We start from the raw sequence: 57671 nt of genomic DNA on the forward strand, positions 1-57671 counted from the left end.
ATACCGGAAACTAACCCGAAAATAAAACGCCAACGTATACCAGAAACTAATATCATTGCTGCGAGCATAGCTGAAATTACCATTGTGTTTCCTAAATCAGGTTCCTTTGCAATCAGTAGTAATGGCGGCAAACTTGTTGCGCATATTTTTCCGAGTAATAGAAAATCGTCGTGTATTGTTCGGTAAAAATATTTCTCATTATGATTCGCTATAATTCGTCCGATGACAATAATTAAAAACAATTTCATAATTTCGGAAGGCTGGAAATTTCCGATGCCTGGGAGCCTGTACCAAGCGGTCGCACCTTTAATTGTAACGGCACCTGGTACTTGAAATTCTAGTCCAATAAGTAGTACCAATGCAAAGCTATATAAATACCAAGCAATTTTTTGATAACGATCGAAATCGATAATCATAATGATACCAATGGCTATGAATCCAATGAAGTACCACTGGATTTGCTTTAATACAAAATTTACATGTTGTAAAAATGGTGATAAAGAGGCTTGTGCACTTGCAATTGCAAAACAACTAACAATTCCAATGGCAAATAAAATGAATAGCAATACGTAGTCTATTTGATATTGAGAATTTGAATCTTTCAATGTGTGTATTCCTTTCTATCGCCTAGTAAGTATGTGGATCATGTCATGATAAAAATAATATACAAGCAGACTATGCATACATTTATTCCACTATTTGCGGGAAGTCATACATCACAAGGAAGGAATTCCCCCTTGTGATGGATTATATTGCATGGAGTTCTTTTGTAACTATATTCAAACAATGAGAAAGGCGAGTATGTGTATCGGTCGTTGGAATGAGTTCTGGATATAGCTGATAAAATGTTGTAGCATTTTTATACCATTCGCAAGCTTTTAACAGACTCGTTTTGTAATAGTCAATCTCTTGTAGAAAACCATATTTTTTTGAATGTAAAACGAGATGTGAAAAATCTTCGCAACCTTCAAGGTATTTGTGATGTACTTGCTGTCCCGTATGAAGGCGGAAAGAACTTAAAGGTTCCGTGATGTAGATTGCATCACCTTTGGAAAGTAAACTGATCCAAGAAGCCATATCCACACTACAATTATAATTTCTACCATTTAAAGTACCGAAAGGTTCTGTTAATAGGCGTTTTCGAAAGAGTACAGTCGTAGGTTCACCAATAATATTTTGCCCTAGTATAAGCATATGGTTTCCAAGATCTTTCCCATTTAATAGAGTATCTTCATCATATAATCTTTTCATGGAGGGGTGTTGTTCAATTATCTCTCCATCATCATTAATCCAAGTACGATAAGATGTAATAAGTGCGAGATTTTGATCTAAGTCTTTTTGGAAATAAAACATCATTTTTTCAATTTTATTATTATAAAATATATCATCGTCCATTAAGAAATTTATGTACTCTCCATTTGACTGTTCTAAGAGCATAAGGGCGTTATGAAATTGTCCTAAAGTAGAGGGATTTCGAATGTATTTTATATGTTTATACTTATGTAAATAATGTCTGTATATTAATTTTTCTGTTTCATTATTTGTACTATCGTCTCCTACAATAATTTCAATATTGGAATACGTTTGTGCTAATGCACTTTCTAGAGCAATTTTAAAATAATGTGGTCGATTATAGGTAGGAATAAGGATGGAAACGAGAGGTGAATTTTTTATATTATCCATATACAACTACCTTTCAGAAATTTTTTGTGTAAGAATCATATCTTGATAACTTGTGTGTTTCGTTCTGCCACACCATGAACCATAATGAGGAGGGGTCTGCATTTTTAGCCCATATTTATTTAATAGAGTACGAATATCTTCCTCAGGATAGGCAACTGCGAAATTCGGGATATCTTTATTTAGAACATAACAATTGTCAATTTGATGGTAAAAACCTAACGGACTTAGTCCTGCATTTAAGTAATAAGAAGATTCAGGATTAATTAAAAAGAAAGTAATAAAACATCTCCCATCTTTTTTCAGAACTCGTGCAATCTCGCGTACGTAATGTTCTAATTCTTTCGGAAGGAGATGGGTAAATACAGACGTTAAAAAAATAAAATCGAATGATTCATCTTCATATGGAAACTTGTATTGGGAAGCATCTTCTTTTCCATCGGGATTGTAGAATTGGTTATATATATCGACATGTTCAAAATGGAAATTGTTACGGCGTGTTGAAATGTTATTTTTGCACCATGTAATTCCCTTATTAAATAAGTCAAATCCATAATAAGTACCATCATCGCTTAAATAGTTCATTAATGGAACCGCCATCCGGCCGATACCACAGCCTACATCTAACACTGTTTCATTTGATTTTAAATTGCCAATTTCAATAAAATACTGCATAAACTCTTTTCCAACTTCTTCAAAATGACCACCTACATATTGAACAAGTTCTGGAGGTGGGATTAATGTGATTTTTTTCTCATTTTCGTTCAAAAAATTCACACCTTTCTTATAGTAAAGTAGGAAATTTCTACTTTATATTGAGGGGAGCTTTGCTTTTATTCATTACAAGATTGGTTTTCATGAATTAGTAGTATAATAGTACCCCTCAACTAAATATTTTTTTATTCTATTCTTTTCTCCAAAAAATACCGAAATCATCAATTTGAGTCATAGGAGTTTTTATGTTTCTTTCACTTCTGAAATCTGTTACAGCTTCTGCGCATGTTATCAATCCATAATCATCAATAATAATAAAGCCACCTGTTGAAACTTTATCGTATAAATTTACAAGGCTATCCATCGTTGATTCATACATATCACCATCAAGGCGAGCAATTGCAATTTTTTCTACCGGTGCTGAAGGCAATGTATCTTTAAACCATCCCTTTAAAAACTTCACCTGATCATTTAATAAATCATATTTTCTAAAGTTTTCTTGCACTGTTTCTAAAGAAACTCGTAAGTAATCGAATGTGTGTAAATAATCACCGTAATCTTTCGGATATTGTTCTAAGTTAGGTGCGGGCAGACCTTCAAACGAATCGGCAACCCATACAGTACGATCCTTAATGTTGTTTGCTTGTAAAAACCCATTCATAAAAATACATGATCCTCCGCGCCATACACCAGTTTCAATAAAATCGCCTTCTATATTTTCCCTGACTACAGTTTCCATCGCTTCTTGTAATTGATTCATACGTTTTCGACCAACCATACTGTGTGCAGCTCTTGGCCAATCCTTGCCACCTTGACGCTCATTGTTTGAAACATTAGGATTAACGATTTTTAAATTGTGATTTTCTACATACTGCTTAAGAAATAAAGGAAGTGGAACCGTAACTGGTTCATATGATAGTTCTTTAGATATATGTAACGAAGCAGGTAAGTATGGTTCGTATTCTAACCATATTTCAAATAAAATTGTTTTCTTTAATAACTCAAGATAAAGCTGGACAGCCGATTTATTTTCCATATAAGTGCCTCCTGAAGAATGTCATACAACATTATGACTATGTAGAAAAGAAGGATTTAATGATTGAATTTACTAATGAAAAAGCAGTAAAACTGATATCAGTTTTACTGCTAAGTAAAAAAATTAAGCGATTTTTTCAATAATAATAGATGCATTTGTACCAAGAGCTAATGATAGCCCAAGCCCTGTAACGATTACTTCAACTAATGATGGAGTTGTCGTAATTTGCGTAATTGCTTGAACAACGATAGGTGCTCCAACTGAGATTAAAGTAGCCCCAGTACCTGGTACAGGTAATCCATTCACTTGAATTGTAAGGCCACCTAATACACTTACTGCTGCAGTATATACGATAACAGTAATTTTATAGAATCCAGTTTCACTAATTACGAAAGTATCAGGATCTAATTGAGAAATTGCTGTACCAAACTGAGATCCAACAGTATTAAATGGTACTGGAGCATTAAGTCCAAGATCTAAAGAAATCCCAGCGGAGTTAAATGCATACAATCCTGCTGGAAGTCCTAGGCCTGATGGTCCAGTCAGTCCAGTCGGTCCAGTAGGCCCAGTCGGTCCGGTAGCCCCAGTCGGTCCAGTAGCACCAGTGTCACCAGTCGGCCCAGTTGGTCCAGTAGCACCAGTGTCACCAGTCGGCCCAGTTGGTCCAGTAGCACCAGTGTCACCAGTCGGCCCAGTTGGTCCAGTCGTACCAGTTGTACCAGTTGGTCCAGTTGGTCCAGTTGTACCAGTAGGCCCAGTAGGCCCAGTAGGCCCAGTCGGTCCAGTAGGCCCAGTCGGCCCAGTTGGTACAGTAGGCCCAGTCGGCCCAGTAGGTCCAGTCGGTCCAGTTGGCCCAGTCGGAAGGGTAAACGGTGGTATTGGTGGTAATGTTGGTCCTACAAGATTAGGGTCAAATGCACTAGCTGATAAAGATTCATCGGGATTCAATCCATCTGAATAATTATTATTTGACATAAATTCACCTCCATAAAGCGTTCATTATATAGTAGATGCAAAACCGGAAGAAAATGACACGGACATTTGAATTATTGAAAAGAAATCTTAAACTGCTTGTGCAAGTTAAAAAAGTGGAAAGTTTATTGTATGTATAACATATGATTGATTTGGAAGAGGGTGATTATGTTGAACAAGCAAGGAATTACAATTAGTTTATGTATGATTGTTCGAGATGAGGAAGATACAATCGGTCGATGTTTAGATGCAGTCGGAAAAATTGTTGATGAAATTATTATAGTTGATACAGGTTCCATTGATCGAACGAAAGAAATTGTAGCTCAATATACCTCTAACATATATGACTTTCCATGGATTAATGATTTTGCGGCAGCGAGAAATTTTTCTTTTTCAAAAGCAACGCAAGAGTATATATTGTGGCTAGATGCAGATGACGTATTATTAGAAGATGCTCAAGAAGCATTGAAACTCTTAAAAAGAGAATTAGATCCTAAAATTGATGCTGTTTCGATGCCTTATCATCTTGCATTGGATTCTAGCGGGAAACCTTTATATTGTACAAAAAGAAATCGACTTGTAAAGCGTGAAAAACAATTCCAATGGTTTGGAAAGGTTCATGAGTATTTAGCTATTTCTGGTGAAACTTTTAGTAGTAATGTTGCTATTACACATAAAAAAGAAAAAAAGGTAACAAATCGTAATTTGAAAATTTTTCAAAATGCTGTAGCTGCAGGAGAAGAATTGAGTCCGAGAGATTTATTTTATTACGCTAATGAATCTATGGATAACCAAAAATATGATGATGCAGTTATGCTATATGAAACATTTCTTAATCAAGATGAAGGATGGTATGAAGAGAAAATTTATGCATGTGGTAAGTTAGGAGATTGCTATGCAAAGCTTGGATCATGGGAAAAGGCAATTGAATCTTGCGTGAAGTCGTTTCGATATGATGTTCCTAGAGGGGAGAATTGTACAAGAATAGGATATATATATATGGAACAACAAAAATATAACGAAGCGATATTTTGGTTTAAACTTGCAACGGAAGTACCAATGGCGACGGAGAGTCCATTTCATAGTCCAGCGAGCTACACATGGCTTCCCTATTTACAAATGTGTATTTGTTATAGCAAGTTAGGAGATCAAGACAAAGCTTATTATTACAACGAATTAGCGGCTGCTTATGTTCCAAATAATGCTGCAATCGAATATAACCGCAAATATTTTCGGGATGTTTTTGATAAACAATATAAATCGTTATAGGCAGCTTTTTTTAGAAATGGCTCATCGCGATTCTAACTCTAATAGATTGGCTATATAGTAAAGTATCGGCAATGTAACTAGTACAGGTTACATTTATAGACTTTAAATGAGATTTATATTTCAAATTCAAATTGCATAAGGAGTGTGTAAAATGAATTCCCCAAAAAATTCTTTATATGAAGAAAAGTCTGGGCATTATTATAATGCAGTGAATCCGAATGTATTAAAGCATATAAAAAAGGAATGGAAAGAAGTTCTTGATATCGGTTGTTCGAGTGGTGCACTTGGAGCTGCCATAAAAGAAAATGGCACACGTGTATCTGGAATTGAGGCATTCCCAGAGGCGGCAGAACAAGCAAAAGAAAAACTAGATCATGTCGTTTTAGGCGATATAGAAACAATGGATATGCCGTACGAGGAGGAGCAATTTGATTGCGTTATATTTGGTGACGTATTAGAGCATTTATTTGATCCTTGGGCCGTAATAGAAAAAGTAAAGCCATATATAAAAGAAAATGGTGTGATTTTAGCAAGTATACCAAACGTTGCTCACATTTCAGTATTAGCGCCGTTACTCGCTGGAAATTGGACGTATACAGAATATGGCTTATTAGATAAAACGCATATTCGTTTCTTTACATTTAATGAAATGCTACGAATGTTTTTAAAAGCAGGCTTTTCAATTAGTAAAGTAGATCGTGTATATGTTGATCATAAAATGTATGAACCGCTTATTGAGGAATTATATGGAATTTGTAAAAAATATCGTCTTGGAAGTGGCTTCATGGCTGAGACGGTTGTATTTCAATACATTATTGAAGCAGAAAAATCACAATTATGAGTGCCGCAGATAAAACAATATTATTTGTTACATGTATAAATGATCGGAAAATGTATGCACAGTGTGTACGACATATATTGAGTTTAGCAGTGCCTCCAGGATATATTGTACAATTTATGCCAATTCGGAATGCGAAAAGTATGACGAGCGGATATAATCAAGCGATTTCGCATCCAGCGAAATATAAAGTATATATACACCAAGATGTTTTCATTATGAATGTGGCATTTTTATACGGATTACTTCAATTATTTAACGAACATGAACATCTTGGAATGATTGGAATGATTGGAGCGCAATATGTTCCTCCAAACGGGATATGGAATGAAGGCAAGGGAGTTGTTGGGAAAGTAATTGGGTATATGAACGATTTATTTTATATGGCAACTCAAGAACAACCGTACCATGAGGCAAAAACATTTATACCTGTGGAATGTATAGACGGTTTATTGATGGCAACGCAATACGATATTCCGTGGCGAGAAGACTTGTTTGATGGGTTTGACTATTATGATGTATCTCAGTCATTTGAATTTAGAAAAGCTGGCTATACAGTTGGGGTTCCTGTACAGCGTGATGCGTGGTGCATTCACTATCATATTGATGTGAATATGACCAACTATGACAAGTATAGAAAGATATTTGTGGAGCACTATATGTCAGATGTAAATCAAGACGAATAGAGGGGCTACAAAATGAAGGATCGTACAATATTAGTTGTTGTTTGTGTGAATAATGAAGAGCTATTTGAACAATGCGAGAGACAAATAAGAAACCTTTTTGTTCCCCCTGATTATGTCGTGCAAATTTTTCCGATACGAGATGCGAAAAGTATGGCAAGCGCATATAACCGAGCACTTTCATATCCCGCGAAGTATAAGGTTTATATACATCAGGACACGTATCTTATTAATCGAGAGATGTTTTATACACTTATTTCCCTGTTTAAAGATAATGAAAAGCTCGGCTTAATTGGAGTAGCTGGAGCCCAATTTTTACCGAGTAACGGGATATGGTGGGAAGGGAAAAATTTAGTAGGGAAAGTGATTGAGTATAGAAGACGGAATTATCAATTATTAAATTTAGATCAGGGGTTTTATGGAAGTCAATCTTTTATGTCGGTGCAGGCAATTGATGGCTTATTCATGGCAACGCAGTATGATATTCCGTGGCGAGAAGATTTGTTTCAAGGGTTCCACTTTTATGATGTATCACAGTCTTTAGAGTTTCAAAGGGCTGGTTATTTAATTGGTATCCCAAATCAATCAAATTTATGGTGTATTCATTATAACGGGGATGAGTTTGATGCGGATACATATGAGGAGTATCGGAAAGTGTTTGTAGAACATTACAAAGATATATTATCTCCATCATAAGGGAGAGATGCAGGATGAAAGGAATTATTTTAGCAGGTGGAACTGGATCAAGATTATATCCAATAACGAAAGTAACGAATAAACATTTGCTTCCAGTTGGACGGTATCCAATGATTTATCATGCAGTATATAAGCTAAAACAATGCGAAATTACAGATATTATGATTATTACAGGTAAAGAGCATATGGGAGATGTTGTTAGTTTTTTAGGAAGCGGCCAAGAATTTGGCGTGTCCTTTACGTATCGTGTGCAAGATAAGGCTGGCGGAATTGCGCAAGCATTAGGGCTTTGTGAAGACTTCGTTGGGAATGATCGCATGGTAGTTATATTAGGAGATAATATCTTTTCTGATGATATTCGTCCGTATGTTGAAGAGTTTGCAAATCAAAAAGAGGGTGCGAAAGTACTGCTGCAATCTGTAGATGATCCGGAGAGATTTGGCGTAGCGCATATTCAAAACGACAAAATAATTGAAATTGAAGAAAAGCCGAAAGAGCCGAAAAGTTCCTATGCAGTCACAGGAATTTATTTGTATGATTCGAAAGTCTTTTCTTATATAAAAGAATTAAAACCTTCCGCAAGGGGAGAGCTTGAAATTACAGATATCAATAATTGGTATTTAAAACGTGAGGTACTTACTTATAATGAAATGAGCGGTTGGTGGACTGATGCAGGAACTCATGTTTCTCTTCAAAGGGCGAATATGTTAGCGCGGGATATAAACTTTGGTAAACAGTTTAACGGAGAATAGGTGAGAATATGAAAGTTATAGAAACAAACTTTACTGACGCAAAATTGTTAGAACCGAGGTTATTTGGAGATGGGCGTGGCTTTTTTACTGAAAGTTATAATAAGAAGGTGCTAGAAACATTAGGAATTACGTATTCATTTGTACAGGATAATGTTTCATATTCAGCGGAAGCGGGAACGATTCGGGGATTACACTTTCAAAAAAATCCGAAAGCACAAACGAAACTTATTCAAGTTGTGCAAGGAGCAATCTATGACGTTATCGTCGATTTGCGAAAAGATTCCCCAACGTTTAGGCAGTGGAGAGGATATATTTTAAGTGCAGATAATCATCGACAATTATTAGTACCAAAAGGATTTGCGCACGGTTTTTGTACACTTGTTCCGCATACGATTGTTATGTATAAAGTAGATGAGTATTATAGTGCTGATCATGATTCAGGGGTACTTTGGAGTGATAAAGAATTAGCAATTCCATGGCCGGTAACAAGTCCTATTTTGTCTGACAAAGATCGAATATTACCATCACTTCAGGAATGTGAAGATAGTTTTTGAGTAGGAGAGTTGTGTATGAATATATTAGTAACAGGTGGAGCAGGATTTATTGGAAGTAATTTTGTGCATTATATGTTACAAAGCTATGAAACATATAAAATTATTAATTTCGATGCATTAACATATAGTGGAAACTTAAATAATGTAAAGTCTATTCAAGATCATCCGAATTACTATTTTGTAAAAGGGGAAATTCAAAATGGAGAGCTACTGGAGCATGTTATTCAGGAACGTGATGTGCAAGTCATTGTCAATTTCGCAGCTGAATCACATGTGGACCGTAGTATTGAAAATCCGATCCCTTTTTATGATACAAATGTAATTGGGACAGTCACTTTATTAGAATTAGTAAAAAAATATCCGCATATTAAACTCGTGCAAGTATCAACGGATGAGGTGTATGGCTCTTTAGGAAAAACAGGGCGATTTACCGAGGAAACCCCGTTAGCTCCAAATAGTCCATATTCTTCAAGCAAAGCGAGCGCCGATATGATAGCTTTATCTTATTATAAAACATATCAATTACCAGTTATCGTAACGCGTTGTTCCAATAACTATGGGCCGTATCAATATCCTGAAAAATTAATTCCGTTAATGGTTACGAATGCGCTCGAAGGAAAAAAATTACCGTTATATGGCGATGGATTAAATGTAAGAGATTGGCTACATGTAACGGATCATTGTCGTGCGATTGACGTTGTTTTGCATAAGGGACGTATAGGAGAAGTATATAATATAGGTGGAAATAATGAAAAAACAAATATAGATGTTGTGGAACAAATTATTACTCTCTTAGGAAAAACGGAAAAGGATATTGAATATGTGACAGACCGTTTAGGACACGACCGCCGTTATGCGATTGATGCAGAGAAAATGAAGAATGAATTTGATTGGGAACCGAAGTATACGTTTGAGCAAGGGTTACAAGAAACGGTGCAATGGTATGAGAAGAATGAGGAATGGTGGAAACCATTAAAAAAGTAAGGGGTATATAAATGAGAGAACGGATTATCATAACAGGAGCAAATGGTCAATTGGGAAAGCAACTACAAGAAGAGTTAAATCCTGAAGAATATGACATATATCCATTTGATAAAAAGTTACTAGATATAACAAATATATCCAAAGTGCAGCAAGTAGTACAAGAAATAAGGCCACATATCATTATTCATTGTGCAGCGTATACGAAGGTTGATCAAGCTGAGAAAGAACGAGATCTTGCTTATAGAATAAATGCAATAGGGGCTCGAAATGTAGCAGTTGCCTCACAATTAGTGGGGGCGAAGTTAGTTTATATTAGTACGGATTATGTATTTCAAGGTGATAGACCGGAAGGGTACGATGAATTTCATAATCCGGCGCCGATAAATATATACGGGGCTTCTAAATATGCGGGAGAGCAGTTCGTCAAAGAGTTACATAATAAATACTTTATCGTTCGTACGTCATGGTTGTATGGTAAGTATGGAAATAATTTTGTGAAAACGATGATGCGATTAGGGAAAGAAAGAGAAGAAGTATCTGTTGTAGCGGATCAAATCGGTTCTCCTACGTATGTGGCGGATTTAAATGTAATGATTAATAAGCTCATTCATACTTCTTTATACGGTACGTATCACATATCCAATAGAGGATCATGTTCTTGGTTTGAATTTGCAAAGAAAATATTTTCGTATGCAAATATGAAAGTGGATGTATTACCGGTTTCAACTGAAGAATTTGGAGCGGCGGCAGCGAGACCAAAATATTCTATTTTCCAACATAACATGCTACGATTAAATGGTTTTTTACAAATGCCTTCTTGGGAAGAAGGATTAGAGCGTTTTTTTATAGAAACAAAAAGTCATTAACAATTTTCAGTTAATGACTTTTTTGTTTGCCTTTAAGAGGTTTTATGTTACTATAATTATAGTATCAGGTACTAATAACAAGTATAAGTATTTCTGGGAGGATATATCATGGAACTATTACAAGGGAAAACATTTGTTGTTATGGGCGTTGCGAACCAAAGAAGTATTGCATGGGGAATTGCTCGCTCTTTGCATAATGCAGGTGCAAAATTAATCTTCACATATGCAGGAGAACGTTTAGAGAGAAATGTTCGTGAATTAGCGGATACATTAGAAGGACAAGAATCACTTGTATTACCTTGTGATGTAACAAATGATGAAGAACTTACAGCTTGTTTTGAAACAATCAAGCAAGAAGTTGGTACAATTCACGGTGTAGCGCACTGTATTGCTTTTGCAAATCGTGACGACTTAAAAGGTGAATTTGTAGATACTTCTCGCGACGGATTTTTACTTGCACAAAATATTAGTGCATTCTCTTTAACAGCTGTAGCAAGAGAAGCGAAGAAAGTAATGACAGAAGGCGGAAATATTTTAACGTTAACATATCTTGGCGGCGAGCGCGTTGTGAAAAACTATAACGTTATGGGCGTTGCGAAAGCTTCATTAGAAGCGAGCGTGAAATATTTAGCGAACGATTTAGGCCAACATGGCATTCGCGTTAACGCTATTTCTGCAGGTCCAATTCGTACGTTATCTGCAAAAGGTGTAGGCGACTTTAACTCAATCTTAAGAGAAATTGAGGAGCGCGCACCACTTCGTCGTACAACAACTCCAGAAGAAGTTGGGGATACAGCAGTATTCTTATTCAGTGATTTAGCACGCGGCGTAACAGGAGAAAACATTCACGTTGATTCAGGGTATCATATCTTAGGATAATTATAATATGAACTGTTAAAGGACAATCTCTACATGTTGAGATTGTCCTTTTTATTTGTTCTTGGAAAGAACGATTTTTAACGAAAGTTCTTACCATGTGATGAATATAACTATAATAGTACACGATTTATCCAGCTACGTATGGAAGTGGGAGGGACGAGTGTGAAGAATAAAAATAAAAGTTCAACAGTTGGAAAACCGTTGTTATATATTGCGCAAGTAAGTTTGGAACTTGCTGCACCGAAAATAAAAAGAATTATTTTAACAAACTTTGAAAATGAGGATCGAAAAGAGGAAAGTAATAGAAACGAAAATGTTGTAAGTAGTGCTGTGGAAGAGGTCATAGAACAAGAACAGGAACAACAAGAGGAGCAGCAAGTGAAAGGGAAAATAGAAGAAGAGGAACAAGTACAAGAACAGCAAGAGCCAGTGAGAACTGTTCCATATAATAAATCATTTAAGGATATGAATAACGAAGAGAGAATTCATTTTTTATTAAATCGCCCTCATTATATTCCGAAAGTAAGGTGCAGAATAAAAACAGCTACAGTTTCATATGTTGGATCAATCATATCGTATCGTAATGGAATTGTAGCGATTATGCCACCAAATAGCATGCGAGATATTAAGTTGTCTATAGATGATATCCAGTCGATTAGTATGGCCGGCTTTTAAATATGTAAAGGTGGTAGAAATCTTCTACCACCCCAATAGTTTTTTAGTTTACTTCACTTATTAGATAGAAACGTCGCGTAAGCACTGGATAGCACAGAAACAGCTTAAATCAACAGTAAGGCAAGTGTTAGTTGATACTAATCTTGCATTTGGTACAGCTAAAAACGTACAAATTGGATTATCACCAGGTGGTACAGGAGAACCGTCACCTAATACAACAGTTAATACACGTAGCACAGCACAGCTATCATCATCTACACTTTCCACACGGAAAATTGGAGATTGGCAGCTAACAAGGCTTGCAGATGGTGCAAATGCTTCAAATGCTGTTCCAGCTTTTGTGTATAAAATAAAAGGGCGTGTATTTGCTACTGAAGCACTATTGTGTGCCCCTAAAAATGGGATTTCACAACCAGATCCACACGTTGTTGTAGAACAATCTTGTAATTCATTGATGAATTTTACAACGTCAACTACACAATGAGAAGAGCCATGGTGTTTATTTTCGTTACAACTCATTAATGTCACTCCTTATCTTCTTGTTTGTATTTACATTAATAAGATATTGGAGTCGAGGAGATTTGGTCACAATCTCAAGACCTTTTTTTTTAAATAGGCGAAAGAAGATAAGGGAAGGTGGAATCATGCTGTTTACAAGTTGGCTTTTATTTTTTATTTTCGCGTTAGCGGCTTTTAGGCTCACCCGTTTAATTGTTTATGATAAAATTACAGCTTTTTTGCGAAGACCGTTTATTGACGAATTAGAGATTACAGAGCCGGATGGAAGTGTATCAACTTTTACAAAAGTAAAAGGTAAAGGATTAAGAAAGTGGATTGGCGAATTATTAAGCTGTTATTGGTGTACAGGTGTATGGGTTAGTGCTTTTTTATTAGTTTTATATAATTGGATTCCAATCGTTGCAGAGCCGTTACTTGCGTTATTAGCTATTGCAGGAGCAGCAGCAATCATTGAAACGATTACAGGATATTTTATGGGAGAATAATATATTTTCATACTAAGAGAAAAAGCGGAGTTTAAAAGAATGAGGGAACGGAAATAAAGAGTTGTTCATATAGTAAATAGACAGAATTGACAGTAGAGGAGATGTTTGCTGTGAGCAATAATCCAAGGCAAAATTCATATGACCTGCAGCAATGGTATAACATACAGCAACAGCACTATGCACAACAACAGGCATATCAAGAACAATTGCAACAACAAGGATTTGTGAAGAAAAAAGGATGCAATTGTGGGAAAAAGAAGAATACAATAAAACACTATGAAGAATGAAACACTCATGCTACTGTGAGTGTTTTTTATTATACATATAAAAAGCGGTATTTCAATGAAGAAATACCGCTTTTTACTAACCAATTTGTGAAACTGTTAATGCTGCAGCACGGATGTCTACAGTTCCAATTAACTCAACTGGTACAATTTGAATTAAGTCACCAGGGTTTAAGTTAATAAGAATAACACCACTGGATACGTCTACTTCACCAGTACCAATAACGTTAGAACGAACCGCTGTACCTGATCCAGGAATAATGTTAGCCGGTGTACCTAATGATAAGAAGAAACGACCAGCTTCTGGTGCAGTAGGTACATTATCAAGACTAATTGTTAATGTATAACTGATTTGATAAATACCAGCTCGTAGAATTCGAATGCCATCTCCGACACTTACTGTATCATTTATTACAGGAACAGGAATATTTGGGTTTGGACTTACGCTAGGTAATAGTAGTGGTGTAAATAATGAAGCGAACTGAGGTGCAGACGCGTTGAAAGCAAAACCGAAGGCAGGTAGTGTACTAGCTGGTTTCGCCTCACAATCGATTTTTGTAAATTCGCAATCAGAAGAGAACATGTTTTTCACTCCTTTATCTGTTTCTACTTTCAGTTAATGAAAAGGACAGGTTCTATGTTCTAGACAAGTTCCCAATTTTAAGAAATTTACATAATAATACTCGTTAAGCATGGATTGGGTGGCAGATAATTCTGCCACCCAATCCATGCTTAACTCATTATTTAGTTTTAAATCGTAACATCACGTAAGCATTGAATAGCGCAGAAGCAACTTAAATCAACAGTAAGACAAGTGTTGGTCGATATTAATCTTGCATTTGGTACAGCTAAAAACGTACAAATTGGATTATCACCAGGTGGTACAGGAGAACCGTCACCTAATACAACAGTTAATACACGCAATACAGCGCAATCATCATCATCTATACTCTCGACACGGAAAATTGGAGATTGGCAGCTAGAAAGGCTTGCAGATGGCGCGAATGCTTCAAATGGTGTTCCGGCTTTTGTGTATAAAATAAAAGGACGTGTATTTGCTACTGATGCGCTATTATGTGCTCCTAGAAAGGGGACTTCACAACCAGATCCGCATGTTGTTGTTGCACATTCTTGTAGTTCATGTATAAAACGAACGACATTAGATACACAGTTGAAATCAAAATCATGTTGATGATCTTCGTTACAATTGCAGCTCATTATGTTCACTCCTTCTCGTGAGTTCTGACATACACTATTACAATATGAGTGGGATATGGTTGATATTACGTTAATTCTTATGATAAAAAGAGGGAATTTATATAGGAGGGATGTACATATTGCAATATAAAAAAAGACATCCTTATTTCGTGGATGTCTTTTCAGGTAAATCTTTTCGCACAGTATACAAAAAGCGAGATATATCTAATTTTTTTCCTCTAAAAAATTGCGGAGAGGAAATGTACAATTCTTCTTTCGCACGTGTAATTGCGACATAAAGTAGTCGGCGTTCTTCTTCTAAAGCTTCAGAAGTCTCTGTAACACGATCATTTGCATCTTTTAAAGAAGAAGTATGGGGCAGAATACCATCGCTCGCTCCGAGTAAAAAGACACATGGAAATTCAAGGCCTTTTGCGTTATGAATAGACATAAGTGAAACAGCATCTTTTTGCGGCATTGTTTTTAATGCTTCCATTTCTTTTTGACCTTGAATGGCTTCATCAATAAATTGTAAATAAGCTGGAATGTCGGTGAAGCGATTTGCCGACTCCATTAATTCTTCTAACATTTCTTCTTGTATATCTTTATGCATCGTAAAGGAAGAACGATCGTTACTTTGTAAGTATTCTAAATACTTTCCTTTACCATGAATAATTTCTTTTAATGCTTTTTTCGGTTCTAATTCTTTTATAAATTTAATAAAATCGATACGCTCATTTACCTTTTTCACTTGAAAAGGTTTTAAGTTCGGATTTAATAATAAGAAATGAAGAAGAGAAGGGAAACGGCCTTCACCATATTTCCATTGTTCACGTTCAATAAATGAAATACAATCATCACGCCCGATATACATCGTTGGTAATATGTTTGAAAGTGATTCTAATCGAAATGGTTCAATTACGAGTCGTAAATGATCCAATACAGGCTTAATTAAAGAATGTTCATAAAATGACTGACTCGCACCGTGCTTAATAAACGGGATTTTATGAATGGTAAGCTGATCAAGTAACGAACGGCTTACAGAATGTGTGCGATACAGCAAACAAAAATCTTTATAATTTCGTTCACCACTATCTACTTTTTCTTGAATGAGCTGCAAAATTTGATTTGCTTCATCAAGAGTCGTAGCCGGTCTTGCATAAAAAGGTTGTACACCTTCTTCACGAACAGAATATAGCTCTTTATCAAACCGTTCTTGATTTAGTTTGATAACTTCATTTCCAAGTCCGACAATAAAAGGATTGGATCGATAATTCGTATTAAGGGCGATAATCGTAGTGTTATCAAATTCTTTTGGAAAAGATAAAATAATTTGGTGACTTGCTCCTCGCCAACCGTATATAGCTTGATCGTCATCACCTGCGATAAATAAATTATTTCTTGGCGAAGCTAACAATTTTACAATTTCATATTGAGCATACGATGTATCTTGGAACTCATCTACTTCAATATAGTGGAAACGTTGTTGTAATTGGGTAAGCAAAGGAGCGTTATTTTCTAACATATAATATGTTTCTAATAAGATGTCATCGAAATCGATATAATTATATCGTTGTTTCACTTCTTCAAAACGCTCGTATACTTCTTTAAATTCTTGTTCAACGGGTGTTTTTGCTTTTACATCTTTTGGACGATTCAACTTGTTTTTCTCAAGTGAAATCATCGCGAGCATCGTTTCAGCATCATAATCGTCTTTTAAACGCAATTCTTTTAAAATTTTCTTTATCATAATTTGTTTATGTTTTTCGTTTGCTAAAATTTGCTGATTATATCCTTGACTACGAAGCAATTTTAAAAAGACAGAGTGGAACGTACCGGCAACAACGTAGCTACTTGCCGCATGATTCATACCCGGTAAATTCGCTACACGATTTCGGATTTCTTCAGCCGCTTTTTGTGTAAATGTAAGTAATAAAATATTTCGCGGATGAACTTGTTTCACATTTACTAAATAACCGACGCGAGTTGTTAAAACAGATGTTTTCCCGCTTCCGGCACCAGCTAATGTAAGAACAGGACCTTCTGTCGTTCGAACGGCCTCTAATTGTTTTTCGTTTAAAAATACATTTTGTTGTTCGAGAGCGCGGAAATACGCCGCATCTGCATCTTCTTCCATAATTAAATGGGTAGATGTTTTTGGAATATGATATGTTGCACGTGGAATATCAGCGTGCGTTAATGATTTTTGTGAAAATTTTTCTTGTGTCATATATTCACCTTCAAAACTATAGCATCAACATTTAACTTTAGCGGAAGAAAAAGAAAATAGCAATGTAAAAAACAGGAGGGGATACCTCCTGTTTTCAAATTACAATTCTTTTATCATAACGACGTGAGGAATATTTGCTTCCATAAATACATCAGAACTCGTTACATATCCAAGTTTCTTATAGAAATCTTCAGCATGTGTTTGAGCATGCAACTTTAATTTTGATAGCGAGTTTTCCTTCGCATATGCTTCAAGTGCGTCCATAACAATTTTTCCGATGCCTTTTTTTCGATGGGAAGCTAGTACGCAAATGCGTTCCATTTTTCCTATTCCATCAATGGTGCGAAAACGCCCAGCACCAACGGGAACATCATTATCATATATAACAACGTGTATGGAAGTTTCTTCAAACTCATCATACTCTTCTTCGGCAGAAACTTGCTGTTCCTTCACAAATACTTGCTTACGTACAGAGAATGCATCTCTTAGTTGTTCGTCCGTTTGTACGATCTGTGCATGCAAATTAGTTGTTCCCCTTTCCAAGGCGGAATGTTTCGTGTACAGTCCATGTTCCGTTTTCTAATTGATATAGAAGATGGAAGCGGTCAATTGGTTGTTCGTAATAGAAATCTTTCATACGTAATCGACCTAGTACATCAGCATGCTCTGCATCTGATAAGCCTTGTCCAATTGTTAAATGAGGTACAAAAGCGTATTCGCGTTCTTGTGTAAAGAATCCGCTATGCATTTCCTCATTTAAGAAAGTAAGTTCAGGTGTTTTTTCTACTTTAAAATAAAGAACATTATTAACAGGTGCGAATGAACCAACTTTTCCAACATGAAGGGTAAAAGGGTTCGTTTTACTTGCGATTGTATGTAACTCGTTTACAATCGATTCTAATTGTTCATCTTGCGTCTCAAAGGGTGTTTTCAATGTAATATGTGGCGGAACTAATGCGTAGTGCGGATCATAACGTTTACGCAATCCGTTCGCTTTATCTTGAATCATTTTAGATGGAAAAATTACAATGCCTAATTTCATGTTCCAATTCCTCCCTTTGTAAGTCTAGTTAGATTTTGAGAAAATAACTCTCTTAATCTATTATATCAAATTATTCTGAATACTGCTCTCTATTATTTCATTGATAGCATATGAGAGAAAGCTTTCGGTAAATCAGTTTGCCAATATTTCCACGTATGATTACCTTCAAACTCCTCGTAATGCGTGATGAAATTTCGATCTGTCAGAAGGGTATTAAGCTCACGGTTCGGCCCTACGAAATCAGATACTTGTCCATCAGTGCGCTTTACAGCTGTTTCTTCTGTCCCAATAACGTGATAAAGCTCTAGCGCCTCCGGATTTTTGAAGTCTTTTGCTAAGTTTATTACTGTTTCATCCACAAATGGTGATTGCATAACGACTTTACCGAATGTATGCGGATACATAAGTGCGGTCATAAAGGAAACTGTTCCGCCAAGAGAATCACCAATTAACACACGACCTTTTCCCATTTGGTACGTTGGATAATTCTCATCGATATATGGTGCAAGTTCATGAGCAAGGAAACGAATATACGCAGCGTTTTTTACTTCGTTTGGGAAATATTTTTCTTTACGATCGTGTACATTTTTATATGGAATACCGACAATAATTGTACGGTCAATTTCTTCAGTTTCACGAAGGCGCTCAATTACACGGTGTGCTTTCCCAAGCTGAAAATAATCTCTGCCATCTTGTGCAATTACAACTGTATGTTTGTGCAGCGGTGTGTAATTTACCGGTAAGTAAACGAGAAGTGTAACATCTTCTTGAAGTGATGCACTATAAAATGAAATCTCTTCAATTCTCCCAATTGTTTGATTCATGTAGATCCCCCTAAATAAAAATTTACTGTAATGATTGTAAGAGCGACGCTTGTAGTGAAAAAGAAAGAAATATTCACTAATAGGTGCTTTCGTTTCTATTTTACCATAATGGTACGAAGAATCTAAAAAATTAGTATTTAAGTTAGGGAAGAAAACGGATATAATGAAGTGGGATTTTTGACAGGTGAGAGGGGAGACGGAATTTGAAACAAGAAAGGTCAATCGCGCTACCATTAGCTATTTCCATTATAGCCATTTCATTCGCAGCAGTTTTTGTAAAGATGTCCTCGGCACCATCTTCCATATTAAGTATGTATCGATTATGGATTATCGTACTTCTTATGCTGCCTATTGTTTGGAAAAAACGGGAAGAGTTTAGTAAGATTCAAATAAAAGATTGGGGATTTTTAATCGGATCTGGTTTCTTTTTAGCACTTCATTTTCTTTTATGGTTTGAATCTTTAAAGCATACAACAGTTGCGAGTTCGACGATTATTTTAGCGCTTCAACCAATCGTATCTTTAGTTGGAGGTTTTTTCTTATTTAAAGAAAGAACAACATACTCAGCCATTGCGACAATGGGAATTGCGATATTAGGTGTAGTGTGTATTGGTTGGGGAGATTTAGGACTAAGTGAACAAGCAATTTATGGCGATATATTATCCTTTTTAAGTGTAATAGCAGTTGTTGGTTATTTATTTATCGGCCAAACGACAGTAAAGAAAGTATCACACTGGATTTACAGCTTTACAGTCTTTGCATTTGCAGGTATTTTTATGGGGATTTATAATATAGCATTGCAAGTGCCTTTTACAGGTTATACAAAGTGGGATTGGACCATTTTTCTTTTACTTGCGGTCGTGCCGACAGTGTCACACGTCATTAATAACTGGTTATTAAACTACGTAAATGCAACAACAATTTCAATGAGTATTTTAGGTGAACCAGTTGGAGCGTCAATACTAGCGTTCTTCTTACTTGGGGAAAGATTAAATGCTATGCAAATGATCGGTAGCATACTCGTATTGTTTGGTGTATCTGTTTTCTTATTGCAGCAACAAAAAAGAACAGCAAAAAATGTCGTAAACGAGCCTGTTTATACACAGGAATTATAATGTTAAGAGAGAAAAGAGAAGTTGTGATACTTCTCTTTTTGTTTTATAGAAATACGGGCGTAGAAGGGGGAGGGAAATGGAAGAGATATTAAAGAAATATATGCAGAGCCTTACAACACTAAGTGAAGAAGAGCAGCACATGATTCTCAGTGAATTACAAATTGAAGAATATAAAAAAGGAACAGTGCTTCTAAGGCAAGGAGATGTTTCGTTAAAATGTTATTTTGTATTAAAAGGATGCGTTAGACAACATAGTATAGATGAAGCAGGAAAAGAAGTTACATCAAATTTTTATACAGAAGAACAAACAATCGCAAATTTTAATCATCATAAACAAGATAAATCATCCCCGCATACGTTAACGTGTTTAGAAGACTGTCTAGTTGTAGTTGGCGACCTGCATAGTGAAAAGGACATGTATAAGAAATATTCACAATTAGAAGAAATGACACGCCAAATGATTGAATACAATTTCGGTGAGGTACAAGAAGAACTTTCATTATTTATTGCATCGACACCAGAAGAGCGCTACAAATCATTATTACAAAAACGACCGCATTTAATCAATCGTGTTCCTCAATATCAATTGGCGAGTTATCTAGGTATTACGCCAGAATCATTAAGCAGAATTAAGAAACGACTCAAACAGTAGCGTTTTTTCCACCTTTAATCAATAGCCATATACTAAATCCGAGTTCACCTGCGATCATCGGTAGTTGAAAGACAACATTAAGAATGGAGATCATCGCATCATATTGTGAAAACATTGTATTCATGACGTGAATTACGATATAACCGATAGAAGCCAAGAATAGTAGTATACTAATACATTTCGGTATATGTTTACATAGAAAAGTTACATAACCTAAAACAAAAAGGTGTAAGCCGAAAATGATTAACCCTACAGACCAAGTGTACTCGAATGAACTGAGAAACAACATCGTATATGTTTCTGAATTTGCGATTGTGCTTTTTGAAAGTAGCAATACTAATATTAGATTGAATATAGCGATCCCAAGTATCGATGTATACATAAGACGAAGCAAGGATGCTAGTAATGAGAGGCTAGTATGAATCGGTTTTAGAAAGAAATAAAGAGCCCATGCGGCGACAATATCAGTAATAAAAATAATAATCCAACCGAAGATTTCTGCTTTGAAAAGTGAATTTGAAGTTTGGATATTATGGAATGTTGTACTCGCGTTTTCTTGTACAATGAGATGTCCATGAACAAAACCGTAAGAAAAAAATGCAATGGCTGCCATAACAAGAAGAGAAGAGCCAGCAAGTAATGCATACTTTCGTTCAGTCATAATACGTCCTCCTATCCTAATGGTGTTTTCATTGTAATAGAGAAGAAGAGGAGGTTCATTGACTTAAATCAAGAGAGGGGAAGTTTAATGGAATTTCCATCAAAAAAAGATATATGGCTATATCCGATTTTTTTCGTTGTCATTGGAGCGTGTTTTGCTCCCATATTTGCAGGAAGAGAATATTTTCTTTTATTTTTCACAATCCCATTAGCCATATTATTTATGTGGAGTTGGTTTTCGACAAAATATATTGTCGGAGAAGAAACAATTATTATTAGATCAGGCTTCGTTAAAAAGCGCATATTTATACGAGATATAAAAAAGATTTCAAATACGAAAAATCCAGTAGCAGCTTATGCCTTATCATTTGATCGACTTGAAATTATTTATGGATCACATCAAACAGAAATTATTTCTCCTAAAGATAAAGAGCAATTCATCAATCTCGTTACAAGTAAAAATTCACACATTGAAACAAAGTAAAAGAGTGGCTTCGTAGCCACTCCTTTACTTTGGATTTGTCATATAAGGTTGTACATGAATGATACATAGGTCACGGAACTTTCCTTCAGCAGTTGTAACAATTACGACTGCTCTACCTGCACTTTTTCCAGTAATCGTTACCGTGTCACCTTTTGGATACAGTGTGATAACATCAGCATTCATATTTGTCCAAATAAGTTCTTTATTCGTTGCTTGTACTGGCAAAACAGTAGCGGATAACTCAGTACTTTGTCCCGTTCGTACTTTTAACTTGTTTTTTTCCATATGAACACCGATGACTGAAATAACAGAAGGAGCAATTGAAATTTTAGGTGGATTAGGTTGTATGTTCAAACAAGACGCAGAAGTATTGGTGATAGGTGAAAATTTTCGTGTTTGTTGTTGCTGGAAAGCTGCTAACATGTTGGAGTCCCCTTTCTGTATAAGTGCTGATAGTACTACTATAAAGGAGTAGTGTTACGTTTAATTTAATGAAACATAAAGAAATTGTTAAATTCGAGCAGAAGATTGTCGAACTTTGAGAAAAAAGAAAACTCTGCTGATACGATAACAGCAGAGCTTTTCCTTTATAGATTATGACTATGTTGCTTTTCAAAAGTCTCAAAGTGCTCTTCAACTTCTTTTGAAGATTGTGTTAGTAAACTAACAATTATGATTACTAGTAAACTAATAGTAAAACCAGGAATCATTTCATATAAGAATTCTTTTAAGAATTTGAATTGCGTCCAAATAATTACTGTAGCAGCACCAGAAATCATACCAGCAAGTGCGCCCCACTTCGTCATACGTTTCCAATATAAGCTTAATAAAATAGCAGGTCCGAATGAAGAACCAAATCCAGCCCAAGCGTATCCAACAAGAGCTAAAATCGTATCATTTTGTTTAAACGCTAATGCACACCCAACTAATGCAATAACAAGAACAGCCATACGGCCGACAAATACAAGCTCTTTATCAGAAGCAGAACGTTTAAAGAAAGTACGATATAAGTCTTCCGTTACAGCACTAGAAGTAACGAGTAACTGAGATGAAATTGTACTCATAATCGCTGCTAAAATAGCTGCTAATAAAAATCCAGTAATAAGCGGGTGGAATAAAATTTTCCCCAGTTCAAGGAAAATTGTCTCTGGATTGGATAGCTTTAATCCTTTGTCCGAGTAGTATGCAATACCGATAAGACCAGTAAACATAGCTCCAACAACAGAGAAAATCATCCAGCTCATACCAATTCGTCGCGCACTTTTAATTTCTTTTACAGAAGAAATTGCCATAAAGCGTACGATAATATGAGGTTGTCCAACATAACCAAGGCCCCATGCGAATAATGAAATAATACCTAATACAGAAGTACCTTTAAAAATATCTAATAATGTTGGATCAATTGATTTAATTGTGCTAAATGCTGGACCAAGTCCATTTACATTCATAATTGTAACAGTAGGAACAAGAATAAGAGCAATTACCATAATGATTCCTTGCACGAAGTCTGTCCAACTTACTGCTAAGAAACCACCAAATAATGTGTAAGCAACAACAACGCCAGCTACAATGAATAATCCAACGTGGTAGTTCATACCAAATGAATTTTCAAATAATACAGCACCTGAAACGAGTCCTGAAGCTACATAAAAAGTAAAGAAAATCATAATAACAAGTCCAGATACTAAGCGTAGCATGTGAGATTTGTCGTGGAAACGGTGTTCCAAAAATTCTGGGATAGTAATAGAGTTGTTTGCAATTTCAGAGTAGGTACGTAAGCGAGGAGCGACATATAGCCAGTTTGCGTATGCGCCTAGTGTCAGGCCGATCGCAATCCAACTACTACTTAATCCAACGCTAAACATTGCACCGGGTAAGCCCATTAAAAGCCACCCACTCATATCGGATGCTCCAGCACTTAATGCTGTTACTGCGGGGCCTAGTGTACGCCCGCCAAGCATATAATCTGTTAAGTTGGACGTTCGTTTATAGGCGAAATAGCCAATGACTAACATCCCGAGCATGTAAATAGAGATTGAAGTTAAAGTTAACATCTGCGTACTCATGAAGTTCCCCTTCCTTTTGTCATGTCTTTTGATGCGTTATGCATATTTATAATCTATCATGATTATTCTGAAAAATCCATACAGAAATATGAATTTTCAGAAATGTAAGCGTTTTTTGATATCATTTTACTTTTTTAATATATAATATTCATACAAAAAACCTTATTTTTAATAGAGTATTTATTATATTTACATAAAAAGAGGTTGTTTTGTCAATATAATATTGAAAGGAAAGAAAAATAAAATTTTTAAAAAAGTATTGACTTATGAAAAAAGTCAGGTCTATAATGAGTGCAACTTAAAAAAATGCAAGCGTTGATGAAGAAGAGTACACATGATGAACATGTCAGAGAGCTGATGGTTGGTGCGAATCAGTATGGAATTGATGTGGAATGGGCTTCGGAGCTTCCAAACCGAAACGAAAGAAGTAGGCTTTGGCGACATGATCTCATCGATACAAGAGACACGTATTGTTTTTGATACGGTAAAGTGCGTTACATTCGTAACGAATTAAGGTGGCACCACGGGAGTACCCGTCCTTTCTATAGGATGAGTACTCCCTTTTTGTGTATAAAAAATTAAATAAATGAAATCGTTTCAGTAAGAAGAGTACGTATATTGGAGACGTTACAGAGAGCCGGGAATAGGTGGGAGCCCGGTGCGGTACCATATACGGAATGGGCTTACGAGAGGTATGCTGAACAATTATTTTCAGTAGGCAACCCGGGTTCCGCCGTTACAAGGATAAGGTATATATTTTGTACCTGAATAAAGCGGGATGCTTTTGCGTCCAACACGAGGTGGTACCGCGGTATATTTATCGTCCTCTACATATTTTCGATATGTAGGGGACTTTTTTATTTTTCAGGGCGAGGTGAAGGACATGATGACGAAAGAAGAATTTATAAAACAAAAAAGAGAGAGAAAGACATTTTTAGTAATCACTGAAGAAGAAGGAGATAGCATTACGCCAATTTCTTTATATAGACGTATGAAAGGGAAGAAGAAATTCTTATTAGAAAGTTCACAGCTTCATCAAGATAAAGGGCGTTATTCTTACTTAGGATGTAATCCTTATGGAGAAGTGAAAAGCGTTGGTACGGAAGTGGAACGAACGATTTTCGGCAGGGTAGAAAAGTTACAAGGTAACGTACTACAAGTGTTAGAAGAAGTGATTGCGTCAGCTCAAGTAGACAGTCCATTTCCGTTTTGCGGAGGAGCAGTTGGTTATATTGGCTATGACGTTATTCGGCAATATGAAAACATTGGAGCAAATTTACACGATCCATTGAATATTCCAGAGGTACACCTTTTACTGTACCGTGAGTTTATCGTGTATGACCACTTACGCCAAAAGTTGTCGTTTGTATATGTATGCAGGGAAGATGATTCAGCAGATTATGAAGAAGTATACGAAAGGCTGCGAGTATACAAAGAGGAAGTGCTACAGGGAGAAGAAGCGGAAATAACTGAAATAAGATCAACATTATCATTCACTTCTTCTATAACGGAAAAAGAATTTTGCGTAATGGTAGAAAAGGCGAAAGAACACATCGGGGCCGGGGACATATTCCAAGTCGTATTATCCCAGCGTTTGCAAAGTGAATGTATTGGCGATCCATTCGCGTTATACCGAAAACTACGAATTGCCAATCCATCACCATATATGTTTTATATCGATTTTCAAGATTATGTTGTACTCGGTTCTTCGCCAGAAAGTTTGCTATCGGTAAGAGAGGATAAAGTGATGACAAATCCAATTGCTGGTACGAGGCCGAGAGGAAAGACAAAGCAGGAAGATACGGAAATTGAAAAAGAGCTGTTAGAAAATGAGAAAGAGCGAGCAGAGCATATGATGCTTGTAGATCTTGGGCGAAATGATATTGGTAGAGTGAGTGAAATCGGCTCAGTTACGATAGATAAATATATGAAAGTAGAAAAATATTCTCACGTTATGCACATTGTATCTGAAGTTTACGGAACATTGCGAAAACAAATGAGCGGATTTGATGCATTAGCGCATTGCTTACCGGCGGGGACGGTATCAGGTGCTCCGAAAATTAGAGCGATGGAAATTATAAATGAGCTAGAGAATGAAAAAAGAAATGTGTACGCCGGTGCAGTTGGATACGTTAGTTTTTCAGGGAATCTTGATATGGCGCTTGCCATTCGAACAATGGTCGTGAAAGATGAGAAAGCATACGTTCAGGCAGGAGCGGGGATCGTCTACGATTCAGACCCAGTTGCTGAATATGAAGAAACATTAAATAAAGCGAGAGCGCTCTTGGAGGTAATGAAATGATTGTACTTATCGATAATTATGATTCATTCACATATAACTTGTATCAACTACTAGGCGAATACGAAGAAGAAATTGTTGTCGTAAGAAATGATCAAATAACGATAGAACAATTAGAAGAAATGAAGCCGAAAGGAATTGTGCTTTCACCAGGACCAGGAAAACCAGAAGATGCTGGAATTTGTATGGAAGTGATTCGTCATTTTTATAAGAACGTTTCTATATTAGGTATTTGTCTTGGGCATCAAGCAATTATATCAGCATTTGGAGGAGATATTGTAAGAGCAGAGCGCATTAAACACGGAAAAACATCACGTGTGAAACATAACGGAACGTCAATTTTTTCGTATGTGACACAACCGCTAACAGCGATGCGCTACCATTCTCTTGTTGCAGCACAAACAAGCTTGCCGCAGTGTTTTGACATACTAGCGACAGCGATGGACGATGGAGAAATTATGGCAGTTCGTCACAATTATTATCCACTCTTTGGATTACAGTTTCATCCGGAATCAATTGCGACAGAAGAAGGCGGAAAGTTAATACGTGCCTTTTTAGGCGAAGTGAAAGAGGAGGAAAGAGTATGAATAACTATCTTCGTAAATTAGTGGAGGGGCAACATTTAACAGAAGAGGAAATGTATAAAGCAGGACTTCTTTTATTAAATGAAAACATATTGGAAAGTGAAATTGCAGCTTTCTTAGTCTTACTGAAAGCGAAAGGTGAAACTGCAGAAGAAATATACGGTCTCGTCCGAGCTCTTCGTGAAAAGGCATTACCGTTTTCGAATCATATACAAGGAGCGATGGACAACTGCGGGACAGGTGGTGACGGTGCCCAAACGTTTAATATTAGTACAACATCGGCATTTGTACTGGCAGGAGCTGGTGTAAAGGTTGCAAAACATGGTAACCGTGCTGTTTCTAGTAAAACAGGAAGTGCAGATTTATTAGAAGAACTCGGTGTAAATATTAGCAGTACGCCAAACGAAATTGATTATTTATTAGAGCATGTCGGAATCGCATTTTTATTCGCACCAGCGATGCACCCAGCATTAAGACGCATTATGAAAATAAGAAAAGAATTAAACGTGCCGACAATCTTTAACTTAATTGGCCCTTTAACAAATCCGGTAAATTTAGAAACACAATTTGTCGGCATTTATAAAAGAGATATGTTACTACCAGTTGCGCAAGTATTACAAAAGTTAGGCCGGAAACAAGCGCTTGTCGTAAACGGAAGTGGTTTTTTAGATGAAGCGTCATTACAAGGGGAAAATCACGTAGTCCTTTTAAAAGATAATGAAATAGTAGAAATGAGTATTGATCCAGAAAAGTATGGTTTTTCAAGAGTGAAAAATGAAGAAATTAGAGGGGGAAATTCAAAAGAAAATGCAAAGATTACGCTCGGCGTATTGAGCGGAGAAAAGAGTGTTTATCGCGATACAGTTTTATTAAATGCAGGTCTAGCTCTTTTCGCAAATGGAAAAACGGAAACGATTGAAGAAGGAATTAAACTCGCGGCATATAGCATTGACTCTGGAAAAGCATTAGCCAAATTAAACTTATTAATTGCAGCAAGCAACGAAAAATTAGAAAGGGTGAACTAAAGTGGGGACGATTTTAGATAAAATTGTAGAACAGAAGAAAAAGGAAGTTGCGACATTATATGAAACATATACACCAATAAAAGAAAGTAGAAAGACACATTCACTCGTAGAATCATTACAGCAGTTTACTGTTATTGCAGAAGTAAAGCGAGCATCACCATCAAAAGGAGATATCAATTTACACGTTGATGTACGAAAACAAGTGGAAACATACGAAGAATGCGGCGCAGGAGCAGTTTCTGTTTTAACAGACGGTCAATTTTTTAAAGGTTCGTTTTATGATTTACAAACGGCGAGAGAAGAAAGTAACATTCCGCTTTTATGTAAAGATTTCATAATTGATAAGATTCAAATTGATAGAGCGTATGAGGCTGGCGCAGATATTATTTTATTAATTGTAGCAGCGTTACCGAAAGAGAAGTTAAAAGAGCTGTATAGCTACGTACTAGAAAAAGGGTTAGAAGCAATTGTTGAAATTCATGATGAAGAGGAATTAGAAATTGCAATCGAATTAAATCCGCACGTTATCGGTATTAACAACCGTAATTTAAAAACATTCGAAGTCGATTTAGGCCAAACAGAAAAGCTTGGAAAACGATTAAATGAGGAGAAATTACTTTGGATTAGTGAGAGCGGAATTCATTCAAAAGAAGATATAATCCGCGTCAAGCGAGCTGGAGCAAAAGGTGTATTAGTTGGAGAGGCACTTATGACATCATCTTCTATTCGCACCTTTTTTGAAGATTGTAAGGTGAACATATGAAAGTGAAAATTTGCGGCATCACTGATATGGAAACAGCAAAACGTACTTGCGAATACGGAGCAGATGCACTCGGATTTGTTTTTGCAGAAAGTAAGCGGAAAATTACTCCGGGGCTAGCGAAAGAAATCATTCAGGAGCTTCCAGCCAACGTGTTAAAAATTGGTGTTTTCGTAAATGAATCAGTAGAAGTGATCCAGAAAATTGCGGAGAATTGCGGGTTAACACATGTGCAACTACATGGGGATGAAGATAATCATCAAATTAGAAGATTGAACATTCCGTCTATAAAAGCGCTCGGAGTAACTTCAGAGACTGATATGAAAAATGCTCAAGCATATAAAACGGATTATATATTGTTTGATAGCCCAAAAGAAAAGTTTCACGGAGGAAATGGAAAGAAATTTTCATGGGAACTACTCGCGCATATGTCAAAAGAGTTGCGAGAGAAAACGATATTAGCTGGTGGATTAAATGCTCTTAATATAGAAGAAGCAATTCGAACTGTTCGGCCATATATGGTCGATGTGAGCAGCGGAGTAGAGACAGAAGGAAAGAAAGATGTAGAGAAAATAAAACAATTTATTATAAAAGCGAAGGAGTGTTCTAAATGAACTACGCATATCCAGATGAAAAAGGTCACTACGGTATATACGGAGGACGATACGTTCCAGAAACGTTAATGCAATCTGTATTAGAACTAGAAGAAGCATATAAAGAAGCGATGCAAGATGAGGCGTTTCAAAAGGAATTAAATCATTATTTAAAAACGTACGTCGGAAGAGAAACACCACTTTATTTCGCTGAAAATATGACGAAGTATTGCGGCGGTGCAAAAATTTATTTAAAACGTGAAGATTTGAACCATACAGGAGCTCATAAAATTAACAATACAATTGGTCAGGCACTTCTTGCAGTAAGAATGGGGAAGAAAAAAGTTGTCGCTGAAACAGGGGCTGGACAACACGGTGTTGCAACAGCTACTGTATGTGCCCTTCTCGGATTAGAATGCGTCATTTTTATGGGAGAAGAAGATGTAAGACGTCAAAAATTAAATGTGTTCCGAATGGAATTACTCGGAGCGAAAGTAGAAAGTGTGGCGGCAGGTAGCGGTACATTAAAAGATGCGGTAAACGAGGCGCTTCGTTACTGGGTTTCACACGTGCATGATACGCACTACATTATGGGATCTGTTCTTGGACCACATCCATTCCCACAAATTGTCCGTGATTTCCAAAGTGTAATTGGGAAAGAAACGAAAAAACAATATGAAGCGTTAGAAGGAAAGTTACCAGAAGCTGTTGTTGCTTGTATTGGTGGTGGTAGTAATGCGATGGGAATGTTTTATCCGTTCGTGCATGATGAAGAAGTTGCTCTTTACGGCGTAGAAGCAGCTGGAAAAGGAGTTCATACAGAACAGCATGCAGCTACTTTAACGAAAGGAAGCGTTGGCGTTCTCCACGGATCGATGATGTACCTTCTGCAAAATGAAGAAGGACAAATTCAAGAAGCTCACTCTATTTCAGCTGGACTTGATTACCCGGGGGTTGGTCCAGAACATAGTTTACTAAAAGATATTGGCCGCGTTTCTTATCATTCCATTACTGATGATGAAGCGTTAGAAGCGTTTCAATTATTAACGAAAAAAGAAGGAATTATCCCGGCGTTAGAAAGCTCGCATGCTGTCGCATATGCATTAAAATTAGCGGCGCAAATGAAGAAAGACGAAGGGCTTGTCATTTGTTTATCTGGCCGTGGTGATAAAGATGTAGAGAGTATAAAACGTTATATGGAAGAGGTGTAAAAGATGGGAGTAGAAAAAATTAAAGCAGCATTTGAAAATGGTAAGAAAGCATTTATTCCGTACGTAATGGGCGGAGATGGTGGCCTTGAAAAGTTAAAAGAAAGAATTCGTTTTCTAGATGAAGCAGGAGCAAGCATCGTTGAAATTGGTATCCCATTTTCAGATCCAGTTGCAGATGGCCCAACAATTCAAAGGGCAGGGAAACGAGCACTAGATAGCGGTGTAACAGTAAAAGGCATTTTTCAAGCATTAATAGAGGTAAGGAAAGAAGTACAAATTCCGTTTGTACTTATGACATATTTAAATCCAGTACTCGCATTCGGAAAAGAACAATTCATCGAAAATTGTATAGAAGCAGGGGTGGACGGTATTATCGTTCCAGATTTACCGTATGAAGAACAAGACATTATTGCACCGCTTCTCCGAACTGCAAATATCGCTTTAATCCCACTCGTTACCGTTACAAGCCCAATTGAGCGAATCGAGAAAATTACGAGTGAATCAGAAGGGTTCGTCTACGCCGTTACAGTAGCGGGCGTAACAGGCGTACGTCAAAATTTTAAAGAGGAGATTCATAGTTATTTAGAAAAAGTAAAATCACATACGCATTTACCGGTAGTGGCAGGGTTCGGTATTTCAACGAAGGAACATGTAGAAGACATGATTACAATATGTGACGGAGTTGTCATTGGAAGTAAAGTGATTGAGCTGTTAGAAAATGAAAAACGAGAAGAAATATGTGAATTCATACAGGCAACAAAACAAAAAGAAGAGGCATAAGTCTCTTCTTTTTGTTTTGTGTAATAAATGTTAAAATATACAGAAAATACATATAATTTAGAGGGGGAGAAAGCATGCTAAGACGGAAACTACTATATCTTCTCTTAACTGTACCACTATACGCTTGGCTCATTAGCATGACGAAAATAGAGTTGATGGCTCTATTTTTAGGATATGTATTCATCTTTTCCAACTTAAATCGCATTCAAGAGCAATCTATTTTAGAAATATGTATATTTTCGATTAGTATAGAACTATTTAGTATCGTTTCGATTGTATTATTAAATGAAGTATTCCGATGGATCCATTCATTTGAATTCATGAAATTTGGAAATGTTGTATTGCAAGTCATATGTGCTTATATTGTGTTTGTTCTGTTAGATAAAATGGTCGGACAGCAGACAGTTTTTCAGGATAATAGAAAATGGGAGTGATTAAAAAAGGAGCCGTTTGGTTCCTTTTTTGAATCTGTTTTAAAAACAATTGAAAATTATAGCATCTGTTATATAATAGTTAAAAATTGTATTTTAAACGAAATGAGATGATAACATGGCCATATTGTTGGCACTTATCCCAATTATGATGATTTTCATTTGTTTATTTTTATTTAAACAAACGTCATTAAGGTCCTCGTTAATTTCTTATGCTGTGTCTGTTGGAATCGTTTTACTCTCGCCAACGTTTCAATTAGGGATAAGTGAAACTGTACACGCAACGATTAAAGGATGGTTAATTTGTTTTATTGTTGGGTACGTTTTGTTTTTCGGTATTTTTTTATTTCACCTCATGAACAAAATGGGGTACATCGATCAAGTAGCACGTTTTCTAGAAGAAGTGACGCACGATCGTTTATTACAAATGCTTCTTATGTGTTTTGGTATTTGCCCACTAATTGAATCAGTAAGTGGATTTGGAATTGGCTTTATGGTTGCAGCACCTATTTTTCTATCATTAGGCTATAAACCGTTTCAAGCTGTACTACTTTCATTTATTGGTTTACTAGCTAGTTCATGGGGGGCAATGGCAACTGGTACGATTATCGGTTCGCAGCTTATAAACATGCCCCTTACAACACTCGGTACAAATACAGCGCTATTAAGTATCCCGATGTTTGCTTACTTCGTTATTCTTTCTTTACATGTTGTTGGTGGCTGGCAGGCGGTTATTGAAAAGTGGAAGGAAGGATTCGGCTTCTTTCTATTATTTTCTCTCGGAATCTATCTTTCTAACGCATACGTAAGTGTTGAACTCGCAGGTATATTAAGTTCTATCGTTACCATTACATTTGGCTTTCTTATCATTAAATTAAAAGGGAAAAACGAACAAAACTTAATAACAGAACATGCTGCGGCAACAGAAAGAGAAATATCTATTATAAAAATTATTAGCCCTTATATATTTCTAACAGTTTGTATTTTACTTTCTCGCCTCGTTCCAGCATTACATGATTTGTTCAGATCATATGCGGTTCTTGATTTAAAATCATACTCTTACAAACTAGAGTTACTATATTCACCAGGATTTTGGCTCAGTATGACTTGCTTATTTACTATTATTTTCTTCCGCATCCCGTCTAATATTATTAAACAATCACTCTCACAAACGATCAAACAATGGATTCCCTTTGCGATTACGACGACAATGTTTATCGCCATTTCAGAACTAATGGGTGCATCAGGCATGCATTCATTACTCGCAAAGACAGCTGGTGATACATTTGGAACATTTTTCGTTTTCGTTGCGCCGTTTATTGGCGCTATTGGTGGATTTTTAACAGGTAGTAACGCAGGATCAAATGCAATGTTTATAAAACTACAAATGCAAACCGCACAAAACGTAGCACTCCCGTGGCAATATGTCACAACACTTCAAAACACCGCATCATCAGTAGCGACAATTGCTTGCCCGTCACGGATTACACTAGGTGCGTATTTATGTAACATTCCGTATCGTGAAAATGAACTATTAAAGAAGACGACGTTAATGATTTTTGGTGCGGTGTTGCTTATAGTGGTAGAGGTTGTTGTTTGGTATATGTTGAGAAATTAAAAATCCTCCTAACATAGGAGGATTTTTGTTATGAGTGGATAATGTTTTAAACATGAATAGCTTCTATTAAATGAATAGGAGATGAAATGTATGCCCCTAAAAAACTACGGCGTGTTAAAAGGTACAGTTATACAATCTAAGATTGGAAAAGGGAAAACACCTCATTATCAAGTTCATTTACAAGGCGAAGCAGAAGTAGATTATCGCATTGCCATTAACGTGAAATCGCAAAGTTATCCGTCAGAAGTTTTGTATTTTGCAAGCGACAATATTCGGTCAGAGGCGATTCATATTTTACCGACATTACCATTTGGTTTTACGGAAATAAAAAACAATGAACCGAAAGTGGCTTTAGATTATGTAAGAGGAAATCTATTTGACTCAAAACAAATGATTCCTTTACCTGCTGAAAAAGCAGGAGTGGATAATGATTTAAATGAAAAAATAGAACGTTATATAAAACGAGCGATAGAAGAAAAAGCGATTATTTACGCGTTCGGTGAAAAATGGGGACCAGAAGAAAATACACCTGATTCTTACTTTCATTTCGAACCAGGAAACGGGATACACGATATTCACATGAATCAAGGAAATGTAGAGAAATGGAAAGGTGATAATGGTATATGGCAAGACGGAGGGATACTCATTCACTTTGAAAAGGAAGAAAAATGGATCGGTATCTTCCTTGCCTTCCAGTCACAGTCATGGTGTACGGATGAAGAGGGACATGCTCGTGTGCCGGTTGAACATTGTGATTATACAAGTAAGAGATAGTTTATTATACAGGGAAAGGCCATTGCAAGTTAGATGGTCTTTTTTTTTTGTGATACAATTATTTACAATTTTGTCCACCTTGATATAATTGAATAGTCAGAAAAAAAGGAGGGTGGAAATGAAAGGAAATAGACCGAAAGTTCTAATACTGGGATCGTGTCATATGAGTGAGCATGAAGAATTATTATCGGAAAAGAGGCAAGCCGAAATTAGAGAGCTTGTTTCTATCATACAGAAATTCCAGCCAACAAAAATTGCAGTTGAAAGTATTACAGATAAGCAGGATAAATTAAATGAGGATTTTAAACAATACAAGATAGGTGCATACGAATTAGCATTAAATGAAATAGATCAAATTGGTTTTAGAATGGCAGCAAACTTAAAGCATAAACAGGTATATGCAATTGATTGGATGGGTGGAAATGAAGTTACTGATGTTTGGGATGTACATAAATGGGTGAAAGAAAATCAACCAGATTTATTTGAAGAAATATTTAGTTTGGTACCAAAAATAAATTTAGCGGATACTAAAAGTGTTCTTGAGTTTTACCAAGAAATGAATAATCAAGAAGTATTTAATCAGCTACATAAGTTATATGTGAATATGGCACGCATTGGTGATTTCGGTCAATATGTTGGGATGGAATGGTTAACATGGTGGTATAAAAGAAATTTAATTATGTATTCGAATATCGTTCGTTTAATTGAAACAACTGAGGAGCGCATTTTATTTATAGTTGGTGTGTCGCATTGTTCGATTGTTGCTAGATTCCTTGAAGAAGGAGAGAATTGTGAGGTCGTATTAGCAGACAAATATCTGTATGAAGAACATGCATTTAAATAAAAGGGTATCCAGTTGTAATTGGATACCCTTTTATTTAAATAGAACGCCCTCCTCTTATTTTATAACACCCAAAACTAACAAGTGTAGAAAGACAAGAGAACAATAGTGCCACGCTAGAAAACGCAATGAGGTACATATTATACTTCATCACTTTGCCAATTAGTTGGTTACTATCGTACTGAAACAGCCCTGCTATTATATTGAATAAAAATAACACGATAAACATGACGATAATGCCGTCTATTGATCCTTTAATATCTGGTTTACTTAAAGCGATATGTGCAGAAATACAAATGGCGATAAATAAAAATAACCAAAAAGAAGGATTTAATAAATTACTTATTGTAAATAAGCTTTTCAATAATACAAACGTCGACAAGAGCATGTTTTGAACCATTTCTATATTAATAGAAGTAGCAGCGATTGTTTTTTCGAGAGTTGTATGAAATAAGAAATATGAATTTGGTACGAAATAGCGCATTAATAGGATTAATGCAGTAATACCCGAAATAATAGGACCAATTCCAATGAAGAAGTTCCCAATTCGTTGATATACACTTTTATGATTGTATTGATGTTGTACGTAGCCTAAAGCGCCTTGACTTGTATCTGTTGGGAAGAACTGCGTTGCTACAATTTTATGACGAAATAGTACACACATAATGGCATGTCCAAGTTCGTGAATCGGAACACCAATCCACGCAGTCAAAAGAAATCCTTTTCTTCCGAAAGCCCTCGACCAATACATTCGTGTGAGAGATTCTAAATAACCTAATAGAAATCCGATTACAATGATGACTCCAATTAAAGAAAATAATTGAATCACGCTTGTAAGGAGTATTTGAAAAATTGAGTTTACAAATTCCATTGCCTTTCATCCAATCTGTTTAAAGTTTCACTTTATTTGCTCTGTTTCATAATAGCATTATTTTTCTAGATTGCTAATCTATATATTTTCTTTCAAAAGGAGGATTTCATAATCTTTTTCTTGTAGTCATGTTTTATGTCCAAAGTCATATATTGAATTTGTAACACCCTATACGGTATATGGTTAAGGAGGGATGAGAGAATGAAATGTCCGGCGTGTCATACAGAAAATGCAACAGAGGCAAAGTTTTGCGGGAATTGTGGACATTCGTTAACGGAGGGAGCAGTGGCGAGTAGTGCACAGGGAGAAGGTGAGCAACAGGCACGCGTAGCACAAACAAAGGAAACTCGACCAAATGAAACGGTAGAGCAAGCGAAGCAGTTTGCAAGTGGCTATTTTCAGTTTTTTAAACACGCATTACAAGCACCGACAGCTATTATGAAAAGTGGCAAGGTTGAAGTACAAAATGGAATTGTAAGTCTTGTTCTTATTTGTTTTTTAGGGGCATGTATTTTTTATAGAATGATGAGTGCTGGGGCAGCACTTACGAGAACGTTAGCGCCAGATTTATCTACTCCTTCTTTCTTTGGAGACTCTATAACAGTCTTTTTATTTTTACTCATTTTAATTTTATTTGTCGGATTTATTATTTTTGTCAGTGGGAAGATGATGAAATCATCTTTTTCGTTTCTTGAAGTATTCGGTATATGGGGAACAATAGCGACGCCAGCTATTGCTATATTAGTTCTTTCTTTTCTGTTTAGCTTTTTATTAATCTTTTTCTTACCAATCTTATTAGGGCTGGCCACAACGTATATGTCAATTAGTATAATTGTCGCTATAGTAAAGCTAGATAACGGCGGATTAGACCTTATTTATACACTTCTTATCGCAAATGTTTTAATCGGAATTGCAACATTCATTGTGCTGTGGTCTTACATTAGCACGATAATTCAAACCTTTACACAGGGAATAACTGGATTCTAACGAAAAGGTGGTTGAATGGATGAATGTATGTACAAAGTGTGGGACTCAGTTTGAAGATTGAATCTTATAATGTTGAACTAATCAAATCAAGAGAATAGAACATATGAAAAAGGTACAGTGCACAACTGTACCTTTTCTATGGTTTTTTAGCTGGACCAGGTTCTCTTGAGAAAAAGATATGAAAGAGGAATGTGACTTTGCTTGCTCCTCCTGATGTACTGGCTTGCACATCAGATAAAGAACTAGATGTTAAAGCCGCTTCGGAACGAGGCGGGACGACTATTTTGAGAGTATCATCTGATTCTGAGGATATAGTAACTGTTATTGTATCATCAGAAAAATTTATAATTTTCACAGTACCAACTGGGAAGATTGATTTATTGGCGTGTGATGCAGAAGAGAAGCGAGTGGCTTTCCAAATAGTTTGTGGGAAAGTGTCATTGTCAGATAACCAAGCGCGAGCGCTGTATAAAGTTGCACTAACGGTAAACTCTTGTTCAAGTGGAAGGGCGGGTTTTGGTTCTCTCGGTTCTTCTGGGAGCTGGACGAGAAGGCCGGCGCACATGTATGTTTCACCTACTTTCGGTAGTTACTGTTATAGCATATTAAACATGTTGTTTATAAGACACGACGGTTACCTATTTAGGCATAGGTTTGTGCACAAAATTTGAAGATGAAATTCTCTTTCTTTACAATGGAAGTAGGTGTTATTTCTATAAAATATGGAAAACGTAAAGAGTATGTAAAAAAGAAGGAGTGGTAAAGTGAATTATGTCATTATTGGCGGAGATGCAGCTGGTATGAGTGCAGCGATGCAAATTGTTAGAAACGATGAAAATGCAAATGTTGTGACGTTAGAAAAAGGTGAGATTTATTCATACGCGCAGTGTGGGTTACCGTATGTCATTAGTGGTGCTATCGCTTCAACGGAAAAATTAATTGCGCGTAATGTGAAGACGTTTCGTGATAAATATGGAATTGATGCGAAAGTACGACATGAAGTAACGAAAGTAGATACGGAAAAGAAAATGGTATACGCAGAGCATACGAAGACGAAAGATGTCTTTGAATTTCCGTATGATCGATTATTAATTGCGACCGGAGTACGTCCTGTTATGCCAGAATGGGAAGGCCGAGATTTACAAGGTGTTCATCTTTTAAAAACAATTCCGGATGCTGAGCGCATATTAAAAACGCTAGAAACAAATAAAGTTGAAGATGTAACCATTATTGGCGGCGGTGCAATTGGACTTGAGATGGCAGAAACATTCGTCGAACTTGGTAAGAAAGTAAGAATGATTGAGAGAAATGATCATATCGGTACAATTTACGATGCAGATATGGCGGAATATATACATAAAGAAGCAGATAAACATCATATTGAAATTTTAACGAATGAAAATGTAAAAGCGTTCAAAGGGAATGAACGAGTAGAAGCGATTGAAACGGATAAAGGAACGTATAAAGCAGATCTTGTTTTAGTATCTGTCGGAGTGAAACCAAATACTGATTTTCTTGAAGGAACAAATATACGTACAAATCATAAAGGGGCAATTGAAGTAAATGCATATATGCAAACGAATGTGCAAGACGTATATGCAGCTGGTGATTGCGCAACACATTACCACGTTATAAAGGAAATCCATGATCATATCCCGCTCGGAACGACTGCCAATAAACAAGGGCGACTTGCTGGACTGAACATGCTTGATAAACGAAGAGCTTTTAAAGGAACGTTAGGTACAGGAATTATTAAATTTATGAATTTGACGCTCGCAAGAACAGGCTTAAATGAAAAAGAAGCAAAAGGACTACATATCCCGTATAAAACAGTCAAAGTAGATTCGACCAATATGGCGGGCTATTATCCAAATGCGAAACCACTTTACTTAAAATTACTATATCGTTCTGACACGAAACAATTATTAGGTGGACAAGTAATTGGAGAAGAAGGTGTAGATAAACGGATTGATGTAATCGCGATGGCACTTTTCAGTAAAATGAGCATTCACGATTTAGAAGATGTGGATTTAAGTTACGCACCACCATATAACAGCGTTTGGGATCCAATTCAGCAAGCGGCAAGACGAGCGGAATAGCACTTTTTTTAGTGCTATTTTTTTCGTTAAAGGGTAATCATCATTTTTGTCGAATGAAGAGGGTTGGGAAATAGTTACATATGGGGAAGGGGATTATTAAAAATGTTTGTAACACTGCAAACCGTTCAAGAATCAGAAAAAGAAATATTACGTAATTTGTATGCACTATATCTTCATGACCTTTCTACATTCACTTCTAATATAACGATTGGGGCAAATGGATTTTTTGAATACGAAGATTTACATATGTTTTGGGTAAATGATGGAATCACTCCGTATTTTATTAAAAGTGATAATGAGATTGTAGGATTTTTATTACTACTGGAACGTCCATTTTTGAAGAAGGAAAACGATTTTGGTATAAATGACATTTTCATATTGAATCAGTACAAAGGAAAAGGAATCGGTAAACAAGTTATTGAGAGTTTGCTAAAAGAGAAACGAGGACAATATTTCGTTATCGAACTTGTGAAAAATGTACCAGCTGTTTCTTTTTGGAAGAAAGTATATAGGGAGCTAAACATTGAATTTGATGAGAAAATACAGTTAATCGATGATGAAGAATGTCTCGTTCAAACGTTTGAAATATAATGAAATGGATTCTTTTAGTATATTACTTTGAAATTTAACTTTATTTTGAATATATCTTTCACCCTTGAAAACATAGTATGTATCGCTTATATTGTCATATAGTATTTACTTTAAAACAAAGCAATGAACGAACCAGGGGGCACAGTATGGCAATTAATATGAAAACAATCGAAGAATGGATTGCTGAATCAAACACAAGACATGAAGAAGACTTTGGACACGTTATTGAAGAGATGAAAGAAGTATGCGTCGGACTTGATAATGCGACATTAATTTATACGAAAAATGTATTTTGTTTCGGTAAGAAAGTAGAAGTCTTTTTCTTCTTCCAAGACCATGTCGTGATCGGACAAGAAAAAGACGAATATGTTGAAATTGAAAAATTAAAGTATGATGCCATTACACATAGTAACTTAAAAACAAACGATAAAAATACAACGCTAGAATTAAAGTTTGCTAACGGACAAACTATCAATTTAGATAGTTTAAATGATAACTACGGTACGAAAAACTGGTTATTTGCGAGACAAATAAAGAGCATTTTCAAATTAATCTAGTAAAAAAAAGCAGACCTCAAAGGGCCTGCTTTTTTTACGTGGTTCCTATTACACAAAGGCATCCTTTTTCTTCATAGCACTTCACACTTTTAAATCCTGTTTTATAAAATAAGTTTATTAATTCTTCAGTCGTTTTATATTTCTCCATATGATATTGAATTTTGAAAGTTTCAGCTACTAATAAAAAGGATCCGTTCGGCTGTAGGACGCGAAATACTTCTTTTATATCTTGTTCCACATCAGGCCAGAAGTAGTGTGTTTGAAAAGCGGTAATGAGGTTGAAGAAGTTTGTATTGTAAGGAATAGAGGAGACACTTGCTTGATGAATGATTACTTTTCCTTTTTTTACGTCTAGCATATTGGCTTTTTTTGAGTTTTCAACAGCTTGTTCCGAATAGTCAATTCCGTATATTTTCCCAAACGGAATTCGTTTTGAAAGAGTATGTATTGTTTTACCACCGCCACAACCAATATCTAAAGTAATTGCATCTTCACGTATATGTATTTTTTGTAAAGACCAATTTGTTAGTCTCGTATGTGCGGCATTCATAATACAAAGCATGGAAGAACCAATTGCCCCGCGCGGATTTTTTGCTTGCTGGATTAATCGTTGTAAAATGCTCAAGTTAAACTCTCCTTTTATGTAAAAATATATACTTATTTCGCGTTTTATAAATTAAGTCCTTTAAAAAAGCACGCCGATAGCCGGCGTGCTTCTAATTACGCAAATCCCCTTTTAACCAATTCCGCGCCCGATAAGCTCCAACAGGAATTTGAATAAGTGACGTTTCATTCCCAGCCTCTATCCCGTACAACTGATCACATGAATTTGTATCAAAACTAAGTAAAGGATGCCCAGCCATCCCCATTGCGGTCGCGGCGAAAACGAGTTTATGAACGAGTATACCCGCTTCCATTTGGTGAATACGGTATCCTCTGTAGCCTAATGCATTTGTATAGTAATCTTTCTTTCCGACTACATGTAGGCAAAGCGGTACTTGAAAAAGGTTTACATTATCCATCGTCATACTAGATTGTAGGGGATAACGAAGGTCTCCATATCGAAGTGGCTGTATGGAATGCGTTTTACTATTATAAGAATAAGCGCCGTTTTCTATATCGTTTACGTTATAAAAACATCCATATAAGGAAACGCGTGCATTTTCATTTACATACTGCCCATCAAGGTCATTGTAATAAGGGAAGGAGAGGCTCGCTTCTTGTAGTAAAGTAGCGAGCTCGGCTGCATCCAATTTCGTTAAAGTAAAGTCAGCATCGGGTGAATACCGTTGTTTACATAGTTGTAAAAAATCGTATGATAATCGCTCTACTTTCGGCAGTTGTACAGCGTGCGCATGATGTTGAAAGTGCTCTTCATGAGCTAGTGTTTGGAACTGTGCTGTCGATTCGATCATAGAAGCTTCATTTATTTTTGTTATCATCGGATACTCATTTACATGCTTTGAGCGAACGAAATGTTCATGTGCTAAAGGTGGAATTTGTTGTAATAGCTCATGAGAAGTAACTGTTTTAATTTCACGGTAATCATTGTGAAACCAATTCGTTTGCGGTTCTGTACTTAAAGGAAGGACAGCATACACGCTTTCTTCGCCTTCTGACAGTCCGAGTAAATGGTTGATTGCCCGGTCTAGAAACTGAAAGTATACGCCATTTGTGTAACCGAATTGTTTGGAACATTCAAGTAATTGTCCGATGAGAACGCCACTATCTAATCCTTGAAGTCGATATGAAAAGTTATTGTATTTAAAGAAGTTTTTCCAAAACATGGTGGATACGAATGCAGCACCAAAACAAGATTGTAAGTTACAACGATTGCCGAGTGCTTCTGTAAGGTAAGAATCGAAATTTCCTTCGCGAATTAAGATAAGTCGGTGATGCGCGGCGTCGTAATGGTAAATGCCGTCTGGATAATCGTCAATTTTTAAATATATATACAATTCATTTGGATATAAAGCGCCGCCTGAAGGGATAGATCTTCGGAATAAAATTTTTTCGCTATTTAGCTGACATAACTGTGTTAAACCAAATGAGCACCAAAGGTAATGACCAATCTCATTCAAAGTAGGTGTAGTAGAAGAGTTAGGTAAAGATAATGGGATTTCTAAAGAGAGAGGAATGATAGGTACATTTCGATATAGTTTATAAGGAAGCGGTGCATCTTCCCAGTCCACTTCCTGATTCGGCATAATTTTATCGATAGAAAAATGGAGATGATGTAAAAAAGTATCTAGCTGCATAAAATCCCCTCCTTTACTATGGAAACGGATGCGGATGTGGATTTAATTGTTCATTTGTTAAAGGTTCATTTGTATACCCAAGTGTCATCGGTACAGTATACACTCTATCCAGTCCTGTAACCCGAGTGAGATGGTGACCGAACGTCATCGGTAGCATACCTGGAATAATGACTTTTACACAATGTAATCCGTTTTTTTCTATAAGAGGTACTGTTTGATTTACAACGATTACTTCAAGTCCAGTTTGCTCTAGACGGTTTAAAAGTTGATGAAGATCGGATGTTAAATCTAGATCAACTGATTGTAATACATTCATTTCTTGGAACGATTGCACCGGAGCATCGTCACGTAAAAGGAAGTGAAGACGTTCTTCTGCTTTTTTCAATCCGTACAACATACTATGGTCTCCCATTTGGCTAACGAGATAAGGGTCTTGTAAGCAGTTTTCGTAGTGCTCTCTTTTTTGTTCGAGCTCATCGTCTGTTATGAGTAACATGCCTGCTATTTCGTGAATGGCACTCTTTAAAGCACGGACGGGATCCAAATGAGAGCCTCCAGCACAAACAACGTTCATTCCATGTTCACGCGTATTTTTCGCAATTACCCATAAGCTCGGGATACCGTGTTCCATCGTTGCGTTAAAAGCATACAATTCATAACCGGTAATCGTGTACAGCCGCTGGATCATTAATTGTAATTCCGTATCATTTGCTGAACTAAGATCAAGGCGGGGAAGAGGTAATTCAGCATACCAAGTGAGCAAAAAGGCGTCACGCTCTACAACTTCTAAAATGCCGTGAAAAATTGCTTCTTCTAAGCTACCACCAATGGCACAGCCATTTGATGTTTCATATACGTAAGCATCTCGATGACCGAGGCTATAATAAGCGATTGATTCAGGAACTAAAATCGTCCGGTTTTGTGACAATGAATATCCCCATACCCAGTTTTGTTCATAGTCAGGATCAAACGGTTTAAATGGAAAACCATCACGATTATAATGTTCATTTGTATGTACACCGAGCGTAAGGGGATTTAGTGCATAATCCTCTAAATCATGAAAACTACCATGCACATTTGTCTTTTTTCCTCGAGGTGACATACCACAATATCGTTCTAAACCTTCTAAAATGGCAGTTGCTTCACTTATTGCAAATGAAAGAGTTCGGCCTGCAACCCCTTCATTTCCAAACATTAATGGCATGTTTATAATAACGTCAGCAAATGGTAGTAAAGAATGTTGCATTTTTCCGTTCAACATACCGACGCGGTAATCTAAATAATCTCTCGTTAAAAATGTGTTTAGTTCATGAATGGAACGACAGCGATATGTTGCATCATTTGTTTTTAAGCTCGGTTGTAATGAAATCGCTGCTGCATCTGCCGTGTCATCAGGTAAATTGCTACATACAGGGCAGAGCGGATCTGGAAGAAAAGAATGCCGCGTACATTGCAGTGTTTGTAAGTTTAGTAAAATGAGTTCATTTTCTAAAGAAGAATGAGTATGAGTTAATATTTTCTCTGTTTCTGCGCAAATAAGATGGCACATTTGCAGAATGCCATTTTGGGTGGCACGTACATCACGCCTCGTTACGTTTTCTTCCTTTACCGCATATTTTCGTTGTAGCTCCCACATTTCTTTTTGATCAAATCCAGCGATAAAGCGTCGTCCATCGGCACAATGAGTACATCCCGCTGCAAGAGGATGAATATAAGGACCGATAACCCCTTCACCAAATGAAGTAAAACCACGTAGCCACGGAATATGATTTGACCGGAAAGTTAGCTCAGCGTCATGATGAATCGTAGAAGGAGAGCCGTCGTGTAATATGAGAGCGAGGTCGATATTTTCAGGGATTTCGTCTGCAATTGTGTGTTGGCGAATGATGGAATATTGTTTGCATAATTGATCATGTACATAGTCTGCAAGAAGGCCATCTCCTATAAGTAATATATTTTGAGTCATAGACTATCCTCCTTTGCAATTAATACCCCGTACACACCATCTAAGTTTTCTTTCAAAAATGATTCAATCGCTAAATCAAACACGAATGGATAAAAATGATGTTCTTCTAAATGTTGCAAGGCAAGCTGTAATGATTGCACACCTGGAATTTCTTTTTCCGCTTGTATTTCCACTCTAAAAGAATCCGTGTCATATAAAATAATAGATGATTCAGGCAAAATATTAGTTCTGTAAGGAGCCTCTTCATTTTGAATATGAAGAAGCGATAGTTGTAGTGCGTTTCGTAACGCTAACGTCATATTAATATTAGATGCACCATACCATCGATCATGTATACCAACCCAAACGACTGGAAAGCTGAGAATATCTTCACCCATTGCGATTTTAGGTGTTTCGTGAATTGTAGCGAGGGCATCGTAATAAAATCTACAATGTTTATCATGAATTTCGGTTAAGTCGACCGTCGTAATTTCTTCTAGCATATGTGATTGTCGTTCATACAATTTGTGATTTAAATGTTGTTGTAGTGCTCGGTATACCCCCTCTGTCATCGTTTCTCCAGCGCCAATACCGATATCGGTATGTTCAGGGATAAGGCGGTGCATAATTTCTGCTACGTATGTTTCAATTCCTACTAAACCAGCTTCTCGGCGCGCTTCGTTATGAGTCAAACCAGCGCAAGTCATAAGAGGCAGGAGGGAAGTTGGACCATCTGATAGCGGTGTAGCTACTTGAATATTGCATTGTGATAATGGCAATTGATATAAATCTTGTTCATCCCATACATGGAATATACCAGCTTCTTTAGAAGTTAATGAATCGAAAAAACGGAATAATTCAGTTGAAGTATGTTGGCTAGACCGATGCTCAAGTTGTTCAGAAAGGTCTTCTATCGTATCAATTGTAAAACTTTCATCAGTTGCGAGAGGGTGTTTTATAAAAGGATGCCATGCTCCTTCGAGTGTTTCATAATTTAATAAAAAGAATTGTGGATCCTTTTCTCGATGTGAATCATCAGCAACGTGCTTAAATAATTCAAAAACGATTATATTTGCTAGCATTGCAGATGTAATAGGAGAGAAGGCGGCTGATGAATTTTCATTTTGTAAAGTCGTTTCATGTAGCCGATGCCATGCGGATTCCCAGCATTCTTCACGATTAGCCATTACGACAGGACCAGCTATACCAAGTGTTGATAAACAGACGGCTGGTATAAAGTTCTTTCCTACTTCCTTGCAAATCGTGTGAGCTGCTCTTAGGCCATCAATATCTCCATTTTGAGAAACGTACAAAATCCAGTCGAAAGGCTCGAACACTTCATGCAGAGGACGATCAATTGTCGTATCTATTTCTTGAACAAGTACAGTATCATCCACTTCATGTGCAAGTTCTATTAGCTCATGAATGCGGTCGTAATTCGTTTCTTCATAATCTGTCACAAGGTAATGAAAGGTAGGTAATCCGGATTCTAATAAAGAAGAAACTAAGGAAGTAAGCATATCTCCAGAACCAATTATAAGGACATTCGCTTTGCGGTACGTTTCGAATTTTAATGCGCCTGAATGAGAATCTGCTTCTAGAAATTCAATTTGCGAAGCGTATCTATCAAGTAATGCGCTGTTTAATTCGTGAGGTGCGTCTTGACTTACATCACGGACAAAGCCATTTGTATATAAAATCTCTCCAATTTCAAGTACACGATTTTGATAGGGAAGAGGGAGACCATCCGTTATTTCTGCTAAAGAATAATTACCGTTAAACATCGGCATTAATTTTTCAATCCAATTATAAATTCCATCACCGTCCATACGAAATGAACTGGCGTTATTTCGAAAATAGACACCCCCGTTTGAGTCGGGAAGGAAGAAGGTATCCTTATTTGCTTTCAATTTTGCATGAATTGGAAGGTTACTCATTTTAATCCTCCTTACGTTATAGGCATACATTATTAGCTTATGTCATGCGATTTGTCCTGTATGAACGAAAAAAAGGCTGTAGAATGATGTATTCTACAGCCTTTATATAATAGATTATTAATCTATCAACCTTCTAATAATAATGATTTTGGATCTTCAAGCATATCTTTAACAGCAACAAGGAAGCTAACTGCTTCTTTACCATCAACGATACGGTGATCGTAAGATAAAGCGATGTACATCATTGGGCGGTTTTCCATACGTTCGTTATCAATTGCAACAGGACGTACTTGGATTTTGTGCATTCCTAAAATACCAACTTGTGGGCTGTTTAGGATCGGTGTTGACATTAGAGAACCGAACACGCCACCGTTTGTAATTGTAAATGTACCACCTTGTAGTTCTTTTAATGAAAGTTTGTTGTCACGTGCTTTTTTACCTAATTCACGAATTTCGCTTTCGATTTCAGCGAAGTTTAATTGGTTCGCATCGCGTACAACTGGAACAACTAATCCATCTGGAGCTGCTACTGCAATACCGATATCATAGAATTTTTTAATGATAAGCTCGTCACCTTGAATTTCAGCATTTAATAATGGGAATTGTTTTAATGCTGCAACAACTGCTTTTGTGAAGAATGACATGAAACCAAGACGTACATCATGTTTTTTCTCAAAAGCGTCTTTACGCTCTTTACGTAATTCCATGATTGCAGTCATATCAACTTCGTTAAATGTTGTTAACATTGCAGATGTTTGTTGAACTTCTACAAGGCGTTTTGCAATTGTTTGACGGCGGCGGGACATTTTCACGCGCTCAACTGGTTTTTCAAATTCAGTTTTTGCAACTGGAGCAGGAGCTGGACTTTTTGGAGCAGCTGGTGCTTCTTTTGGTGCTGCAGCATGAGCTTGTACATCGTGTGGTCTCACACGTCCAAGTGGATCTGTGCTACGTACGTCGTTTAAGTCGATTCCTAATTCACGAGCCATTTTTCTAGCAGCTGGTGATGCGATAGGACGGTTTGTATTTGGTAAACCTTGTAAAGCTGCAGTTTGTTCAGCACTTGGTGCCGCAGCTTTTGGTGCTTCAGTTGTTTCTTGTTTCGGTTGCTCAGCAGCCGGTGCAGGCGTACTTACTGCAACTGGTGCTCCGTTTGCATCTAAAATTGCGATAGTTGCGCCAACTTCAACTGTATCCCCAGGTTCACCTAGTAACTTCGATACAATACCTGAATCTTCTGCAATGATTTCTACATTGACTTTATCAGTTTCAAGCTCAACAACGCTGCCACCTTTCTCAACTTTGTCGCCTACGTTGATAAGCCATTGTGAGATAGTTCCTTCAGTAATAGATTCTGCAAGCTCAGGTACTTTAATTTCGATCATTTTAAATGTCCTCCCCTTATTTGCCTAACGGTGTGTTTTTTCTTCTTTTGTCTTCGGTAATCTCCATTTGTTAGCTCGCCTTGGGCAGATATTCTGCCCAGGGCGGGCTAGAAACCTTCATTGTTACTTTTTAGTTGCTGTAAACTTCAATTTCTTGTTTATCTTGACGGAAGTTATACTTCACATCTAAAGCGTGTGCAACAATTAGTTCTTGCTCAGCTTTGTGAGCGAATGGATCGCCGCCAGATGGGCTAGAGCGATCTGGGCGTCCGATGTAACCTGTTTTCACTTTATCTCCAGCTAGTTCGAACAGAATTGGAGCCATGTAATGCCATGCGCCCATATTACGAGGTTCTTCTTGAACCCAAATAATTTCTTCTAAGTTTTTAAAGCGTTTAATAATAGATTGAACTTTCTCAGCAGGGAATGGGTACAGTTGCTCAATACGAACGATATGAACTTCATCTAAGTTGTACTCGTGTTTACCAGACTCAATTTCTGCAGCTAAGTCAATCGCCATTTTACCTGTACTTAAAACAAGACGTTTTACTTTGTTTGGTTTTGTACCAAGGTTTTCTTGTTCTAAAGCAGGTTGGAAACGTCCTTCGCTTAACTGATTAGCAGTTGAAAGCGTAAGTGGGTGACGTAATAAACTCTTCGGCGTCATCAATACTAATGGTCGAACAGCTTCTGTTCCTAAGATAGATGCTTGACGACGTAAAATATGGAAGTATTGTGCCGCACTCGTTAAGTTTGCAACTGTCCAGTTGTTCTCAGCAGCTAACTGTAAAAATCGCTCTGGACGTGCACTAGAGTGCTCTGGCCCTTGACCTTCATAACCGTGTGGTAATAGAAGAACTAAACCAGATTTTTGACCCCATTTTGCTCTTCCAGCTGAAACATATTGATCAAATAATGCTTGCGCAGTATTTGAGAAGTCACCATATTGCGCTTCCCACATAACAAGCGTTTCTGGAGCGAATACGTTATAACCATACTCGTAACCAACAACAGCAGCTTCTGATAACGGACTGTTATGAACAGAGAATGAAGCGTTGATGTTTGGTAAGCGATGTAATGGTGAATATGTTTCATTTGTATCAGTATCGTGTAATACGATGTGACGATGCGCGAATGTACCACGTTGTGAATCTTGACCAGTTAAACGAATTGGCGTACCTTCTTGTAAAATAGAAGCGAATGCTAATGACTCAGCAAGTGCCCATTCAATTTTACCGTTCTCTTCAAGAGCGTCTTTACGGCGCTCAAGAATTTTCTTCACTTTCGGATATACGTTAAAGCCTTCTGGCCAAGATAGTAGACCTTCATTAATTGCACGAAGTGAATCAAGTTCAACACCAGTATCAATTGACTGAATGCCCTTTGCAACAACATCTGGTACTTTAACGTGAATTGTTGCATCGCTCGTATCAGCTGGTGGTACTTGTGCATAGTCAGATTTTAATTGTTCTTGTGTAAACTGAGTAATTGTTTCAATTTCATCTGCATTTAGAACACCAGCAGCTTGTAATTGATCTGCATAAATTGCTCTTACAGTTGGGTGATTTTTAATCTTTTTGTACACTTGTGGTTGTGTAACTGCTGGGTCATCCATTTCGTTATGACCGTAGCGGCGGTAACCAATTAAATCGATTAAGAAATCTTTTTTGAACAACATGCGATATTGAATTGCAAGATTAGCAGCAGCAAGACAAGCTTCTGGATCATCAGCATTGACGTGAACAATCGGGATATCGAAACCTTTTGCAAGGTCACTTGAATATTTCGTAGAACGAGAATCATAGCTATCAGTCGTAAAACCAACTGCATTGTTTGCAATAACATGAATTGTTCCGCCTGTTTGATACGCGTTCAATCTGCTTAAGTTTAGTGTCTCAGATACAATTCCTTGACCAGGGAATGCAGCATCACCGTGAACTAAAATTACGAATGATTTTGAAGTATCTTGTTCTGGAAGACCAGATTTTTTACGATTTTCTTGAGCCGCACGTGCGAAACCTTCTACAACAGGATTAACGAACTCAAGGTGACTTGGGTTATTTGCTAATGTAACGCGAGTGCTAACTTCCTCGTTACTAACGACTTGTTCTCTACCTAAATGGTATTTTACGTCGCCAGTCCAGCCAGAATTTGCTACTGCGCCTTCTATTTTTGCATGTTTGAACTCGGCAAACATGTGACTATATGGTTTTTCTAATACGTGTGCAAGTACGCTTAGACGACCGCGGTGAGCCATACCGATCATGACATCTTCTACGCCGTTTTTAGCACCTTCTAGCACAATTTCATCTAGAACAGGTACAAGCATATCAACGCCCTCGATAGAGAAACGCTTTTGCCCAACGAATGTTTTATGCAAGAATTGCTCGAAACCTTCAACAGCTGTTAAACGTTTTAAAAGAGCAGTTCGTTTTTTATTTGATAGTGGTTGACGCAATGAATTTGATTCCACCATTTGATGCAACCACGCGCGTTCTTCACTATCTTGTATATGAGAAAATTCATAAGCTAAAGTTTGTGTATACACTTCTTTTAATCTATGAATTACATCAAGTGCAGTGTGAATACCTTCTGGTGCATCTTGCCATACTGTTTTTGCTGGAATCGCTTTCAAATCAGCATCGCTCAGTTCGTTCATTGCTTTCTCAAGAAGAGATTGTCCATTTGCAGCATCTTCCATCGGATTGATGTGAGCCAACGTATGCCCGAAAGAACGAATCTGTTCAACAAGTTGAACGACTTTAAGAATTTTTTCAATGTTACCTGTGTTTTGAGGAGAAAAATGTGTTGCTGTGTTGTCCCCTGTTACGACATCATCTTGAAACGAAGGAGCTCCAAAAATTTCAAAAAGCTCTTGTAATTCCGGATCAACAGAACCTGCTCCAGTTACGTAAAGATCATACTGTTCAATAACATAACCAAGGTTCGGACCGTGGAACTTGGCCCAAGGGTTTGTCGTTGTATTCTTCCTCGTCATTTGTTTAAACCTCCCAATGCATATAATCCTTTTTCCATACAAAAAGGTGCATTTTGCTCTTTTCAATAATTGATGAACCAATAATCAATGTAAATGTTTTTCTTTACTCTTATGTTATTACAATAATTTACATAATACCAAACACTATTACTTATCTGTTTTGTAAAAAAACATTCACAATAACTTATCACCCAAGTTAATCTTTCATGTTATAAAGTAATTTTACAGAAAAATAGGGTGGATATATTTGGTATACCTATACAAATAACTAAAATTGTTGCATGTAAATATAAGTATAATAGTTAGAATGTTTTGATAAAAATAAGTTCGAATTATGTATATTGAAATAATAAGCGCTTTCATTGATATTATACAACAATATAACGGAATATAGTATAAAAAATAAAAAATTATGAATTTATCGTAAACTTTATTTAGATAGTGTTAAATATTGAAAGGAAAGTGAAGGATTTCTACAAAAAAAGTTGCTAAACATAAAAAATGCTTCATAAACAGTTAGTTTCTATAAATATGACGAAAAACAGCGTAAAACCAATAACGTATTTCGTGGAATAAAGGGATAAATGAAATATTTTAAAAGGATAAAACAAATATGGAGATATTAAATTTTTAAAAAAGAGAGGTGGAGATATAGTAACAGTTATTTACATTGTTCCATGTTTCATTACAAAATAGACGTGCTGAAATTGAAAAAGTTTCTTCTATATAAATAGCGTGAATAATAATTAAAATGAATGTAAAGGAAACTTGACGTAAAGTTTCCTTTACGTATATACTTGGTATAAGGGAGGAGGGAGAAATTTCCTTGGAAAATAAAATGGTCGAATACCGAAAAAAATTTGGACTATCTCAAGAAAAATTGGCTGAGAAACTTGGCGTTTCCAGACAAACCATCATTTCAATTGAAAAAGGAAAATACGATCCGTCACTTCCGTTAGCATTTGAAATCGCGAAAACATTTCAGACGACGATAGAACATGTATTTATTTATGAAGGAAAAGAAGGGGAGGAATAAAGATGAACTATTCACAAAAGTACTTCGTTATCATGGGAATTATCTTTCTATTTATGAGTGGATTTATGATCCTAACAGGAATAATGACGCATTCTGCACCACCAACTCCAACTTATACAGTGCTTACGATGATGATCATGTGCTTTTGCTTAAGCTACTTACATCCGCAATTTAAAGAAAAAGACGAGCGGATGAAATTAATTCGTTATAAAGGCATGTTCTTCAGCTTTTTTGCATTAACAGCGTATTATCTTCTTTTCTCTATTGGCTTAAACTTAAATGTTATTACACTATCTGCAGTTGAACTACTGAACATACTTATGGCACTCACGATGAGTACCGTCTTTATCTCGTTTGTTGTTTTGGCAAAAAGATATTAAGATGGAAGAGAGAAAGGAAGATTAACATATGCAAATGATGTATGCTTTTGGCATTGGGCTTGTATTATTTTTAGCCGTATTCTTATTTATTCGGAAAGACGTGCAAGGTGGGACGTTAACGAAACGAGGCTTTTATAAAATGATCGGCTGTTTAGTTGTTATGTTTATAGCGATTATCGTCATGATCGTTTTAATAAATCGGTCACTATAGAATATAAAAATGGAACCTTACAGCAGTAAGGTTTTTCTCTTTTTTTGTAAAATCCGAAAATTCCTACTAAATCCATTTACTGTATATAATGGATATTATATAATTTAATAAAATGATAGATAGGGAGAAGAGTATATGAATAAAAAAACTATCTTCTTTTTATTAACATGCCTACTACTTATAGCTAGTATTACTTATATAATATGTAACAAACGAGAACAAGTGCCACCTATGTTAGTATGGGAGGGGCAAGAATACTACATAACAAATGAACCGGCTAAAGCAGAAGAAGTGGGGCAAAGGCTAGGAGAAATAACAAAGAAAATTGAAACAAGTGAAAAACCTATTAAAAATAGTGAATCCAACATATTAAGCGAAAAAACAGAAGTATTCACATTGATAGAAGAAGAGGGGAATCCTCACTCACCCTTAATCATAAAGGAGCTTTATAGTGACGAGTATAGAGTAGTAAGGCCGATGTTAAAGGTACTATAAAATAAAAAGGAGATCTATATGCAAACAGTAACTTCATATCCATGGTCATTAAGAAAAATGTTTGTTTTTTTCCTTTGCTTCATCCTTCCACCAATCGGCGCTATTTATATTTTGAGGAATAGAGAAGCACTACAAAAGAGAGACTTCATTTTATATGTATTATTTGCTGCTATTAATATATCGTTTTGGTTATCGCTTATGATTTTTGATCGGAGTATGTGGATGGTAGCGGGGCATTATGGGCTTGGAGCAATTGTTATTAGTGTTTCGAATATGAATAAGAGATAGGCCAGCAATCTTAAAGTTGCTGGTTTTTATTTTGCTATTTATAATGAAGAAACAAATTTTTAATAGAGAGTAGTGACGTTATGAGATGGAAAGAGGGAACGTTTGAAAAAATAGAAACGAATGACGCATCTGTTGCGCAACTTGTAAACACGTTTAAGGAACAAAACTTAAATGGTGGCGCAATAATAAGCTGTTTTAAAGTACATAACGAAAATTTTTTCAAAGAAATACCACATTCGAAAGAGGGGCATGAACACTTCTTTAGAAGAATATTTAACTCTTTAGATATAATCAATAGCTTAGAAGAGTTAAAAATACATACGTCACAAAAATATAAGTTTCATTTTAAAGAGCAATGGGCAGTCATGCTTGATGGTAGCATTGCCGCTCAAATTTTGTGGGGCGGAGCATATGAAGCATTTAAGGAACGACCAGTTATCGCAAAACAATTAGCAGTTAATGTATGTCAATATATGTTCCAAGATCGATACGAAGATATTAAAGTGTTCGAAAGCTATCGCCCTTGGACAGATTGGTTTTACGATGTTGCGTGGGATATTACTTGGATGGTGTTAGATAGTAAGGAGCAGAAAATGTGGTTAGTTTGTGCTACTGATACGGATTGATAGATGGGAGAAGTTTTATGCCAATGGTCTTTGCTAGTGCTTTTAGCAAAGATAGAGGTGGTGACTAGAAAATCGTTGCAGATGATAACTTGAAAGAAGTATTGTTTGCCAATGCGAAGTCTTTGGAGAAGAGGTTTGGTGGGAAGTGATTGATTTAGATAAAAAAGAGAAGCCATATCACGTAGAAAGTTGATATGATTTCTCTTTTTTTATGACCCCGGAGAGGCTCGAACTCACGACCTCCACCCTGTCAAGGTGGCGCTCTCCCTGCTGAGCTACGGGATCTTCAAAAATACTTATGTAATAGCATCTTTAATCATTATGTTAAAGCAATTATATAAAATTAACTGAAATTTTACAATATTTTTTGTGGTAAGTTTTAAAAGGGGAATCATATGCAATTATGCGAGTAGTATCTGAAGGGATAATAATGAGAAAAAACTTAGTAGGATGTAGCGGTCGTATTATTTAAGATATTTATCCAAAGGGTTTTCATCGTTTAAATCAACAAGTAAAGGACATAGGAATAATAGAGGTAGAGCGGCATTAGCATGATGAAAGGTGTCATTAGATAGATACTGCCTCCCAAAACAATACGGACAATCTTTTTCAAATGTCACGAGTATCGACCATACATCTTTTACTTTCCATTTCGTTTTACAATACGTACAACGCGCCATGGAGTTCCTCCTCATTATAAGTTTTCTTCTAGTATATTCCATTCTATTGTACGAAAGTCATTTGTATTTGGTGTGATAAAATGTAAGTTGTTTTATTTTTATGTGAGTTTATTTAGTTATTTATGATCCTTTACATATCGTTTGCTATTTTTGCAGGATGATAGATTTTCAGTTTCAATATGCAAACTGGCCAATATATCCTTTTTACAATTTACTTAAAATCATGTATAACAGAGATACAAGATTATTTTACCCCGCTATTTGCGGGCAGTAAGATCCACCTCAAAACTCAGCGAAAGCAAAGAGGTTAGGTGGGGGATGAAGCCCCCCACTGATTAAAGTTTCACTTTATAATTATTCAGAAGTAGAGGGAGAATTATTGTAATGGTAAGGAAAACGTTCAAGATGCGCGTATCTAAAAATAGAACGATTTCAATTAATGGCTCAATTCTTGATGTGGATGTTACACATGATGAGTTTTTGCAAGAGTTTGTTGAGTGGGTCGATTCTAAAGGTTGGTCGTTTATGGGGATGACAGATGAGATTACACCTGAGGAAGCTAGTCAAAATTTAATTGATTCATTAATTGATGAGAAGGATAAGAAAGAATAATTCTTTCTTATTTTTTATTGTATATTTATGTTATTTATCGTAAAAGTATGATATAGTAAAAAACAGTGAATATTCTTCCAATTTAATACAAATTACATATAGATTGGTATATTCAGTTTTTAAGCTGTGAGAGTATAGTGAAAAGGGAGAGTCATATGGTAAATTTTAAGAAAATTTTGGCTTTTATTACCGTTATTTGTTTATTTTTTTTGACACCTATGACGTTACGTGCTGAGACGAATGTTGGAGTGAATCCAGAACAAGTGGCACCACCACCTAAGGAAGGGCCAAATGTTTTTAGTCAGTTTGCAACTACGATTGATGCGAAAACTGGAGATATTTTGTATGATAAAAACGCACATCATCGTGCATTTCCGGCTAGTATGACGAAAGTGTTAACGGCGATTTTACTTATGGAGCATACGAAGCCAGAGGATCAATTTACGTTTTCACAATTAGCATTAGATCAAGAGAAGAGTAATTATCAAATTGAGTTTCAACCTGGTGAGACGATTAATAGAAATACTGCACTTATGATTTTAATGGTGCTAAGTGCGAATGATGTGTCATATGCAATCGCAGAGCGTATTGGCGGAAGTGTTGAGAATTTCGCTAATATGATGAATGAGAGAGCGAAGCAATTAGGGGCTACCGATAGTCATTTTGTAACACCAAATGGATTGCATGATCCGAACCATTATACTACACCATATGATATGGCTATGATTACGAGAGGTGTGCAAAAGTACCCTGAGATTTTGCAAGCGATGAATACGAAAAGGACGACAGTTACGACATCTAGGCAGACGGTGTCTATTTTTAATAAATCTACTTATTTTGAAAATCCATTTAGTATTGGCGGTAAGACAGGTTTTACAAATGAAGCGCGCAATACGCTCGTTCTATTAAATGAGAAGGATGGAAATCGTATTATAAATGTAGTAATGGCTTCTCAAAGACCTGAAATTTATGAAGATTTAAAGCAGATGGCGGACTATTCTTTTGGTCAATTTGTGAAGCAAACTGTACTAGATAAACATAGTTGGCATCAAAAGACAACGTATTTAAATAAAGATATTGATAGCGAGCTTGAAAAAAGTGCAGAAGTGATGCTTAAGAAAGATGAAGGAAAAAATGTGAGGACGATTTTCCGTGCGGCTTCATTAGATAAAGATTCTTTGTATCATAAAGGAATTCATCGTGGTGAGGTAGTTGGGGCAGTTGATATCACGAAGAATAATCAAACAATTGCGACGGTTAATGTTCTTTCTAAAGAAGATGTTACTTTTGCAATGCCTAAAAAAGATACGATCGAGCCTGAAGTAAACGAATCAAACGTGAAAATAATAAGTATTGGAATAGGTGCTGCCATATTATTTGGAGCCATTTTATTTGTAGTGCTACGCCGAAATACAAAAGGAATGAAATCAGAAGAAAAATAAATTACTAGTTTAAAGGGCTGTGAAGAGAATTTGTCACAGTCCTTTTTTATATTTAAAATAACTAATAATTGTAAATTTTCTTATTGCATTTCCGTTTCGTTCGTTATATTATTTATTTGTGTTCTCGTTAAAGAACGAGAGTGAATATTGCATACTTCAAATAATATAAAACAACGGAGAGGGAGAGAAACGATGAAATTAATTTGGAAGGTGATTAGCAACGTTATCTCATTTGTTTTATTTGCATTAATGATTTGCTTAGCTTTTGTAGTTATTTCTTCAAAAGCGAGCGGTGGGGATCCAACGGTGATGGGATATCAATTTAAATCAGTGTTATCAGGATCGATGGAACCAACATTTTTAACAGGGTCAATCATTGCGATAGAACCGACAAAAGATGGCTCTAAATATCAAAAAGGTGATGTTATTACTTTTAAAGAGAAAGATGAAAAAATTATCACTCACCGTATTATCGGTGTGAAAGATACAAATGGAAAAGTAATGTATGAAACAAAAGGGGATAACAACAATGGCCCTGATTTAGAACCAGTACTTGCGGATAATGTCATTGGGAAATATGCAGATATTACAGTTCCTTATGCAGGGTATGCATTAAATTATGCGAATTCAAAAGCTGGAGCTGCTTTACTTCTTATTATTCCAGGAATCTTTTTACTAGGCTATTCAGCGATTACTATTTTTAGTGCGATTCGTAGCATTGATGGAGAAAAGAAAGAGAAAAAAGTAGAACAATCCGTCTAGTTATTTTGGTTATAGTTTCCTATTAGGAAATTAACAAATATATATTAAGGGGATATGGACATGACTTTAAAGAAAAAATTAGGAATGGGTATCGCATCAGCAGTATTAGGGGCTGCATTAGTTGGTGGAGGAACATTTGCATACTTTAGTGATAAAGAAGTGTCAAATAATACATTTGCGTCTGGGACACTTGACTTAGCGCTGAACCCTTCAACAATTGTGAAAGTGGATAATTTAAAACCAGGTGATACAATTGAAAAAGAATTTAAATTAGAGAATAAAGGTACATTAGATATTAAAAAAGTATTATTAACTACAGAATATGATGTAGAAGATGTGAAGAAAGATAATAAGAGAGACTTTGGTGAAGACATTGAAGTAGTTTTCTTAAAAAATATTGATAAAAAAGATGAAGTAATTAAGAGAACGACATTAAAAG

Annotated in this window: 64 protein-coding genes, 1 tRNA gene and 2 other annotated features (2 of these 67 running past the window's edge); of the genes, 40 read left to right on the forward strand and 25 right to left on the reverse strand. The window is 36.3% G+C overall.

Annotated elements, in window-relative coordinates:
* The 5 genes from ACTFRN_RS07955 to ACTFRN_RS07975 all read right to left on the reverse strand — a co-directional run.
* Positions 1-605 carry the 5' portion of an FtsW/RodA/SpoVE family cell cycle protein gene (locus ACTFRN_RS07955; protein WP_088106552.1) on the reverse strand. The gene continues 556 nt to the left of window position 1, outside the view, so 605 of the gene's 1161 nt are visible here — the first part of the coding sequence; it begins with the start codon at positions 603-605; the stop codon falls past the left edge of the window.
* A 142-nt stretch (positions 606-747) separates the two neighbouring features.
* Complete coding sequence (locus ACTFRN_RS07960) at positions 748-1683, reverse strand: glycosyltransferase family 2 protein (RefSeq protein WP_074567613.1); 936 nt, start codon at positions 1681-1683, stop codon at positions 748-750.
* Positions 1684-1689: 6 nt separating this feature from the next.
* Positions 1690-2448, reverse strand: a complete 759-nt coding sequence (locus ACTFRN_RS07965; protein WP_124878238.1) for a class I SAM-dependent methyltransferase — start codon at positions 2446-2448, stop codon at positions 1690-1692.
* 136 nt (positions 2449-2584) lie between these two features.
* Positions 2585-3430 (reverse strand): TylF/MycF family methyltransferase, encoded by an 846-nt coding sequence (locus ACTFRN_RS07970; RefSeq protein ID WP_074567611.1) that lies wholly within the window; start codon positions 3428-3430, stop codon positions 2585-2587.
* A 123-nt stretch (positions 3431-3553) separates the two neighbouring features.
* Complete coding sequence (locus tag ACTFRN_RS07975) at positions 3554-4405, reverse strand: BclA C-terminal domain-containing protein (protein WP_088106553.1); 852 nt, start codon at positions 4403-4405, stop codon at positions 3554-3556.
* A gap of 165 nt (positions 4406-4570) precedes the next feature.
* On the opposite strand from ACTFRN_RS07975, the gene ACTFRN_RS07980 reads away from it, so the two are divergent.
* The 10 genes from ACTFRN_RS07980 (at position 4571) to ACTFRN_RS08025 (ending at position 12598) form a co-directional block, all read left to right on the forward strand.
* Positions 4571-5671, forward strand: a complete 1101-nt coding sequence (locus tag ACTFRN_RS07980) for a glycosyltransferase (RefSeq protein WP_000932904.1) — start codon at positions 4571-4573, stop codon at positions 5669-5671.
* Positions 5672-5822: 151 nt separating this feature from the next.
* A complete protein-coding gene (locus ACTFRN_RS07985; RefSeq protein ID WP_074567609.1) occupies positions 5823-6512 on the forward strand; it encodes a class I SAM-dependent methyltransferase in 690 nt (229 codons plus the stop codon).
* Positions 6509-7195 carry a glycosyltransferase family protein gene (locus ACTFRN_RS07990; RefSeq protein WP_014893215.1) on the forward strand — a complete coding sequence of 229 codons (687 nt, stop codon included), beginning with the start codon at positions 6509-6511 and terminating at the stop codon, positions 7193-7195. Before ACTFRN_RS07985 ends, ACTFRN_RS07990 begins: the two co-directional genes overlap by 4 nt.
* A gap of 12 nt (positions 7196-7207) precedes the next feature.
* Complete coding sequence (locus ACTFRN_RS07995; protein WP_014893214.1) at positions 7208-7888, forward strand: glycosyltransferase family protein; 681 nt, start codon at positions 7208-7210, stop codon at positions 7886-7888.
* Positions 7889-7902: 14 nt separating this feature from the next.
* The gene (locus tag ACTFRN_RS08000; RefSeq protein ID WP_000676172.1) at positions 7903-8640 is read left to right on the forward strand and encodes a sugar phosphate nucleotidyltransferase; all 738 of its coding nucleotides are present in this window, start codon (positions 7903-7905) and stop codon (positions 8638-8640) included.
* An 8-nt stretch (positions 8641-8648) separates the two neighbouring features.
* A complete protein-coding gene (gene rfbC / locus ACTFRN_RS08005) occupies positions 8649-9194 on the forward strand; it encodes a dTDP-4-dehydrorhamnose 3,5-epimerase (protein ID WP_074567608.1) in 546 nt (181 codons plus the stop codon).
* Positions 9195-9209: 15 nt separating this feature from the next.
* Positions 9210-10178: a dTDP-glucose 4,6-dehydratase gene (rfbB, locus tag ACTFRN_RS08010; RefSeq protein WP_001024148.1), complete on the forward strand. Its 969-nt coding sequence runs from the start codon at positions 9210-9212 to the stop codon at positions 10176-10178.
* 11 nt (positions 10179-10189) lie between these two features.
* Positions 10190-11044 (forward strand): dTDP-4-dehydrorhamnose reductase, encoded by an 855-nt coding sequence (gene rfbD / locus ACTFRN_RS08015; RefSeq protein ID WP_001209174.1) that lies wholly within the window; start codon positions 10190-10192, stop codon positions 11042-11044.
* A 108-nt stretch (positions 11045-11152) separates the two neighbouring features.
* Complete coding sequence (gene fabI / locus ACTFRN_RS08020; protein ID WP_000421885.1) at positions 11153-11923, forward strand: enoyl-ACP reductase FabI; 771 nt, start codon at positions 11153-11155, stop codon at positions 11921-11923.
* A gap of 141 nt (positions 11924-12064) precedes the next feature.
* On the forward strand, positions 12065-12598 hold the full coding sequence (locus tag ACTFRN_RS08025; protein WP_074567607.1) for a spore coat CotO family protein: 534 nt from the start codon (positions 12065-12067) through the stop codon (positions 12596-12598).
* 60 nt (positions 12599-12658) lie between these two features.
* Here the strand turns inward: ACTFRN_RS08025 and exsY are convergent, their stop codons facing one another.
* Positions 12659-13117, reverse strand: coding sequence for an exosporium assembly protein ExsY (gene exsY, locus ACTFRN_RS08030; protein WP_001277726.1), 459 nt, complete (start codon positions 13115-13117; stop codon positions 12659-12661).
* A 125-nt stretch (positions 13118-13242) separates the two neighbouring features.
* Here exsY and ACTFRN_RS08035 point away from each other — a divergent pair, with 125 nt between their 5' ends.
* Together ACTFRN_RS08035 and ACTFRN_RS08040 are read left to right on the forward strand one after the other, a co-directional pair.
* Positions 13243-13602, forward strand: coding sequence for a DUF1360 domain-containing protein (locus ACTFRN_RS08035; protein WP_000899662.1), 360 nt, complete (start codon positions 13243-13245; stop codon positions 13600-13602).
* 101 nt (positions 13603-13703) lie between these two features.
* Positions 13704-13889, forward strand: a complete 186-nt coding sequence (locus tag ACTFRN_RS08040) for a hypothetical protein (protein ID WP_002194706.1) — start codon at positions 13704-13706, stop codon at positions 13887-13889.
* A gap of 76 nt (positions 13890-13965) precedes the next feature.
* Here the strand turns inward: ACTFRN_RS08040 and exsF are convergent, their stop codons facing one another.
* The 6 genes from exsF to ACTFRN_RS08070 all read right to left on the reverse strand — a co-directional run bounded on the left by exsF (position 13966) and on the right by ACTFRN_RS08070 (position 19179).
* Positions 13966-14469 carry an exosporium protein ExsF gene (exsF, locus tag ACTFRN_RS08045; protein WP_000492932.1) on the reverse strand — a complete coding sequence of 168 codons (504 nt, stop codon included), beginning with the start codon at positions 14467-14469 and terminating at the stop codon, positions 13966-13968.
* Between the two features lie 167 nt (positions 14470-14636).
* Complete coding sequence (cotY, locus tag ACTFRN_RS08050) at positions 14637-15104, reverse strand: spore coat protein CotY (RefSeq protein WP_001277714.1); 468 nt, start codon at positions 15102-15104, stop codon at positions 14637-14639.
* 142 nt (positions 15105-15246) lie between these two features.
* Complete coding sequence (locus ACTFRN_RS08055; protein WP_000191172.1) at positions 15247-17313, reverse strand: ATP-dependent helicase; 2067 nt, start codon at positions 17311-17313, stop codon at positions 15247-15249.
* 99 nt (positions 17314-17412) lie between these two features.
* Positions 17413-17835 (reverse strand): GNAT family N-acetyltransferase, encoded by a 423-nt coding sequence (locus tag ACTFRN_RS08060; RefSeq protein ID WP_000543278.1) that lies wholly within the window; start codon positions 17833-17835, stop codon positions 17413-17415.
* A 1-nt stretch (position 17836) separates the two neighbouring features.
* On the reverse strand, positions 17837-18355 hold the full coding sequence (locus ACTFRN_RS08065; protein WP_000765878.1) for a YjcG family protein: 519 nt from the start codon (positions 18353-18355) through the stop codon (positions 17837-17839).
* Between the two features lie 92 nt (positions 18356-18447).
* Complete coding sequence (locus ACTFRN_RS08070; RefSeq protein WP_001076842.1) at positions 18448-19179, reverse strand: alpha/beta hydrolase; 732 nt, start codon at positions 19177-19179, stop codon at positions 18448-18450.
* A 203-nt stretch (positions 19180-19382) separates the two neighbouring features.
* On the opposite strand from ACTFRN_RS08070, the gene ACTFRN_RS08075 reads away from it, so the two are divergent.
* Positions 19383-20294 (forward strand): DMT family transporter, encoded by a 912-nt coding sequence (locus tag ACTFRN_RS08075; RefSeq protein WP_000808258.1) that lies wholly within the window; start codon positions 19383-19385, stop codon positions 20292-20294.
* A gap of 76 nt (positions 20295-20370) precedes the next feature.
* The gene (locus ACTFRN_RS08080) at positions 20371-20946 is read left to right on the forward strand and encodes a Crp/Fnr family transcriptional regulator (RefSeq protein ID WP_014893212.1); all 576 of its coding nucleotides are present in this window, start codon (positions 20371-20373) and stop codon (positions 20944-20946) included.
* Here the strand turns inward: ACTFRN_RS08080 and ACTFRN_RS08085 are convergent.
* Positions 20936-21607 (reverse strand): DUF4386 domain-containing protein, encoded by a 672-nt coding sequence (locus tag ACTFRN_RS08085; RefSeq protein WP_049111390.1) that lies wholly within the window; start codon positions 21605-21607, stop codon positions 20936-20938. The two genes, ACTFRN_RS08080 and ACTFRN_RS08085, sit on opposite strands and share 11 nt — an antisense overlap.
* A gap of 87 nt (positions 21608-21694) precedes the next feature.
* Between ACTFRN_RS08085 and ACTFRN_RS08090 the strand changes: the two genes are divergently transcribed.
* The gene (locus ACTFRN_RS08090) at positions 21695-22090 is read left to right on the forward strand and encodes a PH domain-containing protein (protein ID WP_014893211.1); all 396 of its coding nucleotides are present in this window, start codon (positions 21695-21697) and stop codon (positions 22088-22090) included.
* Positions 22091-22114: 24 nt separating this feature from the next.
* Here the strand turns inward: ACTFRN_RS08090 and ACTFRN_RS08095 are convergent, their stop codons facing one another.
* Together ACTFRN_RS08095 and putP are read right to left on the reverse strand one after the other, a co-directional pair.
* Positions 22115-22513: an Ig-like domain-containing protein gene (locus ACTFRN_RS08095; protein WP_000878726.1), complete on the reverse strand. Its 399-nt coding sequence runs from the start codon at positions 22511-22513 to the stop codon at positions 22115-22117.
* 164 nt (positions 22514-22677) lie between these two features.
* Positions 22678-24156, reverse strand: coding sequence for a sodium/proline symporter PutP (gene putP / locus ACTFRN_RS08100; protein WP_000107201.1), 1479 nt, complete (start codon positions 24154-24156; stop codon positions 22678-22680).
* A 306-nt stretch (positions 24157-24462) separates the two neighbouring features.
* Positions 24463-24700, forward strand: a binding site (T-box leader).
* 42 nt (positions 24701-24742) lie between these two features.
* Positions 24743-24987 (forward strand) — a binding site (T-box leader).
* A gap of 52 nt (positions 24988-25039) precedes the next feature.
* Between putP and trpE the strand changes: the two genes are divergently transcribed.
* The 11 genes from trpE (at position 25040) to ACTFRN_RS08155 (ending at position 35075) form a co-directional block, all read left to right on the forward strand.
* Entirely contained in the window at positions 25040-26458 is a 1419-nt protein-coding gene (gene trpE, locus ACTFRN_RS08105) for an anthranilate synthase component I (RefSeq protein WP_124878240.1), read from the forward strand.
* Positions 26455-27042 (forward strand): anthranilate synthase component II, encoded by a 588-nt coding sequence (locus ACTFRN_RS08110; protein ID WP_000636345.1) that lies wholly within the window; start codon positions 26455-26457, stop codon positions 27040-27042. The genes trpE and ACTFRN_RS08110 overlap by 4 nt, the downstream gene beginning before the upstream one ends.
* Entirely contained in the window at positions 27039-28064 is a 1026-nt protein-coding gene (gene trpD / locus ACTFRN_RS08115) for an anthranilate phosphoribosyltransferase (RefSeq protein ID WP_001067348.1), read from the forward strand. Before ACTFRN_RS08110 ends, trpD begins: the two co-directional genes overlap by 4 nt.
* A 1-nt stretch (position 28065) precedes the next feature.
* Positions 28066-28827 carry an indole-3-glycerol phosphate synthase TrpC gene (gene trpC / locus ACTFRN_RS08120; RefSeq protein WP_000536712.1) on the forward strand — a complete coding sequence of 254 codons (762 nt, stop codon included), beginning with the start codon at positions 28066-28068 and terminating at the stop codon, positions 28825-28827.
* Positions 28824-29438 (forward strand): N-(5'phosphoribosyl)anthranilate isomerase, encoded by a 615-nt coding sequence (gene trpF, locus ACTFRN_RS08125; protein WP_000865124.1) that lies wholly within the window; start codon positions 28824-28826, stop codon positions 29436-29438. The genes trpC and trpF overlap by 4 nt, the downstream gene beginning before the upstream one ends.
* A complete protein-coding gene (trpB, locus tag ACTFRN_RS08130; RefSeq protein WP_001105023.1) occupies positions 29435-30628 on the forward strand; it encodes a tryptophan synthase subunit beta in 1194 nt (397 codons plus the stop codon). The genes trpF and trpB overlap by 4 nt, the downstream gene beginning before the upstream one ends.
* Positions 30629-30631: 3 nt before the next feature.
* Positions 30632-31408 carry a tryptophan synthase subunit alpha gene (gene trpA / locus ACTFRN_RS08135; RefSeq protein ID WP_074567605.1) on the forward strand — a complete coding sequence of 259 codons (777 nt, stop codon included), beginning with the start codon at positions 30632-30634 and terminating at the stop codon, positions 31406-31408.
* A 74-nt stretch (positions 31409-31482) separates the two neighbouring features.
* Entirely contained in the window at positions 31483-31842 is a 360-nt protein-coding gene (locus ACTFRN_RS08140; protein ID WP_014893209.1) for a DUF4029 domain-containing protein, read from the forward strand.
* 115 nt (positions 31843-31957) lie between these two features.
* Positions 31958-33457, forward strand: coding sequence for an L-lactate permease (locus ACTFRN_RS08145; protein WP_074567604.1), 1500 nt, complete (start codon positions 31958-31960; stop codon positions 33455-33457).
* A gap of 90 nt (positions 33458-33547) precedes the next feature.
* Positions 33548-34231 (forward strand): DUF2278 family protein, encoded by a 684-nt coding sequence (locus ACTFRN_RS08150; protein ID WP_074567603.1) that lies wholly within the window; start codon positions 33548-33550, stop codon positions 34229-34231.
* 118 nt (positions 34232-34349) lie between these two features.
* Positions 34350-35075, forward strand: a complete 726-nt coding sequence (locus tag ACTFRN_RS08155) for a DUF5694 domain-containing protein (RefSeq protein ID WP_074567602.1) — start codon at positions 34350-34352, stop codon at positions 35073-35075.
* A gap of 34 nt (positions 35076-35109) precedes the next feature.
* Here the strand turns inward: ACTFRN_RS08155 and ACTFRN_RS08160 are convergent, their stop codons facing one another.
* Positions 35110-35943 (reverse strand): hypothetical protein, encoded by an 834-nt coding sequence (locus ACTFRN_RS08160; protein ID WP_074567601.1) that lies wholly within the window; start codon positions 35941-35943, stop codon positions 35110-35112.
* A 201-nt stretch (positions 35944-36144) separates the two neighbouring features.
* Between ACTFRN_RS08160 and ACTFRN_RS08165 the strand changes: the two genes are divergently transcribed.
* Positions 36145-36930 carry a zinc ribbon domain-containing protein gene (locus tag ACTFRN_RS08165; protein WP_088106554.1) on the forward strand — a complete coding sequence of 262 codons (786 nt, stop codon included), beginning with the start codon at positions 36145-36147 and terminating at the stop codon, positions 36928-36930.
* A 136-nt stretch (positions 36931-37066) separates the two neighbouring features.
* On the opposite strand, the gene ACTFRN_RS08170 is transcribed toward ACTFRN_RS08165, so the two are convergent.
* Positions 37067-37495 carry a hypothetical protein gene (locus tag ACTFRN_RS08170; protein WP_074567599.1) on the reverse strand — a complete coding sequence of 143 codons (429 nt, stop codon included), beginning with the start codon at positions 37493-37495 and terminating at the stop codon, positions 37067-37069.
* Positions 37496-37694: 199 nt separating this feature from the next.
* Between ACTFRN_RS08170 and ACTFRN_RS08175 the strand changes: the two genes are divergently transcribed.
* The 3 genes from ACTFRN_RS08175 (at position 37695) to ACTFRN_RS08185 (ending at position 40177) form a co-directional block, all read left to right on the forward strand.
* Positions 37695-39029: a CoA-disulfide reductase gene (locus ACTFRN_RS08175; protein ID WP_001110221.1), complete on the forward strand. Its 1335-nt coding sequence runs from the start codon at positions 37695-37697 to the stop codon at positions 39027-39029.
* 102 nt (positions 39030-39131) lie between these two features.
* A complete protein-coding gene (locus ACTFRN_RS08180; protein WP_000498241.1) occupies positions 39132-39620 on the forward strand; it encodes a GNAT family N-acetyltransferase in 489 nt (162 codons plus the stop codon).
* Between the two features lie 146 nt (positions 39621-39766).
* The gene (locus ACTFRN_RS08185) at positions 39767-40177 is read left to right on the forward strand and encodes a DUF3908 family protein (RefSeq protein WP_000996804.1); all 411 of its coding nucleotides are present in this window, start codon (positions 39767-39769) and stop codon (positions 40175-40177) included.
* Between the two features lie 34 nt (positions 40178-40211).
* Here the strand turns inward: ACTFRN_RS08185 and ACTFRN_RS08190 are convergent, their stop codons facing one another.
* The 6 genes from ACTFRN_RS08190 to odhA all read right to left on the reverse strand — a co-directional run bounded on the left by ACTFRN_RS08190 (position 40212) and on the right by odhA (position 50700).
* Complete coding sequence (locus ACTFRN_RS08190) at positions 40212-40802, reverse strand: class I SAM-dependent methyltransferase (protein WP_049111710.1); 591 nt, start codon at positions 40800-40802, stop codon at positions 40212-40214.
* A gap of 91 nt (positions 40803-40893) precedes the next feature.
* The gene (locus ACTFRN_RS08195) at positions 40894-42435 is read right to left on the reverse strand and encodes a SagB family peptide dehydrogenase (RefSeq protein ID WP_088106555.1); all 1542 of its coding nucleotides are present in this window, start codon (positions 42433-42435) and stop codon (positions 40894-40896) included.
* Between the two features lie 16 nt (positions 42436-42451).
* On the reverse strand, positions 42452-44401 hold the full coding sequence (locus ACTFRN_RS08200) for a TOMM precursor leader peptide-binding protein (RefSeq protein WP_000192977.1): 1950 nt from the start codon (positions 44399-44401) through the stop codon (positions 42452-42454).
* Positions 44398-46317 (reverse strand): putative thiazole-containing bacteriocin maturation protein, encoded by a 1920-nt coding sequence (locus ACTFRN_RS08205; RefSeq protein ID WP_074567598.1) that lies wholly within the window; start codon positions 46315-46317, stop codon positions 44398-44400. The genes ACTFRN_RS08200 and ACTFRN_RS08205 overlap by 4 nt, the downstream gene beginning before the upstream one ends.
* 125 nt (positions 46318-46442) lie before the next feature.
* Positions 46443-47702 carry a 2-oxoglutarate dehydrogenase complex dihydrolipoyllysine-residue succinyltransferase gene (gene odhB / locus ACTFRN_RS08210; RefSeq protein WP_049111714.1) on the reverse strand — a complete coding sequence of 420 codons (1260 nt, stop codon included), beginning with the start codon at positions 47700-47702 and terminating at the stop codon, positions 46443-46445.
* A gap of 130 nt (positions 47703-47832) precedes the next feature.
* Entirely contained in the window at positions 47833-50700 is a 2868-nt protein-coding gene (gene odhA, locus ACTFRN_RS08215) for a 2-oxoglutarate dehydrogenase E1 component (protein ID WP_000197152.1), read from the reverse strand.
* Between the two features lie 826 nt (positions 50701-51526).
* Between odhA and ACTFRN_RS08220 the strand changes: the two genes are divergently transcribed.
* The 6 genes from ACTFRN_RS08220 (at position 51527) to ACTFRN_RS08245 (ending at position 53736) form a co-directional block, all read left to right on the forward strand.
* Positions 51527-51736 carry a helix-turn-helix transcriptional regulator gene (locus tag ACTFRN_RS08220; protein ID WP_000428510.1) on the forward strand — a complete coding sequence of 70 codons (210 nt, stop codon included), beginning with the start codon at positions 51527-51529 and terminating at the stop codon, positions 51734-51736.
* A gap of 2 nt (positions 51737-51738) precedes the next feature.
* Positions 51739-52116, forward strand: a complete 378-nt coding sequence (locus ACTFRN_RS08225) for a permease (protein WP_074567597.1) — start codon at positions 51739-51741, stop codon at positions 52114-52116.
* Positions 52117-52144: 28 nt separating this feature from the next.
* The gene (locus ACTFRN_RS08230; protein WP_001178301.1) at positions 52145-52327 is read left to right on the forward strand and encodes a DUF3976 domain-containing protein; all 183 of its coding nucleotides are present in this window, start codon (positions 52145-52147) and stop codon (positions 52325-52327) included.
* A 135-nt stretch (positions 52328-52462) separates the two neighbouring features.
* The gene (locus tag ACTFRN_RS08235) at positions 52463-52822 is read left to right on the forward strand and encodes a hypothetical protein (RefSeq protein WP_014893204.1); all 360 of its coding nucleotides are present in this window, start codon (positions 52463-52465) and stop codon (positions 52820-52822) included.
* A gap of 18 nt (positions 52823-52840) precedes the next feature.
* Positions 52841-53110 (forward strand): hypothetical protein, encoded by a 270-nt coding sequence (locus ACTFRN_RS08240; protein WP_124878242.1) that lies wholly within the window; start codon positions 52841-52843, stop codon positions 53108-53110.
* An 80-nt stretch (positions 53111-53190) separates the two neighbouring features.
* Entirely contained in the window at positions 53191-53736 is a 546-nt protein-coding gene (locus ACTFRN_RS08245) for a hypothetical protein (RefSeq protein WP_074567596.1), read from the forward strand.
* A gap of 212 nt (positions 53737-53948) precedes the next feature.
* On the opposite strand, the gene ACTFRN_RS08250 is transcribed toward ACTFRN_RS08245, so the two are convergent.
* Together ACTFRN_RS08250 and ACTFRN_RS08255 are read right to left on the reverse strand one after the other, a co-directional pair.
* Positions 53949-54021: transfer RNA gene (locus ACTFRN_RS08250), tRNA-Val, on the reverse strand.
* Positions 54022-54200: 179 nt separating this feature from the next.
* Positions 54201-54416, reverse strand: a complete 216-nt coding sequence (locus ACTFRN_RS08255; protein ID WP_049111720.1) for a hypothetical protein — start codon at positions 54414-54416, stop codon at positions 54201-54203.
* Between the two features lie 384 nt (positions 54417-54800).
* Between ACTFRN_RS08255 and ACTFRN_RS08260 the strand changes: the two genes are divergently transcribed.
* From ACTFRN_RS08260 to ACTFRN_RS08275, 4 genes are all read left to right on the forward strand, one after another.
* The gene (locus ACTFRN_RS08260; RefSeq protein WP_000251858.1) at positions 54801-55028 is read left to right on the forward strand and encodes a hypothetical protein; all 228 of its coding nucleotides are present in this window, start codon (positions 54801-54803) and stop codon (positions 55026-55028) included.
* Between the two features lie 155 nt (positions 55029-55183).
* Positions 55184-56470, forward strand: coding sequence for a D-alanyl-D-alanine carboxypeptidase family protein (locus ACTFRN_RS08265; RefSeq protein WP_000247008.1), 1287 nt, complete (start codon positions 55184-55186; stop codon positions 56468-56470).
* A gap of 192 nt (positions 56471-56662) precedes the next feature.
* Positions 56663-57232, forward strand: a complete 570-nt coding sequence (gene sipW, locus ACTFRN_RS08270; protein WP_000767807.1) for a signal peptidase I SipW — start codon at positions 56663-56665, stop codon at positions 57230-57232.
* Positions 57233-57292: 60 nt separating this feature from the next.
* A protein-coding gene (locus ACTFRN_RS08275) for a TasA family protein (RefSeq protein ID WP_000172845.1) crosses the window boundary here: on the forward strand, positions 57293-57671 show its 5' portion. The gene runs 212 nt beyond the window's last position; the window shows 379 of its 591 coding nt (coding positions 1-379); its start codon is at positions 57293-57295; its stop codon lies off the right edge, out of view.

Source organism: Bacillus cereus group sp. MYBK245-2 (assembly GCF_051916145.1).
GTDB classification, from domain to species: domain Bacteria; phylum Bacillota; class Bacilli; order Bacillales; family Bacillaceae_G; genus Bacillus_A; species Bacillus_A pacificus.

Bases quoted from the DNA above. Each gene is read 5' to 3' on its own strand.
- ACTFRN_RS07960 (WP_074567613.1), bottom strand. From the start codon at position 1,683: ATGGATAATATAAAAAATTCACCTCTCGTTTCCATCCTTATTCCTACC.
- ACTFRN_RS07970 (WP_074567611.1), bottom strand. From the start codon at position 3,430: ATGGAAAATAAATCGGCTGTCCAGCTTTATCTTGAGTTATTAAAGAAA.
- ACTFRN_RS07975 (WP_088106553.1), bottom strand. From the start codon at position 4,405: ATGTCAAATAATAATTATTCAGATGGATTGAATCCCGATGAATCTTTA.
- ACTFRN_RS07980 (WP_000932904.1), top strand. From the start codon at position 4,571: ATGTTGAACAAGCAAGGAATTACAATTAGTTTATGTATGATTGTTCGA.
- ACTFRN_RS07985 (WP_074567609.1), top strand. From the start codon at position 5,823: ATGAATTCCCCAAAAAATTCTTTATATGAAGAAAAGTCTGGGCATTAT.
- ACTFRN_RS07990 (WP_014893215.1), top strand. From the start codon at position 6,509: ATGAGTGCCGCAGATAAAACAATATTATTTGTTACATGTATAAATGAT.
- ACTFRN_RS07995 (WP_014893214.1), top strand. From the start codon at position 7,208: ATGAAGGATCGTACAATATTAGTTGTTGTTTGTGTGAATAATGAAGAG.
- ACTFRN_RS08000 (WP_000676172.1), top strand. From the start codon at position 7,903: ATGAAAGGAATTATTTTAGCAGGTGGAACTGGATCAAGATTATATCCA.
- rfbC (WP_074567608.1), top strand. From the start codon at position 8,649: ATGAAAGTTATAGAAACAAACTTTACTGACGCAAAATTGTTAGAACCG.
- rfbB (WP_001024148.1), top strand. From the start codon at position 9,210: ATGAATATATTAGTAACAGGTGGAGCAGGATTTATTGGAAGTAATTTT.
- rfbD (WP_001209174.1), top strand. From the start codon at position 10,190: ATGAGAGAACGGATTATCATAACAGGAGCAAATGGTCAATTGGGAAAG.
- fabI (WP_000421885.1), top strand. From the start codon at position 11,153: ATGGAACTATTACAAGGGAAAACATTTGTTGTTATGGGCGTTGCGAAC.
- ACTFRN_RS08025 (WP_074567607.1), top strand. From the start codon at position 12,065: ATGGAAGTGGGAGGGACGAGTGTGAAGAATAAAAATAAAAGTTCAACA.
- exsY (WP_001277726.1), bottom strand. From the start codon at position 13,117: ATGAGTTGTAACGAAAATAAACACCATGGCTCTTCTCATTGTGTAGTT.
- ACTFRN_RS08035 (WP_000899662.1), top strand. From the start codon at position 13,243: ATGCTGTTTACAAGTTGGCTTTTATTTTTTATTTTCGCGTTAGCGGCT.
- ACTFRN_RS08040 (WP_002194706.1), top strand. From the start codon at position 13,704: ATGTTTGCTGTGAGCAATAATCCAAGGCAAAATTCATATGACCTGCAG.
- exsF (WP_000492932.1), bottom strand. From the start codon at position 14,469: ATGTTCTCTTCTGATTGCGAATTTACAAAAATCGATTGTGAGGCGAAA.
- cotY (WP_001277714.1), bottom strand. From the start codon at position 15,104: ATGAGCTGCAATTGTAACGAAGATCATCAACATGATTTTGATTTCAAC.
- ACTFRN_RS08055 (WP_000191172.1), bottom strand. From the start codon at position 17,313: ATGACACAAGAAAAATTTTCACAAAAATCATTAACGCACGCTGATATT.
- ACTFRN_RS08065 (WP_000765878.1), bottom strand. From the start codon at position 18,355: ATGAAATTAGGCATTGTAATTTTTCCATCTAAAATGATTCAAGATAAA.
- ACTFRN_RS08070 (WP_001076842.1), bottom strand. From the start codon at position 19,179: ATGAATCAAACAATTGGGAGAATTGAAGAGATTTCATTTTATAGTGCA.
- ACTFRN_RS08080 (WP_014893212.1), top strand. From the start codon at position 20,371: ATGGAAGAGATATTAAAGAAATATATGCAGAGCCTTACAACACTAAGT.
- ACTFRN_RS08085 (WP_049111390.1), bottom strand. From the start codon at position 21,607: ATGACTGAACGAAAGTATGCATTACTTGCTGGCTCTTCTCTTCTTGTT.
- ACTFRN_RS08090 (WP_014893211.1), top strand. From the start codon at position 21,695: ATGGAATTTCCATCAAAAAAAGATATATGGCTATATCCGATTTTTTTC.
- ACTFRN_RS08095 (WP_000878726.1), bottom strand. From the start codon at position 22,513: ATGTTAGCAGCTTTCCAGCAACAACAAACACGAAAATTTTCACCTATC.
- putP (WP_000107201.1), bottom strand. From the start codon at position 24,156: ATGAGTACGCAGATGTTAACTTTAACTTCAATCTCTATTTACATGCTC.
- trpE (WP_124878240.1), top strand. From the start codon at position 25,040: ATGATGACGAAAGAAGAATTTATAAAACAAAAAAGAGAGAGAAAGACA.
- ACTFRN_RS08110 (WP_000636345.1), top strand. From the start codon at position 26,455: ATGATTGTACTTATCGATAATTATGATTCATTCACATATAACTTGTAT.
- trpD (WP_001067348.1), top strand. From the start codon at position 27,039: ATGAATAACTATCTTCGTAAATTAGTGGAGGGGCAACATTTAACAGAA.
- trpF (WP_000865124.1), top strand. From the start codon at position 28,824: ATGAAAGTGAAAATTTGCGGCATCACTGATATGGAAACAGCAAAACGT.
- trpB (WP_001105023.1), top strand. From the start codon at position 29,435: ATGAACTACGCATATCCAGATGAAAAAGGTCACTACGGTATATACGGA.
- trpA (WP_074567605.1), top strand. From the start codon at position 30,632: ATGGGAGTAGAAAAAATTAAAGCAGCATTTGAAAATGGTAAGAAAGCA.
- ACTFRN_RS08140 (WP_014893209.1), top strand. From the start codon at position 31,483: ATGCTAAGACGGAAACTACTATATCTTCTCTTAACTGTACCACTATAC.
- ACTFRN_RS08145 (WP_074567604.1), top strand. From the start codon at position 31,958: ATGGCCATATTGTTGGCACTTATCCCAATTATGATGATTTTCATTTGT.
- ACTFRN_RS08150 (WP_074567603.1), top strand. From the start codon at position 33,548: ATGCCCCTAAAAAACTACGGCGTGTTAAAAGGTACAGTTATACAATCT.
- ACTFRN_RS08155 (WP_074567602.1), top strand. From the start codon at position 34,350: ATGAAAGGAAATAGACCGAAAGTTCTAATACTGGGATCGTGTCATATG.
- ACTFRN_RS08160 (WP_074567601.1), bottom strand. From the start codon at position 35,943: ATGGAATTTGTAAACTCAATTTTTCAAATACTCCTTACAAGCGTGATT.
- ACTFRN_RS08165 (WP_088106554.1), top strand. From the start codon at position 36,145: ATGAAATGTCCGGCGTGTCATACAGAAAATGCAACAGAGGCAAAGTTT.
- ACTFRN_RS08170 (WP_074567599.1), bottom strand. From the start codon at position 37,495: ATGTGCGCCGGCCTTCTCGTCCAGCTCCCAGAAGAACCGAGAGAACCA.
- ACTFRN_RS08180 (WP_000498241.1), top strand. From the start codon at position 39,132: ATGTTTGTAACACTGCAAACCGTTCAAGAATCAGAAAAAGAAATATTA.
- ACTFRN_RS08185 (WP_000996804.1), top strand. From the start codon at position 39,767: ATGGCAATTAATATGAAAACAATCGAAGAATGGATTGCTGAATCAAAC.
- ACTFRN_RS08195 (WP_088106555.1), bottom strand. From the start codon at position 42,435: ATGCAGCTAGATACTTTTTTACATCATCTCCATTTTTCTATCGATAAA.
- ACTFRN_RS08200 (WP_000192977.1), bottom strand. From the start codon at position 44,401: ATGACTCAAAATATATTACTTATAGGAGATGGCCTTCTTGCAGACTAT.
- ACTFRN_RS08205 (WP_074567598.1), bottom strand. From the start codon at position 46,317: ATGAGTAACCTTCCAATTCATGCAAAATTGAAAGCAAATAAGGATACC.
- odhB (WP_049111714.1), bottom strand. From the start codon at position 47,702: ATGATCGAAATTAAAGTACCTGAGCTTGCAGAATCTATTACTGAAGGA.
- odhA (WP_000197152.1), bottom strand. From the start codon at position 50,700: ATGACGAGGAAGAATACAACGACAAACCCTTGGGCCAAGTTCCACGGT.
- ACTFRN_RS08225 (WP_074567597.1), top strand. From the start codon at position 51,739: ATGAACTATTCACAAAAGTACTTCGTTATCATGGGAATTATCTTTCTA.
- ACTFRN_RS08230 (WP_001178301.1), top strand. From the start codon at position 52,145: ATGCAAATGATGTATGCTTTTGGCATTGGGCTTGTATTATTTTTAGCC.
- ACTFRN_RS08235 (WP_014893204.1), top strand. From the start codon at position 52,463: ATGAATAAAAAAACTATCTTCTTTTTATTAACATGCCTACTACTTATA.
- ACTFRN_RS08240 (WP_124878242.1), top strand. From the start codon at position 52,841: ATGCAAACAGTAACTTCATATCCATGGTCATTAAGAAAAATGTTTGTT.
- ACTFRN_RS08245 (WP_074567596.1), top strand. From the start codon at position 53,191: ATGAGATGGAAAGAGGGAACGTTTGAAAAAATAGAAACGAATGACGCA.
- ACTFRN_RS08255 (WP_049111720.1), bottom strand. From the start codon at position 54,416: ATGGCGCGTTGTACGTATTGTAAAACGAAATGGAAAGTAAAAGATGTA.
- ACTFRN_RS08260 (WP_000251858.1), top strand. From the start codon at position 54,801: ATGGTAAGGAAAACGTTCAAGATGCGCGTATCTAAAAATAGAACGATT.
- ACTFRN_RS08265 (WP_000247008.1), top strand. From the start codon at position 55,184: ATGGTAAATTTTAAGAAAATTTTGGCTTTTATTACCGTTATTTGTTTA.
- sipW (WP_000767807.1), top strand. From the start codon at position 56,663: ATGAAATTAATTTGGAAGGTGATTAGCAACGTTATCTCATTTGTTTTA.